This window comes from Pseudomonas sp. B21-032, assembly GCF_024748965.1.
Lineage (GTDB): Bacteria > Pseudomonadota > Gammaproteobacteria > Pseudomonadales > Pseudomonadaceae > Aquipseudomonas.
The window spans coordinates 632,720-690,390 of sequence record NZ_CP087180.1 but is presented as its reverse complement, the minus strand read 5'-3'; the positions used below and the strand labels follow the sequence as shown (position 1 = coordinate 690,390).

Genomic DNA, 57,671 nt, shown 5'->3' with positions numbered 1-57,671 from the left:
CGCCAACCTGCCGGAGATCGGCAAGCCTGCGCCTTACCTGAGCATGCAACCGATCAACGTGGTGCAAAGCCTGAGCACCACCATCGATACCCTTCCTTTGCAGGTCTACAAACCACAGAACGGTGATGTGCTGGGCGAGATCCTCAGTGTTGCCAGCAGCGTGCTGACCGGGGTGACGAATATCCTCAAACCGATGATCAAGAACCTGCTCAGCCCGCTGGTCGATCCCCTGCTCAACGCCTTGCTCAAGGTCCTCGGCATCGACCTGAACACGGTCGAGGTCAGTGCCAACCTGACCTGCTCCAGCTCCCGCGCTCAACTGGTGCTGTAGACCGGCAACTCGATACAGAACCGCGCCCCCAGCTCGGCGTTCTCGACACTCAGGCTGCCGCCCATGGTGTCGATGATGCCGTAGCTCACCGACAGCCCCAGGCCAGTGCCAACGCCCACCGGCTTGGTGGTGAAGAACGGCTCGAAGATGCGTTCGAGCAAACGCGGCTCGATGCCGCCGCCGTTGTCCTCGACCAGCAACCGCACCTGCCGGGCATCCTGCTCCAGCCTCACGGCAATCCACGGCTGCAGCTCGCGGTGCTGCTCGCGTCGGGCCAACAGGGCATCGCGGGCGTTGACCAGCAGGTTGATCAGCACCTGTTCCAGCTGATCCTGATGACCACTGACCTGCACCTGCTGCCCAGGTGCCTGCACATGCAATTCCACGCCCTTGCCGCGCAAGCCGTCGGCCAGCAACGACAGGGCGCCCTCCACCGCCTGCCAGGGCACGAACGGTTGCTGCTCAAGCTCCGAACGCCGACCGAACACGCGCATGTGGTCGACTACTTTGGAGGCGCGCAGCACCTGGGCATCGATACGTTTTAGTTTGTCTTGCAGGTAGTCGACCTCGGCGTTGCCGTTTTCCAGACGCTTGAGCGCATTGACCACGGCCATGCGCATGACGTTGAGCGGCTGGTTGATCTCATGGGCAAGGCCGGTGGCCATTTCGCCGAGGGTGGCCATTTTCGCGCTTTGCAGCAGTTGCTGCTGGGTGCGCCGCACTTGCGTGTTGTCGCGGCCCACCGCCTGGATTTCCTGCAACTGGCCGTGCTCGTCGAACAACCCGCGATCAGACCACAACCACCAGGCATGCTCGCGCCCTGGCAGTTGCAGGCAGATCTCGGCGCTGCTCACCGGCTGCTCCGGGGTCAAGCCCGCCAGGCGTTCGACAAAGGCCTGGCGCTGGGTCGCGGACAGCCACTGGCCGAGGTTCACGCCGGCCAGTTGCGCGGGCGGGCATTCCAGGTAATCAGCCAAAGGCTGATTGCCGAACACCAGGCTCAGGTCCGGCCGGTAGCGGCAGATCATCGCCGGTGAATCCTCGACCAACACCCGATAGCGCTCCTCGCTCTGGCGCATTTTTTCCGTAGCCTCGGTGGCCTCGCTGACGTCCAGCCAGATGCCCACCACCTCCACCGGCAAACCGAGGTCATCGCGCAGCAGGCGCGCTTCATCCAGTACCCAGTGATAACCGCCATGCTGATCACGCAGGCGATAGCGGCTGCGGCTCTGACCGTGCTGCAAGAGCATCCGCGTGCGCTCCAGCCACAGCAGCTGATCATCGGCGTGCAACCACTGCCCCGGTTGCAGGGGCTCGCCGGCCAGCGGCTGCCAGCCGAGCATCGGCGTCAGGCTGGCGCTGCAGAACTCGGTGAGCAAGGCGCCCTCGGCGTAGCGCTGGATGTAGATCACCGCTGGCGAGCTGGCGATCAGGTTTTCCAGGCGCGCCTGGGCAGCGCTGGCCTGCAGCTGTTGCGCCTTGATATCGCTGATGTCGAGCATAAAACCCTGCACCCGGCGATTGCCGCCGCTGCCGTGCACCTGGCCGCACAAGCGATACCAGCGCGGCTGCGCCTGGGTGCTGTGGTCGAGCAGGCGCAGGCTCAGTTGCAAGGCGCAGCCCTGGCGCTGCAGCTCGGCAAACGCCAGCTGGACCGCCTCGCGGTCTGCCGGGTGCACGCGGCTCAGCCATTGGTTCAGGGTAAGCGCCGCCGGAACGCCCAGGCTCTGGGCCAGTGCCGGGTCCAGATGCAACTGCGGCTCGTCCAGACGCCATTGCCACCAGCCGGCCCCCAACTGCAGCTGCAGGCTGTCCAGGCGCTCGCTCTGCTGGTGCAACTGGTGCGCAGCCAGGCGAGCGAGCAGTGGTTCGACAAAGGCGGCGGCGACCAGCAGGGCATCCTCGGCCTGCAGCACCTCTTGCGGCTCGATGCAGATCAGCCAGGCCTGGTTGACCTGGCCCTGGGCAAACGCCAACAGGTAAGTCGCCAGCCCTGGAAACAGGGCCTGTAGCGCGGGCTCACTGGCACTGCTGAGCATGCTCGCCGGCAACTGCCGATCGAGCAACGGCGCAAGCTGTTCGTCACGCAGCCAGTGCAGCGCATCGCCACTGCAGGCGTAGATCTGCCAGCCCTGCTCGGTTTGCACCAGCACTCCCGCGCCACGGGCCCGCCAGTGGCGTACCAGCCAGTTGAGCTGTTCTTCGGCCACCGCTTGCAGGCGTTCGATGCTGCAGGCGCGCAAGGCGCAGGCCAGGTGCGCAGTCAGGTGTTGCTGGCGCTCGGCAGCCAGGGCTTGCTGGCGGTGCAGCAACAGGTCGCCGATATCGAATAGTTGCAACAACCAGCCATCGCCCTGGGCTTGCAACCAGCCGCGGGTGTGCAAGGTGTGGCCACCGGCCGCCTTGAAGTCCAGTTCCAGAAGCTGCCCCTGCCAGTCTGCCGGCTCGCCTTCGAGCACCAGCAGGCTGTAGGGCTGCACGTAGTCGTGCAGACGTACCCCGGCCTGGGTCGGCAGCGCCAGCGCCGCGCGCAGCGGGCCGGCCTGGCGCAACACCCTGGCCGCGCCATCGAGCCACAGTTGCAGGCCCACCGCCGGCACCTCGGGGGCTTGCGCCACGGGTTCTTCGACCGGCGCCGCGCGCCCGCGCCAGCGCTCGAACAGGCTTTGCCCGCCACTCACAGCTGCAGGCTCGCTTCGGCCTTGAGGCTGTCGGGCAGGCGCGGCACCTCACCGATGCCCGGCAGTTTCAGTACCGGCAATACCGCGGTCAGTTTGCTCTTGGCGTAGTTGATCTTCACCGTCAGCAGCTTGCCCGGGGTAAGGACAACCGTGGCATCGCTGTTGACCTTGAAAGCCAACGGCGCTGGCATCCACGCCAGTTGCTCGCCGAGCACGCGCTTGGCCAGCGCCTCGACATCAGCGCCGTAAGTGGCGCTGGCAGGATCCAGCGCCACACAGCGGCGTACCGCTTCACTGCTGGCTTGGTTGAACGATTGCAGCATCAGCATCGGCAGACCGTAGCTGACCACCCCGTAGAAGACCGCGAAGAAGATCACGAATACCGCGACAAACTCGAGGGCTGCCGCGCCTTTTTGCCGCTTGCACAGGCTTGCTTGCATGATCGCGTCTACCCTGACAGTGACACCTGAAAGACAGCATAGAATCATTCACCACAAAGGGATGGCCTTTCGCCAATGCAAAGCATTGTTCTGCTGCTGTGGCTTGCCTTGTGCTCTGAACAAGATCTGCGCGAACGCCAGATCGCCAATACCCTGACCCTCGGCGCCGCCGCCTGCGCCCTGGGCTACCTGTTCGTTACCGGACACACCTGGATTGGCGCCGACGCCAGTGAAGGCGGCCTGGCGCTGGCCATCGTCATGCTGCTGACCCTGCCCGGCTACATGCTTGGCCGCCTCGGCGCCGGCGATGTGAAATTACTCGGTGCCCTGGCCCTGGCCACTGATCGCATGCACCTGTTGGGGACATTTATCGGTGCCGGGGTCGCAGTTGTCGCCTGGCTGCTCAGCCGCCGTTGGCTGTGGTCCCTTTTAAGTCAGAAGGTTAAGAACCGTCTGAAGCAATTGAGCGAAGAATCGTCAAAAAAACAGCCGTTCGCGCCATTCCTGCTAGTCGGTTTTCTACTGGCGGCGGTCTGGATCAATTAGCCGAATACCGCACGCAAAAGGATGTACAAACCTTGTACATAGTCAAAAAGTGCGACTACTTTCTAGTGTGTGCCAGGAATGGATCCAGGCTCGACCTGGCCGCGGGAACACCAAGGCGAATAGCGCAGGGAGTTGCATGTGAGCAAGCCAGTCAGTGAGTTGAAGGTGCTGGTCGTGGACGACCAGCCACTGATAGTCGAAGAGTTGTGCGAATTTCTCCAGGGCAGCGGCTACCGTTGCCTGCCCTGTCATTCCAGTACCCAGGCCATCGAGCAGTTCAGTGTCGATCAGGAGATTGCCCTGGTGGTGTGCGACCTGCACATGCCCGACTGCGATGGCCTCGAACTGATGCGCGCGCTCAAGGCCATTGCCGGGCCGCAGCGTCAGTTCGAAGCGATCATGCTCACCGGGCGCGCGGCCAAGCAGGACGTGATCAAGGCGCTGCGCGAAGGCTTTGCCGACTACTATCAAAAACCGGTCGACCTCAACGAGCTGCTTGAAGGGGTACAACGCCAGGAGGCCGCCGTGCTGGAGCGGCGCCGCAGCTACCAGCACCTGGGTGACCTGAACCAGAAACTGCAGTTTCTCGCCGAGTCGATCGACGATCTCTACCAGGACCTGGACAAGGCCCGCGGGCTCGGTGCGCACCGGCGCGCCAGCGATATCGAGCCGGAAGCTGAAAGCGACAACCTGCCAGCGCTGTTCGACAAGTTGTCACCGCGCCAGCTGGACGTGGCCAAACTGGTCAGCAAGGGCAAGACCAACTACCAGATCGCCTGCGAACTGGGCATCACCGAGAACACCGTGAAACTCTACGTGTCGCAGGTGCTGCGCCTGACCCACATGCACAACCGCACCCAGCTGGCGCTGGCGTTATCACCCGGCTCCTCGCCCCTGCATCAGCGAGTCACGGCGCACTGAGTGCGCTTTGGCGGCTGAGTCACTTGTCGGACGCACCGGTACTTTCCCAGCGGTAGAAGTCCGGGATCACATATTTGTAGCTGTCCAGCCAGCGCTGCATGCTCTGGTCGCGCTCCTTGGGCGTGGCCGTCTGCGGGATCTTCGAGGCTTCAAGGTTGCGTGCCTGTAGCTGCAGCCAGGCTTCGGTGGTTTGCTGGGCCTTGGACGAAGGCCCGCCCTCCAGCGCCAGGGCGGCCAGGGGTAGTGCGCTGAGGGCAAGCAGGAGCAATGACCTGTTCATCACGACCTCACTGTTGGGTGACGCTTGAGGCTTCTGGGGTAACCACCGCGACCTGGTCGGTCCGCGCCGCGGGTTTCTTCAGTTGCTCGGCGCGCGCCCGGGCTTCACTGAATTGCGCCGGCGTCAGGCGCAGGCGGCTGACCAGGTCGGCAGCCTGCTGGAATTTGTCCTGGTACAACAGCAGGCTCACCAGGTTGACCGCCGCCAGGGCGTTGTTGTCTTTGAGCTCGATGGCGGTAAGGAACTCGAAACGCGCTTGCTCGACATTGCCCTGGTTCAGGTAAACCACGCCGAGGTCGTTGCGCACCTTTTCGTCGGTCGGCGCCAGGCGCACCGCGCGCAGCAAATGGCGCTGGGCCTGGAGGTTGTCACCCCGGGCCGCTGCCAGTTGCCCCAGGCCATGCTCGCCTTCTGCCGCCAGGCAACCACCTAGCAGGCTGCGGTATAACGGTTCGGCTTCGCTGCGCCCGAGCAGGCGCGACACCCGGGCCTTGCGCAAGCGCACCTGGGCCATGTCCGCCGGCAACGCCTCAAGGTGCGCCAGGCTGGCATGCGGGCGGCCCTCGGCGAGCATCTCGTCGGCCATGCTCAAGGCCAGCTCCTGGGCCGAATCCGGCTTGCTGCAACTGACCGGCATACCCGGCAAGGCCAGCCACTGTGCGCCGTCCTGAGTGGTACAGCCAGCGAGCAGCGCCAGGCTCATGATCACCATGACTGCTTTCATGCACATCCCTCCGCTCATGAACCCAAGGCCTTGGCCAACGCTGTGAAACCGGGCCCTGCCAACACAATCAGCAAGGCCGGAAACAGGAACACCATCATCACTATCGACATCTTCCCGGACATCTTCGAAATTCGCTCCTGCATGCGCGTCAGGCGCCGGTCATCGAGCAGTTGCTTGAGTGCCAGCAACGACTTCATCGCCCCCCCGCCCTGGCTCAGCAGTTGCTGGAGGATCACGCAGCTGTCGCTGAACTCATCGACGCTGAGCAATTGCGCGGTTTTTTCCAGCTCCGGGGCCAGGGCCAGGCCGGAGTCGACCCGCAGCAGAATCACTCGCAGTTCCTCACTCAGCACCGGCAACAGTTGCCGTGATTCCTGGCTCAGCACGCGCAAGGCTTGCTCCACTGCCAGGCCCGATTCGAACAGGATTCGCAGCAGCGGAATAAAGGTCGACACCTCCCGGGCCACCTGCTGCTGACGGCGCGCCGCCGCCCAGGCCAGCAAGCGCTTGGGCAACAGGTAACCGGCGCCCATGGCGCACAGCGGCAGTACCAGCCACGGGGTCTGGCTGGTGTGGTACAGGGTTTCCTGCGCGATCACTCCCAGGCCCAGCGCCAGAAGCGGCGCCCCCACCTGGCAGGCAGCGAACAGCGCCCGTTGCCGGCTACGCCGCCAGCCGATGCGATCAAGCAGCAAACGTGTCTCGCCGTCCAGATTCAACGAACGCTGGCCCAGGCGGCTGGCGCCGAGCTGCTGCAGCCAGTTGCCCAAGCGGTTGTCCGCGCCCAGCTGGCCCTGCAAGCGCTGGGCGACCAGGCGCTGACGATGCCGCTGGCGCAGGAACTGAGCCAGCAGCAAGGCAAAGGCGGCAAACAGCATCAGGGCACTGAGCAACAGGGCCATTTCAGATACTCCGCAACATGCGCCACAGCGCCAGGCAGCCCAAGGCCTGCAGGAGGAAGGCCCCGAGCAGGAGGAACTGGCCGTTGCTGTCGCGCCACATGGTCAGCAGATAGTTGGGATTGCTGATCAGGAAGTAACCGGCCATGCCCACCGGCAACAGGCCCAGGACCATAGCCGTCATGCGCGTTTCGCCGGTCATGGCGCGCAACTGCCGCGCGCCCTGCTCGCGTTCGCGAATCAGTTTGATCAGGTTCTCCAGCAGCTCGCTGGCGTTGCCGCCATAGCGATGGTTGATACGCAGGCCCAGGGCAAACAGGCGCAGTTCGTCCTGGTCATACAACTCGGCCAGTTCAGCCATGGCATCGTCGAGGCTGACGCCCATCTGCACATTGCGCCGCACCCGTTGCAAGGCGCCGTGCAACGGCTCGCGGGAAGCATCGATGGCACCGAGCACGGCATCGCTGAGGGTGCGCCCGGCCTTGAGGCTGCGCACGCTGTGATCGAGCAGCACCGGCAGTTGCTCGATCATCCGTTGCAGCCGCTGCCGATAGCGCCAGCCCAGGTACAACCAGGCCAGCAGCGGGCCGATGAGCAACAGGCCGAGACCTGCCACCCAGCCCACGACCCGCCCGGTCAACAGCGCGGCCAGCAGCCAGAGGGCCAGCCAAAGCCACAACAGCTCGTTACGCCGCTCGATACCGGCACGCTGCAGCAGGCGGTCCAGCCAGTCGTGCCCGACCGGCGCCAGCGCAGCGGCTTGCTCGACCTGACCCAGACGCCGGAGGATGCGCTCCTGGGCAGACTTGCGCATGCCGCGGTAGAACAGGTGCACCGACAAGCCGAGCAAGGCCAGGCAAATCAGCCCGAGGAGCGCGGCGATCACGGCTGCGGCTCCGAGTAATCGCGGCGCAGCTTGTCGCCGGCCGGGTTCGGCGCTTCGCGCAAAAAGCCTTCGCCCGTGCGCCGATCGAGCCGGAACAGGGTATTGGTGACGTACACGTCATCACGCACCCCGACCACCTCCAGCACCTCGCTGACGCAGCGGCGGCCATCGGCCAGGCGGGTCAGCTGGATGACCACATCCAGCGCCGCGCAGATCATCTGCCGCAGGGTTTTCTCGGCCACCTGGCGACCGGTCAGGCCGACCAGGGTTTCCAGGCGCAGCAAGGCATCCTGGGCAGTGTTGGCATGCACGGTACTCATCGAACCATCGTGGCCGGTGTTCATCGCCGTCAGCACATCGAGCACTTCGACGCCGCGAATCTCGCCAAGCAGAATACGGTCGGGGCGCATCCGCAGGGCGTTGCGAATCAGCTCGCTGGCCTTGATCTCGCCATGCCCTTCGGCATTCGGCGGACGGGTTTCCAGGCGCACCACGTGCGGGTGATCGAGCTGCAGTTCGGCCACGTCCTCGATGGTCACCAGGCGTTCATGGGGGCTGATCAGCTGACTGAGGATATTGAGCAGGGTGGTCTTGCCGGTGCCGGTACCGCCGCTGACCAGGATGTTGCAGCGCCGCGCCACCGCCAGCTGGATGAAGTCGAGCATGCCCTGGTCGATGGTGCGGGTGGCCAGCAGGTCGGCGCTCTTGAGCATGTCCTTGCGAAACTTGCGGATCGACAGGCACGGGCCGTCGAGCGCCACCGGCGGGATGATGGCATTGACCCGGCTGCCATCGGGCATGCGCGCGTCGACCATCGGCGAGGACTCGTCCAGGCGCCGCCCCAGGGGCGCAAGAATCCGCTGCATGACCCGCTCGACATGATGGGCATCGATAAAACGCAGGTCGGTCTGTTGCAGCACCCCGGCCCGCTCGATGAACACCCGGTGCGGGCCGTTGACCAGGATCTCGGTGACGCTGGCATCGCGCAGCAGCACTTCCAGCGGGCCGAAACCGGTCAGCTCGTCGACGATTTCCTCGGCCAGGCGTTCCATCTCGTAGCGCGACAACGCCAGGTGCAGGCGGGCAATGTAATCGCCGACCTGCTCCACCACGAACTGCGCCAGGGCCGGGCGTGAACCTTCGAGCAGGTTGCGGCCGCTGTCCTCGATGGCGTCGATGATGTAACGGTGCAGGGCGCGTTTGAGCGCCTGTGGGTCGGCCCCCAGGTTATGCCGTGGGCCACCGAACAGCTCGTCGCCGCTCACTTGTGCCCCCACAGCCAATTGAGCCAGGTGGCGACAACCGGCGGGTTGTTTTCCGAGCGCCGCGCCAGGCGTTCACCGAGGCTTTTCAGCTGTTGCGTAAGCGGCTCGCGTGGCGCCAGCTCGAACAGGGTCAGGCCCTGGTTCTTGGCATTCAGGCGCACCTCCGGGCTATAGGGCAAGACCCGCAGAACCGGCAGGCCGTAGCGCTTGCCCAGGGCCTCGGAGTCCGGAGCGACGTTGCGCAGGTAACGGTCGACCAGCAGGCTTGCGTGTTCAAGCTTCATGCCCTTCTCGCGCCACTGGGTCAGCACTTCGAGGTTGCGCCGGCAATCGAGGACGTTCTGGTCGGTGTACCAGATCAGCTTGTCGCAGTGGCTGACGAAGGTGCGCAGGGCTTCGCTGTCAGCCTGGCCGGTGAGGTTCACGACGATGTGCTGAAAGTGCTGGCGCAAGGCGCTGAGCAGCATGTACAGCTCTGCCGCGCTGGTGCGCTCCAGCGGCTCGTCGGTCTCGGCATAAGCCAGCAGGCGCAGGCCTGAGCTTTCGCGGGTGAAGGCACTGTCGATCAGGGTGTTGTCGAGCCGGCGCAGGTGGCGCAGGGCATCGCCGAAATGAAACGAGGCTTCCAGGCCGAGCAGCGCCAGGCTGTCACCCCGCGGCAGGCCAAGGTCGAGCAGCAGGGTCTGCTGGCCGCTGGTCTGCACCACCCGCGCCATGTGCGTGGTCAGCAAGGCGCCGTCGGCGGCGCACTGGGCCCCATAGAGCACGGTCAGCCCGCCCAGGCTGGGGTTGCTGGTCACCGGCGGCAGGCGTTTGCTCAAGCGCCGCACCAAGCCTGCGACTTCGCTGGAACGCGAGCCGTAGGCGACAAAATCCCGCGCCCCGGCACGCATGGCGTTGAGCACCAGTTGATTGTCCATGCCATCGCCGAGGGCGACGATCGCCAGCATCGGCTTGGCTTCCAGTACACCCTCGATCAGCGCGCACTGGTTGACCACCTGCTCACGGTCAAGGCCGACGAACACCAGGCTGGCGAAGGTGACATCGACCAGCGCCAGCAACTCGTCAAGGCTGCCGCTGCCGGCACCGACTACCTGCCCCAGCGGCGCCAATGCGCCCTGCAACCACTGCAGGTCGCCATCGTTGCGGGTGATGGCAAGGAAGGTCTGGCTCAGGCTTTCACTCATTGGGATAACCCGCTGCGACGTTCAAAGTCGCCGTTTTCCAGAAAGAACAGCCGGCCCCAGCTCGGGTCGTAGTTACGCAGGCCCTCACCCGGCAGCGACGGTAACTGGGCATCGGCCGCCAGCGGCTGGACCAGGTGCGGGGTAACGATCATCAGCAGTTCGGTCTCGTCGCGCTGCACCGAGGACTGGCGAAACAGCGCGCCAATGATCGGCAGGTTGCCAAGGCCTGGAAACTTGTCGACGGTCGAGCGCGACTGGCTGCTGATCAAGCCACTGATGACGAAGCTCTCGCCATCGGCCAGGGAGATGCTGGTGTCGGTACGCCTGACGGTCAGGCCGGGCACCTGGGTACCGGCGATATTCACCGCCTTGTTGTAGTCCAGTTCACTGACTTCCGGCGCCACTTTCAGCAGGATGCGATTGCGGCTGACCACGGTGGGCGACAGGGTCAGGCGGATACCGAACTCCTTGTATTCGATCGAGACACTGTCGCTGCCGCTGCTGGGCACCGGGATGGGGATCTCGCCGCCGGCCAGGAAACTTGCGGTCAGGCCGCTGAGCACCACCAGGCTGGGGCGCGCCAGGGTGTAGGCGAAACCGCTGGTTTCCAGGGCATTGATCGCGGCCAGGAAGCGACTGCTGCCACCGCCCCAAATGATGTTGAACACGCCGTTGTCCAGGGGAATGTTCGGCGCTCCGGGCACGGTGGGCACCTGCCCCGGGCTTACGGTGGTGTTCGGCACGGTGCTCGGTGAGCCGATCAGGGTGTTGTTGGAGCCCTTGAAGAACAGCCGCGCGCCGGCCTCCTTGTACTTGGTGCGGTTGACTTCGACAAAGCGGATATCGGCCTGCACCTGGCTGGGCAGCAGCGGATCTTCGGACGGCGGCAGCGCACTGGCAGCCATCTCGCTGCTGGCAATGCCCTTGACGAACACCATGGCCTGGCGCGGTGTCTTGGCGCAGGCAGTCCACAGCATCAGGCTGGTGGCGCCGGGGCCGACCGCCGTCAGCAGCACCGCGTCAGTGCCACTGGCATGTACGTCGGCAATCTTCGGCTCGCCAATCGCCGCGCGGGTGATTGCCACCGGCAGGCGCAACTCCTGCTGCAGGCCCTGATCGATCTCGATGACGCCCGGCACCTGCTCCAGCGCCGCGCAGCCGGACGCCGCCATCGCCGTTGGGGCGAGCGGCACTGCGCACAACAGGGCGCAGAGCATCTGCTTGATTACCCGCTCGGAACGACTGCTCATTGAAGGGCATCCTTGCTTGGTCAGGGGGTTGGCGTGTTGGCTTGATTACCGCGGATGATTTCCATGCCGCGTGGCGGCGCTGCGCTGGCCACAGGTCGGGCGGCCGGTACCTGGGCGAGCTGGCTGAAGCGATAGAGTTCACGGTTGGCGTTGTCGACGGCCTTGGCGCTGGCATGCGGGTCAGTCCAGTACTGGGCCAGGCGCTTCTCCTCGGCGCTGCGTACCGCCAGGCGCAGACTGCCGGCCTGAGCGGCCAGCAGCAGGCGGCTGGCCAATGCCTCGGGGACCGCCAGCACCACAGTGCGCACCGGGTTGCGCTGTTGTTCCTGACGAGCCTTGTCATCCATGGGCGCCTCGGCAGGCTGGCCATCGTTGGCCAGGCCCATCTGCGCACCGACACTGAGCAGGCGCAAGGCCGGCAACACTACCTGGGCCGAGGCTTGCGGGTTGCTGTTGTCTTCACGCAGGAACACCAGCACATCGACATAGTCACCCGGGCGCAGTTGCCCGGCGGCGCCGACCACTTCGTCCACCGCCACCGCCAGCGCCCGCTCACTGGGGTGAATCATCCGTGCCAGCGGGCCACCGGCCTCGAAGCTGCCCTGCTCCAGCCAGGTGCCGGCGCTCAAGGCGCGCCAGCTGCTGCGCCCGAGCACTTGTTCAAGGGTCTGGAAACTGCCCGGCGGCGCCACCTGCAGGCGTTCGATCAGCAGGTCTTCGGCCACCAGCGGGGTATATGCACTGACATCGCGACGCAGGACGACAACCGGCTTGCGCAGTTCGTCTGTTGCTTCCGTGACCACCCGGGTCACCGGAGCCTGCGCGGGTTCGACGGCGGCTGCCGGCGCCGGCTCGCTTGGCGGCTGGCTGAGCATCAGCCCCCAGTAGCCGGCCAGCAGCGCACCGATCAAAAAGAGGCCTGCAAGGATGATGGTAATGCGACTGCTCATGCTGGCCCTCCTTCTCCCCAAGCTGTCCTTCAGGCTCACTTTTGTGAAATGGCCCACAGCACTGCAGTCGGAAACAACTATTTCGCTATTTGACGGTAGCGCAGCTAGGACAAAATGCCATTACCCGTCAGATTTTTTTCCGTCGCAAAGCCGACACCCCCATAAAACAACAGCTTATTGGCGTCGGTATTTGGCTATAACTTTAGTATTAATACCTTCTTACATTTGCCGAGATTTGGCCCGTTGACGATGCTGTAGTGGCAAAGGGGAATCACTGAATACCCCTGCCATCTGCGCCTCCGGCGCAAGGAGAAATGCCATGCGTCTTTCCCGAGTCCTCAAGAGCTGCAAAGAATTCTTCTACCGCAAGGATGGTGCCTCGGGCATCGAGTACGCGATTGTCGCGGCCATGGTTGCTGTAGCGCTGACAGCGTTCATTACGCCCATTTCTACCAATGTGTCTGGGGTCATGACCAAGATTGAAAACGCGCTAAAAGCGCCGCCTGCTTCGGGCGGTGGCAGTGGTGGTAGCTGACGAGTGGATTCATCGGTTCACGCCAATGCACTGATCAACTCCCCCATCACAGGACCGCCCCATGCCGACCTCTTCCCCCCGTCAACAGCTACTCCTGGTGGATGACGAAGAGGACGCCTTGCTGGAACTTGCCGAATTGCTGGAGGGCGAGGGTTTTTGCTGCTACACCGCTACCTCGGTGAAACTCGCCCTGCAACAACTCACCCGCCACCCGGACGTGGCCCTGGTCATCACCGACCTGCGCATGCCGGAGGAGAGCGGCATATCACTGATCAGGCGCCTGCGCGAGCACACCTCGCGCCAGCACTTGCCGGTGATCGTCACCTCCGGGCATGCCGACATGGACGACATCAGCGACCTGCTGCGCCTGCAGGTGCTGGACCTGTTCCGCAAGCCGATCTACCACAACCGCCTGCTGGAAACCCTCGACAACCTGTTCCCCAAACCGCGGATGCAACTGGTGCAATGAACCTGCAGGGGCTACGGCCCTTGTAGGAGCCGGTTCACAGCTGCACGCTGAAACTCACACTCAGCCGTGGCTCCCGGTCAAAGCTGTCGAGGGCAACATCCGACAGCGGCTTGGCCAGCTCCAGTGCCAGGTTGTAGAAACGCCCGTCACCGATGCGCAGCCCCAAAGCCACTGAACTCAAGTGTGCATCGCGCAGGTCCACCTCGTTGAACCAGGTGCGCGCGGTGTCCAGTACGGCATAAGGTTGCAGCAACTTTACCCAGCGGCCATCGCCGTTGAAACTGTAATTGAGCTCATAGGCCAGGCCCCAGCCCTTGTCGCCCAGGGCCTGGTCGGCGGGGTAACCGCGGGCAAAGCTCTGCCCGCCGAACACCACCCGCTCGCTGTCGGGCAGGCTGTCGCGGCTCCAGTACAAGGCCGCCGACGCCACCCCCTGCCAATTGCCAAACAGGCGGTCGCTCTGCAAACCGGACAGGCGCAGGCGGAGGAAATCCAGGTCGAAATCGCTGTTGCTTTTCGCCCCCAGGTAATCCAGGCCCTGATAGGCGCCGCCACTGACAATCCGCAGTTGGTCGGTATCGGCCTTGCGCCACTCGCCTTCAAAGCCCAGGGCACGCACATCGGTGCGATTGCTCAGCCGCAAGGGCGCGTCGACCGCGCGATACTCAACATCGTCATTGACCATGTAGAAACGCGCAGCAACGTTGAGCGACTCACCGGGCGCGGCCAGCAGCACCTGGCTGAGGCCCGCCGAAAAGCGGTCGTTCTCGCGATGGGCCTTGAGCTGGGTGCCATCGCCGAGCAGCACCTGGGCACTGGGGTCGCTGTCGTAACGCGAGGCCGACAGGTGCAGCTGGCTGCCCTGATCGTCCAGGTACTGGGAGTAGTCCAGGCGAAAATAGCTTTCGTGATCTTCCCCGCGCGGCGCCAGGGCGGTGACGCTGAACTGTTCGGCCAGCGCCGTCTGCGCGTTGCTGCTCACGCTGAGCAAGGCCTGGGGGTCATCGCGGGTGCCATCAGTGACGGTCAGGTTGCCGCTGAACGGCCGGCGCCTGGCCTCGACGATCAGCCGGCTGGTACCACTGACAGGGTTGGCAGGCGCAAGGCTTGCCTGCACGCTGAAGCCGGGCAGGCGGCTCATCAGCGCGACGTAGCGCTCGAAGGTGGCGCGGGTCAGCGGCCGTTCGGCCTTGAGCCGGCCCACCAGTTGCTCAACGTAGGCCGCCGCCGGGCCCACCTCGCCGTGCAGTTCGAGTTCATCGATGTAGCCTTCGACCAGTACCACCCGCACCCGGCCATCGGCGAAGTCTTGCTCGGGCAAGTAGGCATGTGACAACAGGTAGCCGTCCTGCTGGTAGCGCTGGGTCAGGCGCTGGGTGGCGTCGATCAGCTCGCCGAGGCTGACCTCGCGGCCGGCCAGGCTCTGGTAGTTGTCGCGCAGGTCACTCAAGGGGTAGATGCTGCCGCCTTCGAAGCGCACTTTGCGCAGGAAGATCCGCGTGTCGCGCAGCAACGGCCGGGCCTGGGTTACCGGCACCGGCACCAGCACTCCCGGGTTGCTTGGCCGGTAGGCATCGGCCGGCAGATTGGGGGCCGGCAGGTTGCGTTCGATTTCGTGGCTGTCGAGAAAACGCGGCAGGGGTTCGCTGCTGGCAACGCTCACCCAGGACAACCCCACTATCGCGACGGCCAACGCACGCATCGGACACTCCATGATCCCGAACAGTACAAGGCCGCCAGGGCGGCGGCCTCGTCAATCCAAGCGTAGGTGCTGGCCCTGTCATCGTCTAATAGAGAGCGTCAGTCATTGACCTGAAATTCGACCCGGGCGGTTTCGCCGCTTTCATCCAGGGCGCTCAGCTCGAAGCGCCCGGCCTGCTCAAAGCTTGCCGTGAGGTTCTCCTGACCGCTGGTTTCGCCCAGCGGCGCACCGTTGAGGAACCACCAGTGGCGTCCGTTACCGCCAAGGGCCGAGACCTTGAAACGCAACGGTTCGCTGCTGGTGGCCGGGCGGCGTAGCTGATCGCCCTGGCGCACACCGACAATCGACAGCGGCGGCGCACTGGCCGGCACCTGCGGCGGGCATTGCGGGTCGACCTTGGGCAAGCGCGCCTCGCGGCGTTCCACCCTTGGCAGCCACGGTTCAAGTGGCGACGGCCAGAGGGCGATTTCCCGGGCCTGGGCGCCGGCGCAGGTAGCGTCGACACGCGAGCCCTGATCGTTGACCCAGACCGTCTCGCGCAAGCCGACACTCAAGGGCTGGTCCTGGGCCAGCAGGGTTGGCGGCGTGGTACCGTCCAGGGTCCAGGCAAAACGCTGGCGCCGGCAATTGGGGTCCTGGCGGGCCATGGGTTGGCCGAGCGGCCAGCAGATCGCCGCAACCCCGACGTTGGCCGGCACCGCCGCCACGGGTGTGGCAATCCCGCGCTGGCTGTCGCGGTTGCTCAGCACATCATGCACCTGCAGCATCAACGGCGCCGCCGAGGCCAGGCCGAACTGGCCGGGCACCGGCGTGCCATCCGGGCGGCCGATCCAGATCCCGATCAGGTAACGCGGGCCGACGCCAATCGACCAGGCATCGCGAAAGCCATAGCTGGTGCCGGTCTTCCACGCCAGTTGCGGGCGCTGCACTAGCTCTGCGTGAGGGTCGCGGTCCGGGCGCGCCTGGCCGCTGAGAATCCGCCGGATAATCCAGGCACTGCCGGGCGACAGCAGGCGTCGCTCAAGCAGCGGGTCATTGGGTTGCAAGCGGATCGGCGCACTCAGGCCATCGCGGGCAAACGCGGCGTAGCCGCCCACCAGGTCTTCCAGGCGGCTACCGGCGCCGCCAAGAATCAGCGACAGGTTAGGCTCGGCCAGCGGCGGCAAGATCAACGGCACGCCGCCACTGCGCATCTGCGCGGCAAAGCGTTTCGGCCCGTAGGCTTCGAGCAGTTGCACCGCCGGCAGGTTCAACGACAGGGCCAGGGCGGAACTGGCGGCAACCGGCCCGCTGAAACCCATGGAGAAATTGCCCGGGCGATAGTCGCCGTAGCGGCGCGGCACGTCCTGCAGCAAGGACTCGGAATGGATCAGGCCATCGTCCATGGCCATGCCATAGAGGAACGGCTTGAGGGTCGAGCCGGGGGAACGCAGGGCGCTGATCATGTCGACGTGGCCAAAGCGGCGCTCGTCATTCAGGTCCACCGACCCCAGGTAGGCGCGCACTGCCATGTTCTGCGCCTCGACCACCAGAATCGCCGCCGAGGTCCGCTCGGGCAGGCGCGCCCGCCAGCCCAGCAACAGGTCTTCCAGGCGCCGTTGCAACGAGGCGTCGAGGGTGGTGCGAATCAACGGCGGGCTGTGCGGGCGGTTCAGCCGTCGCGCCAATAATGGCGCCAGCGCCGGCTCCTGACGTGGTGCCAGCAACAGCGGTTCCTCTTCTGCTTCGGCGACCCGTTGCTGCGGCCACACCTGGTACTCGGCCAGGCGCTGCAAGACCTTGTCCCGCGCCGCCTGGGCGCGCTCCGGGTGCCGATCCGGGCGCAGGCGGCTGGGCGCCTGGGGCAACACCGCGAGCAAGGCCGCCTCTGAAGGCGTCAGGTGCAGCGGCGACTTGCCAAGATAGGCCCAGCTGGCCGCGGCGACACCCTGCAAGGTGCCGCCGAAAGGCGCACGGTTGAGGTAGATTTCGAGGATCTGCGCCTTTGACAGATGCCATTCCAGTTGCGCGGTACGCCACAGCTGGCGCAGCTTGCCAGGCAGCGTGCGCGAGTGTGGGTCGAGCAGGCGCGCGACCTGCATCGACAGGGTACTGCCACCAGACAACACCCGGCCACCGCGCAGGTTCTGCCAGGCCGCGCGGCCCAGGGCCAGCGGGTTGACACCGGGGTGATGGTAGAACCAGCGGTCCTCGTAGGTCAGCAACGCCTCCAGGTAATAAGGCGAAACCTGCTCGGCAGTGATCGGGTAGCGCCACACCCCGTCGGCATCGGCAAAGCGCCACAGCGGCGTGCCGTCTTCGGCCAGGACTACCCGGGCGAGGTCATCGGCCGGCATCGGCAACGGCCAGATGCGGTCGGCAAGCCATAGCAAGGCAATCAACAGCAAGGGGATGGCGAGCAGCAAACCCAGGGGTTTGCCGATGGCGCCACGCAGGCGAGCTAAGATGTGCATCAGGCCCTCCTGGCGTAGCAGCTACGCAGGGAACCGACCCGGCCCTGGCATGGCCAAAGGCTTGGCAACGGCGCATTCGCCGAATTGATCATCAGGAAGCAACTATGCATGTAGAAGGTTTTTTCGAGTGGCTCGGCCAGGCGCTGGGGGCGGTGATCCGGTTTATCGTCGACGGCCTGAGCGGGTTGTTCAACCTGCTGGCCAACGCCGGTGGCAATTTCATCGAGGGCCTGTCACGCACCCTGGGCATGGACACTTCGCTGGTCAGCATCCTCGCCCTGATCATCGGCCTGATGTTGCTGTACTCGGCGATCCGCGCCTTCATGCGCGCCTCGATCATACTCGGCATCATCTGGCTGGTGCTGGGTTTGTGGGTGCTGAGCTGGATCATTCACTGACTAAATAGAAGGTGTGGGAGCGGATGAGCCCGCTCCCACAACGCCCTGTGTCAGCGGCCTTTAACCACCAACTCGGCAGGCGATTCGCCCACCGCGTTGTAGTTCGGCCGGTACATCGACTCGACCTGCGGCGGCGGTACCTTGTAGGTCCCCGGGGTTACCGCGCGGGCCAGGTACAGCAGGTGGGTGGTGGAGTACTGGTCGATACTCAGCGCCGCCACGTAGCGGTCATCACGAAACTCCTGATGCACGACCGCGGCGTTCTGCATCGACTCGCGCCATTGCTTCACTGCACTGCTGGCGTTCTCAAGGCTTGCCGCGCTTTGCGCCAGGTTCTGGTTTTCCAGCTCCAGGCCCGCCGGTAGCAGGTCGACCACCAGCGCGTCCGGCACCTGGGTATTGGCCGTCACCGCCAGGTGCACCAGCACCAGGTCACCGCTCTTGAGCGCCTTGATGTCCAGGGCCTGGCCATTCATGCCGAGGAACTCGCGGCGGATGGTCATGCCGCTGCCGCGGGCAACCGGGGCCTGGCGCGGATAACCGGACAGGGTCAGTTGCTGGAACAGCGTCTCGCTGCCTTCGTTCTGGATGGTCAGCGGCGAGGCCAGCAGCGGGCCTTCGAGTTTCATCCCCGATTGCTCGTTGTTGAATTCGCGCACTTCACCGGCGCTGTCCAGGCGTGCCGACCAGTTGCCTTCAGGCTTGCGCAGCAGACCACGACCGGCAAGGTACAGCGCGTTGCGCTCCTGGGTCGACAGCCAGCGGTTACCCGCCATCTGGTCGGAGAGCTCGAACAGCCGTGCATCGAGCTTGTCGCTGGCCAGGTTGTTCTCGGTCAGCAACGACAGGATCAGCGCCTGGTCACGCACCGGGCTGCCGTAGTCGGCCAGCCAGCTGTTCTCGCTACGGGTGACCGCCAGGCCAGCCTGCAGCGCCTGTTGCGCACGCGGCTTGTCGCCCATCTTGTCGAGGGCGATGGCCAGTTGCACCAGCGGCAAGCCGGAACGCGCATCGCTGCGCCGCTCGAACAGGCTGCGCAGGGCGCCCAGCGGCGCTTGCTGGGTACGCGCCAGCACCAGAGCAGCATACGACTGCACGGCAAAGCGGCTGTGCTCGGCGTTCTGGCTGTAGCTGATCTCGATCAGGTTGCGCTCCTGCAGGTAGCGCAGCAGGCGCTCGCTGGCTTTTTTCAGGGCCTCGGGCGGCACGGCATAACCTTGCTCGCGTGCACGCAGAAGGAAGTCGGTGACATAGGCGGTCAGCCAGTATTCTTCCTCGTCGTCAGCGCTCCACAGGCCAAAGCTGCCGTTGTAGCGCTGCATGCCCAGCAGGTGCTCGATGCCCATCTCGATCTTGCGCTTGCGCACGTCCGCCGGCTCACCCTTGATGCCCAGGCGCTTGAGCGTCGCGGCATCGGCGTACAGCGACGGGTACAGGCCACTGGTGGTCTGTTCCAGGCAGCCGTACGGGTAGGCTTCGAGGGCGCGGATCTGCTCTGCCAGGTTCAGCGGCGGGCGGCTCGACAGCGCCAGTGAGGCCTCGAGGCCCACCGGCTCGAACAGCGCCAGGTCAGCTTCCGGCAGGGTCCAGGGCTGGTCTTTGAGAGCGACGCGATAGTGCTGCAGCATTGCCGGGTAGGCCGGGCGAATGCCCAGGGTCCAGTCGCGGCTGAAGGCCGTGGCCGACTCGCCTGGCAGTTGCAGCCCTTGCACCTCGACCTTGACCTTGCCCTGGCCCAGGCCACCGCTGGCCTGCACCGGCACCAGCAGGGTGACGCGCTTGCCTTCGGTGAGGCTCAGGGTTTGTTCGGCGGCGCCGAGCAGATTCAGCTGGCCTTCGGTGCTCAGGCGCACGGTCAGGTTCTGTGCCTTGCCCGACAGGTTGGAGAGGTCCAGGGCCAGGGTCGTGCGGTCGCCGCCGGCGAGGAAGCGCGGCGCCGAAAGCTCGGCAATCAACGGCGCGGCGACCACGGTCTTGCCTTCGGCCATGCCGTAGCGCTCGTCGGTCCAGGCCTGGGCCATCAGCCGCAGCTCACCGTTGAAGTCAGGGATATCGACCGTCGCTTCACCTTCGCCCTTGTCATTGAGGGTTACCGGGGCGCTTTGCTTGGCAACGATGGTCACCGTGGTGTTCGGGCGCTTGCCGCCCTTGGCCATGGCCGCGTCACCACCGAAGGCCAGGCTGGCCAGACGGCCCTGCCCGGCTTCGATCAACTGGCCATAGATATCCAGTTGGTCAGCACCATAGGCCTTGCGACCAAACATGCCGGTAAACGGGTCGGGGGTTTCGAACTCGGTGATGTTGAGGATGCCCACGTCCACCGCTGCCAGCAGTACATGCACCTGTTTGGGCACGCTGCCGTCGGCGTTGCGCGCTTGCACCTTGACGGTCAGCGGCTGCTTGGGACGCATTTTTTCCGGGGCATTGAGGGTTACCGCCAGCTTGCGCTCGTGGCGATCCAGCGGCAGGTGCAGCACACCCACGGCACGTTTCGGCGTGGCATTGACCTTGCGCTCGCCCGGGCGAATCACCAGGGCGCTGACATACAGGTCATGGCGCGCCCACTTCGGATCGAGCTTGACGGCAAAGCTCTTGCCTTCGGCCGGTACATCGATTTCTTCCCACCACAGCGGGCCTTCGCTGGACTCGACCATCAAGTAGCCGGTGCCTGCGGCAGGCGGAGTGACGGTGATATTGGCGGTAGCGCCATCGGCATACGACGGTTTGTCCAGGGCCAGTTTGACCTGGTCCGGACGTACGGCGCCGCCGTCGGCGTTGTCCTGGGCACGGTAGCCGGCCCAGAAACGCCCGCTCGACACCAGGCCGGTCTGCGGGTCTTCGACTTCGACGCGGTACGGGCCCCAATCAACCAGGAAGTTGACCCGGGCGGTGGAGCCGGCCTTGACGTTGACCGTCTCTTCGCTCTGGATGAGGAATTTCTCGTTGTAGTTGTAGCTCCAGCCGTCGCTCTGCGAGTAGTTCCAGTAGTAGTCGCGACGCTCGCGGATCAGGCGCACCTTGAGGTTGTTGACCGCCAGCTTGTTGCCTTGCGGATCGGCCACCAGCACTTCGAATTCCACCGGGCCTTCGCCATCGGTTTCTTCACCCTCGAACAGACCGCGCAAGCCAGCCAGGCGCCCGGCCGGCCAGATCGGTTGCTCAAGGCGGCGGGTGATCGGCCGGCCACCGGACTCCTGCAGGCTGGCCTGCACGGTCAGTTGCAGCGGCGAACGGGCTTCGGACCATTTGCTTTCGATGTTCAGGGTGGTCTTGCCGTTGCTGTCCAGGGTGACTTCGTCCAGCTCCAGGTCCTGGCTCAGTTCCTCTTCGGTGATCGAACCGAACTGATAGCCCGGCAGTGCCGGCACCGCTTCACGCAGCGGGCGCACATAGGCCTGGCCGCTCAGGCGATTGCCCGAAGCCGGGGCGCCGTACAGGTAGCGACCGTTGACCTTGATCTGCGCAGTCTGGTCCGGGCTCAGCGGCTTGTCGCTGCCCTTGAGTTCCAGGGCCAGACGCTCGGGCAGGAAATCTTCGACAAGGAACTCGAACACCTGCTTCTTGCCGCCGCCGAGGTCGAACAGCAACTGCCAGCGCCCGGTCGGCGCTTCATCGGCCAGTTGCAGCTGATACTGATAGAAGCCATTGGCATCGGCTTCCCAGACGAACTTGCGGCTGATCTGCTCATCCGGACGGCGCACTTCCACGGTCACCGGTTGCGGCTTGAGCGGGCGGCCATCCTGGTCACGCAACAGGCCGTTGAGCAGCACGGTTTCACCCGGGCGATAAAGGTCGCGCGGGCCGAACACGAAGAACTGCAGCGGGTTGGCCTGGGGGCCGGTGATGTCGAATTCGGCCAGGTCCAGGGCAGCGCTATTGAGGCGCAGCATGGTGGTGTGCACGCCCTGATGGGCCAGCAGGGTTTCGGCTTTCGGTGGCGTCGGCAACTGGGCATGGCCGTCGCTGTCAGTCTTGGCCTGGGCCAGCACGCGGCCTTCGCCGTCGAGCAGTTCCAGCTCGACACCGCTCAGCGCCTTGCCACCTTCCAGGCCTTGGGTGAAGACATCCAGGCGGTTCTGGTAACGGTGCGCCGAGACGCCGATGTCACTGAGGGTGAACAGCGTCGCCGGTTGCGTGTAGTCGTAGGTTCCGGAGGCGCGCATTACCGCCAGGTACACGCCTGGCTCTTGCAGCGGCTTGATGCCGGCAATCGGCAGCAGCACGGTTTCGCGGGTGTTCTTCGCCGGGTTGAGGTCGAAGCGGCCGCTGTAAACCAGCTCGGTCATGTCCAGGATTTCTTTGGACGTGTAGTAGTACAGGCTGCTGTTGCGGCCCCAGGTGGCGAGGAACGGCGACAGTTTGTCCGACTTGATGCGGAAGAACTCGACATCGACCTTGTTGACGTTCAAGGCGATCACCGGCAGGCCTTCGGCCAGTCGCGTCGGCAGCAGCGAGCCACGGCTGGCGAAGCCGATGGTCGATTGCATGTCGCGGGTTTCCAGGCGGCTGATCGACTCGGCGGGCAGGCGCTTGCCATTGACCGCGAGCAGCCCGGCGTCGATGGTCAGCACCAGCTTGCGCTGGGGCTCCAGGTGGCGCAGGCGCAGCTCCATCTTGTTGGCAGAAAGCTCCCAGGCGCCGTCGACCTTGCCTTTGACGGTATCGACCAGGTGCACCTTGTCAGCGAAGTTCTGCTGGTCATCCAGCGGCACCGAGAAGGTCAGGGCCAGGGCGCTGGCGCCATCGACCTGCACTTCCGAGACATCCACCACGCTCAGCTCGCGACCGGCATAACGCTTGGCCAGGGTCGCGGCATCGTCCTTGGCCGCAGCGGGCTTGGTCGCGTCTGCGGGTGCAGCCGGAGCGGCCGGGGCCGGGGCTGCGGGTTGGTCCTGGGTCTGCGCGGGCGGGGCCGCGGGGGCCGGTTTGTCCGGGGCAGACGAATCGCAGGCACTGAGCAAGGCCAGCGCGCAGGCCAGCAACAATCCTTTGTTGAGCATGGGAGTAGTAACTCTCGGGCAGCGGAATCTTAGGGGTGCACTATATATCAACCGCGCCGCAACAGTGATGCGGCGAGCGGATGTGAGACCGCCTTCGCACGATTTGGTGCCCGCAGCGGCTACAATGCCGGCTTGCCAGGAGCTTTCATGTCCCGTTTGCTGACCGACTGGCGCGACCGCCCGACCCATATCAAGGTCTGGGCGCTGGCCGCGCCGATGATACTTTCGAACATTTCCGTACCGCTGGTGGCCCTGGTCGACAGCGCCGTGATTGGCCACCTGCCCCATGCTCATCAGCTCGGTGCGGTGGCGGTGGGCGCCAGCCTGTACACCTTCCTGGCCTGGGTGATGGGCTTTCTGCGCATGGGCTCGACCGGTTTCGCCGCCCAGGCGGCGGGCCGTGCCGACGGCGCAGCACTGCGCCAGGTGTTGCTCCAGGGCCTGTTGCTGGCGCTGTTTTTCGCCCTGCTGCTGGGTGTGCTGGCCCTGCCGTTCAGCCACCTGGCGCTGCAACTTATGCAGCCCTCGGCAGCGCTGGAGCAGTCGACCCACGACTTCTTCCAGACCCGCCTGCTTGGCCTGCCGGCGGCGCTGGCCAGCTTCGCCCTGGTCGGCTGGTTCCTCGGCACCCAGAACGCCAGGGCGCCGCTGGCGATCCTGCTGACCACCAACCTGCTCAACATCGCCCTCAACCTGTGGTTCGTGCTCGGCCTGGACTGGGGCGTGATCGGTTCGGCGCGGGCCTCGGTGATTGCCGAATGGAGCGCCGCCCTGCTCGGCCTGGCCCTGACCCGCCCGGCCCTGCGCGCTTACCCCGGGCAGATCGCCTGGGCACTGCTGGCACGCTGGCAGAGCTGGCGGCCGCTGCTGAGCGTCAACCGCGACATCTTCATCCGCAGCCTGGCGCTGCAAGCGGTGTTCTTCCTGATTACCGTGCAAGGCGCACGCCTGGGTGAAGCGACCGTGGCAGCCAATGCCTTGCTGCTCAATGGCCTGCTGCTCACCGCCTACGCCCTTGATGGCCTGGCCCATGCGGTCGAAGCGCTGTGCGGGCACGCCATCGGCGCTGGCGATCGCCAGGCGCTGCGCCGCTCACTGACCGTCGCCTGCGGCTGGTCGCTGCTTGCCAGCAGCGGCTTTGCCGTGTTGTTTTTGCTCGGTGGGCATCTGTTCATCAACATGCAGACCGACATCGCCAACGTGCGCGAAACCGCCTACCAGTACTTGCCGTACCTTGCCTTGCTGCCGTTGATCGCGGTGTGGAGCTATCTGCTCGATGGCTTGTTCATCGGCGCCACGCGGGCGCGGGAAATGCGCAACGGCATGCTGCTCAGTGTGCTCATCGCCCTGCCGGTTGCCTATCTGGCTCGCGATCTGGGCAACCACGGCCTGTGGCTGGGCTTTCTGCTGTTCATGGCCTTGCGCGGGGTAACGCTGGGGGTGATGGGCTGGCGGTTGCAGCGGCGGGATGGGTGGTTTGTGCGTCGGTAGTTGAAAGCATCGCGGGTCAAGTCGGGTCGCCGCACCGCCGCTCCCACAGGTTCAGCATCATGCCTCCCCTGTGGGAGCGGGCTTGGCCCGCACCACTGATCAGCTCGACAGGTACGACGAACGGGTCAGGCCCAGACGCAGGGCGTCGAGGAACTGGGTCTTCTCACGGGCGGTGATCTTGGCGCTGGCGCACTTGTCGCGGTAGTGAGTCATCAACTCCTCCGGCGACAGGTGCACGTAGCGCAGCATGTCTTCGATGGTGTCGTGGGTCTCGATACCGGCGTGGTACACGCTGCCGTTCGGGTTCTGGTAGATGTTCACCGAGTCGGTATCACCGAACAGGTTGTGCATGTCACCGAGGATTTCCTGATAGGCACCGACCAGGAAGATACCCAGCAGGTAGTCTTCACCTTCGTTGATCGCGTGCACCGGCAGGCTGGTCTCGATGCTCTGCTCGTCGACGTACTGGTTGATCTTGCCGTCCGAGTCGCAGGTCAGGTCTTGCAGCACGGCGCGGCGCAGCGGCTCTTCGTCGAGGCGATGCAGCGGCAGGATCGGCAGGACCTGGCCAATGGCCCAGGTGTCCGGCAGGCTCTGGAACACCGAGAAGTTGCAGATGTACTTGTCGGCCAGCTTGTCGTTGAGTTCGTCGAGCACCTGGCGGTGCGAGCGTTGGCGGGCCTTGAGCGAGTTGTGCAGGCGCCGGCAGACCGCAAAGTAGCACTGTTCGGCCAGGGCTTTCTCGGCCAGGGTGATCTTGCCGTCGGCATACTGGGCGGCCACATCGCTCATGTAGTGAGTGGCGCGCCAGTAGGTTTCGGTGACCATCTCGATATCGGTCGGGCCGAGCAGGTCGGCCAGCCACTGCACGGTCTCGGGCAGGCTTTCCTTGTTCTCGATCAGCGGCACTTCGTCGTTGTGCTTCTCGACGTCGGTCACCTGCACCACCAGCACGGCGTGGTGCGCGGTCAGCGAGCGGCCGCTCTCCGAGAAGATATGCGGATGCGGCAAGCCCTGGGCATCGCAGAACTCCTTGAGCATGCCGACCACGACACCGGCGTAGTCATCCATATCGTAGTTGATCGAACTGGCGTTGCGCGAGTGGGTGCCGTCGTAGTCCACACCCAGGCCGCCGCCGACGTCGATGTGATCGACCGGCAGGCCCAGCGCGCGCAGCTCGCCGTAGTAACGGATGGCTTCCTTGAAACCATGCTGGTAGTCGGCCAGGTTGGCGATCTGCGAGCCCATGTGAAAGTGCAGCAGGCGGATGCCCTGGTCCAGGCCGGCATCGCGAAAACGCTGCACCACCGAGATCAGTTGCGCCGCCGACAGGCCGAACTTGGACTTCTCGCCACCGGTATCGGCCCACTTGCTCGAGGCCAGCGACGACAGGCGAACGCGCAGGCCAACTTGCGGCTTGACCTTGAGCTCGGCGGCTTCTTCGATCACCAGGGCCACTTCCGACTCTTTCTCGATGACGATAAAGACGTTGTGGCCGAGTTTCTGGCCCATCAGTGCCAGGCGGATGAACTCGCGGTCCTTGTAACCGTTGCAGACGATGGTGCCGCCTTTCGGTGCCAGCGCCAGCACGGCCAGCAGCTCAGGCTTGGAGCCGGCTTCAAGGCCAATGGAAACGTTCTGGGTGGCGATGATGTTTTCCACCACCGCTTCTTGCTGGTTAACCTTGATCGGGTACAGCGCGGTGTACTGGCTCTGGTATTCCAGGCGCGCGATGTTGGCGTCAAAAGCGCCAGTCAGCTGGCGCACGCGGTCCTGGAGAATGTCCGGGAAACGTACCAGCAGCGGCAGCGACAGGCCGCTCTTGCGCAGTTCGTCGACCTGTTCGAACAGGTCGATCGGCGCGCTGCCAGGCCCGTTCGGGCGGACTTCGACGCGCCCGGCCTCGTTGATTGCGAAGTAGCCGGCCCCCCAATGGCGAATGCCGTAAACACTGCGGCTGTCCGCAACTGTCCATTGGCTGCCATCGTCTTTGCGTGTGCGTCGTACGGACATTGAAGTCCCCTATATAGAAAGTCGAAAAACACCGGCCTGCATGGGGCGGGCGCAGTGTAAAACCTGAAAGTGACGATTATCCGTGTTCAGGGATAGACCCTTCCTACGGGAACGAGTTTAGAAAGCGAATTGCAAAAAATCGCGATGCAGTCTTCAGCCGCCGGACTTTTTCGCTTTGAAGCCCTGTTTGATCAGTTCGGCCAGCAGCAGCTCGACATGATCGCCCTGGATTTCGATGACCCCGTCTTTCAACGCGCCGCCGGTTCCGCAGCGGCGCTTGAGCGTGCTGGCCAGATCCTTGAGCTGTTCCAGGGGCAGCGGCACGCCGCTGATGGTCGTCACCGTCTTGCCGCCACGGCCCTTGCTTTCGCGACGCACGCGAGCAATGCCATCGCCTTCGGGGATGAGCGTCTGTTTGCAGATGCAGGCATCTATGGGTTTGCTGCAGTCCGGGCAATGCCGGCCTGCATCAGTGGAGAACACCAGGCCACCGAGGGCGGCAAATGATGCGGCTTTCTTGGCCACTTTTGATCCTCTACGGTGAGGATAAAAACTGGTCGACGCCCCTGGCGGGGTACCGACCGCGAAGCCCCACTCTGGCAGGGGCAGCGCAACTGCCGCATGAAGCGTGCGGCAGCCTTTAAAGGCCGCGCAGTGTAACGATAAAAGTCGCGAATGCTAAGTACAAAACTGCGCCATTTTGCATGTGTTTAGCGACGTCAGGCTCGACGGTCGAGGTAGCGCCGCAACGCAGCCAGCGAATCGGGGCAATATGGCTGTTGCTGGCTGTCGGCCAGGGCCTGCTCGACGGCGATGAAGCGTGCCTCGCTGACCTCTTCGGGCTGCAGGCGCAAAGGCCCGTCCCAGACCGCCGAGAACACCGCGCACCAGAGCCGGTTGCCGGTCTGGTCGAAGAAAAAACATTCATGCGCGGTGAGTTCGACCCCACCGACCCCCAGCTCTTCTTCCAGTTCGCGGGCCGCCGATTCGGCATAGCTCTCATCGGCCTGGACCATGCCACCGGCGGCGACATCCCAGTACCCGGGATAAATCGCCTTGCTCTGGGTGCGCCGGTGCACGCACAGCTGGCCAGCGGAATTAAACAAGAGGATGTAGGTGCCGCGGCCAATCAGCCCGCGCTCGCGCAGCTCGGCGCGGGCCACGGCGCCGAGCAGGCGGTCGCTTTCGTCGACCCAGGCAATCAGTTCGCGGTCGGAGGCGGCGCGGTGCGCTGCCTCCTGCTCGGAGATCGACACCGATCAGCCCTGAGTCAGCAGTTGACGCAGGTCGATGACGGCAGCGTTGGCCCGCGAGATGTAGTTGGCCATGACCAGCGAGTGGTTGGCCCACATGCCAAAGCCGCTGCCATTGAGCACCATCGGGCTCCACAGCGGCTCCTGCGAGGCTTCCAGCTCACGGATGATCTGCCGTACGCTGACCGTGGCGTTCTTCTTCGCCAGCACATCGGCGAAGTCGACCTCAATGGCGCGCAGCAGATGCGACAGCGCCCAGGCCTGGCCGCGGGCTTCGTAGAACACGTTGTCGATCTGCAGCCACGGGGTTTCGACCACTTCTTCGTCAAGCTGCGGCACCTGGCCCGGCAGCACTGACTCGGTCTTCAGGGTGCTGTTGAGCTTGACCCGGCCGACACTTGCCGACAGGCGCTGGGACAGCGAACCCAGGCGGGTGGCGACGTCGCCCAGCCAGTTGTTGAGGTTGTCGGCGCGGGTGTAGAACAGCGCGCCCTGCTGATCCGGCGAGGCCAGGCGGTTCTGGTAACGGGTCAGCGAGTTGATGCCTTCCTGGAACTCCGATTCGCTCGACGGCAGGATCCAGCTCTTGTTGTCGAAGTTGAAGCGCGGCTCGGCCTTGGCCAGGTCAGCGTCTTCGGTGGACTGCGACTGCGAGCGGGCAAAGTCCTTGCGCAGGGCGCGGCTCAGGTCACGCACCTGGACCAGCACGCCGTACTCCCAGCTGGGCATGTTGTCCATCCACAGGCCAGGCGGGAAGCGGTCGTTGGAAATATAGCCGCCGGGCTTGTTGAGCAGGGTGCCGGCCACGGTCTTGAGGGTTTCGATGGTGGTGTAGCCGACGACCATCTGCTTGCCGGTTTTCTCGGCGGCCGCCTGGGCGTTCTGCTGCACCGGGAACAGGTCGGGCTCGGCGCTCCAGTACCAGCCCAGGCCCACGCACACCAGCAGGTACAGGCCGATCAGCGAGCCCAGGGCGCGGCTGAAGAACAACCCGCCAAAATAACTGCGGGTGGCAGCGGTGCGCGGTTCGACCCGCTCACGCGCCTCGGCTTTGCCTGTACGGTTTTTCCAGTCCAGCATGGCGTTGTCCTTTCAGTCACGTCGGTTCAAGGGGTTCGACCGCAACCCCCGGGCTTCGTGCCAGCGCGATGGGCTTTTAATGCCGCGCGCCACCTGCCGGGGTCGGCAAGTATCGCTGCACTATAAATCAAGCACGGCGCTTCGCATAAGCGACTATTGGGTCAGCAAATGAATAAACGGACTTGTACAGTTAATTGATACAAGGCACTCGATTGCCGGGAAAGTGGTGCTAGCATAGAGCCATCACTCGAACTCAGCCTCACCCCTTGTAAGTAGTCAGGACATGACCGAGCCAGAAGACCCCAATCGTGAGCGCCTCAAGCAACACTTTGCCCAGCGGGTCATTCATCAGGCCCGGCAAATCCTCGAGATCTGGCAGCGCCTGCAGCGCAGCGAGTGGTCGACTGGCGACCTGGGTGAGCTGTGCGAAGCCAACCTGCGCCTGCAACGCTATGCCGAGCGCTTCGAGCAGCCCGAGCACAGCCAGCTGGCCGAGGCCATCGGCCATGCCCTGGAGGCGGTCGAAGCCAACAGCGCGCGCCTGAGCAGCCAGCTGATCAGCGACCTCAACCGGCTGATGCAACGTTTGTCGCGCACCGGCCTGCGCCAGGGCGACCAACTTGAGCAAGTGCCGCTGCCGCCGCTGCGCAAGCCGGTGTACATCATGCTCCAGGACCACGACCGCGCCGAGCGTCTGGCCCAGCAACTGGAATTCTTCGGCCTCGGTGTACAGGCCTTGTACAGCGCCGCCGCGTTCCAGGCGACCATGAGCGAACGGCTGCCCTCGGCAATCGTCATGGACGTCGACTTCACCGGCCCCGGTGTCGGCCTGCAACTGGCCGCCCAGGCCCAGCAGGGCCTGGAGCAGCGGGTGCCGTTGCTGTTCTTCAGCCTGCACGAAACCGACACGCCGACGCGCCTGGCCGCCGTGCGCGCCGGTGGCCAGGAGTTCCTTACCGGCACCCTGGAAGCCTCGAGCCTGCTGGAAAAGGTCGAGCTGCTGACCAGCGTCACCCAGTACGAACCGTTCAAGGTGCTGATCATCGACGACTCGCGGGCCCAGGCCCTGCACACCGAGCGCCTGCTCAACAGCGCCGGGATCGTCACCCGCACCCTGATCGACCCGATCCAGACCATGGCCGAGCTTGCCGACTTCCAGCCCGACCTGATCATCCTCGACATGTACATGCCGGCCTGCACCGGCACCGAGCTTGCCAAGGTGATCCGCCACAACGACCGTTATGTCAGCGTGCCGATCATCTACCTGTCGGCCGAGGACGATCTGGACAAACAGCTCGACGCCATGAGCGAGGGCGGTGATGACTTTTTGACCAAGCCGATCCGCTCGCGGCACCTGATCACCACCGTGCGCAACCGCGCGGCCCGGGCGCGCAACCTCAAGGCGCGGATGGTGCGCGACAGCCTCACCGGGCTGTACAACCACACCCATATCCTGCAATTGCTCGAAGACTGCAGCTTCCGTGCGCGCCGCGAAGCGCAGCCACTGAGCTTCGCCATGCTCGACATCGACCACTTCAAGAAGGTCAACGACAGCCACGGCCACCCCATGGGCGACCGGGTGATCAAGAGCCTGGCGCTGTTCCTCAAGCAGCGCCTGCGCAAGACCGACTTCATTGGCCGCTACGGCGGTGAAGAATTTGCCATCGTCATGCCCAACACCGACCTGGGCTCGGCGCACAAGGTGCTCGACGAAATTCGCCGGCGCTTTGCCGAGATCCATTACCCGGCCCAGCCGCGCGACTTGTCCTGCACCTTCAGTGCCGGCGTGGTGCAACTGAGCGAAGGCCTGGACGCCCTGAGCATGGCCACCTCCGCCGACGAGGCGCTGTACCGCGCCAAGGGTGCCGGGCGCAACTGCGTGCAACGGGTCGAAGCATAAAGGCAAAGTGCCAGTTTTTTTTCACCGAACCGCCCGCTCCGTCATAACCCGGTCATAAAAACGCAATAACTTCAGGCGCTTACCATTCGGCCGTTGGTAGACACCGGACATGCGCCTGAAGCTGCTCACCAATTTCAATACCCTGTTGCTGGTTACCGTGTGCATCGCCCTGGGCGCGACCCTGTGGTGGTCGCAGCGCGCCCTGGAGCGCCCCTATTTATTAATGGAGCGCTATCTGTCGCTGTCGCAGCAATTCCAGAACCAGGCGGCGCGCAATATCCAGGACTACCTGAGCAGCGGCGACGCCCTGCGCCATGCCACGGCGCTGCAGACCACCGCCGCCCTGCAGGGTGAACTGGAGCAACTGCCGGCAGAGCTTGCCGAGCGCCTGCGCCCGAGCCTGGACAACCTGCAGCGCTTCACCGCCAACGAGTTGCTGGGCGCCGGCAAGCTGGCCGGCGACCCGCAGGCCCTGTTGCTGCAGGCCGAACGCGAACTGGGTGCGAGCCTCGAGCAACTGGCCAACTATGCGCAGAGCAGCACCAGCAGCGATGCCGGGCGCTATTCGCCGCTGCTGTTCAACGCCTCCCTGCACCTGTCGCGGCTATCCCTGGCGCGGGACAAAATGGTCAGCAGCGGCCGCAGTGAACTGGCCGATGAAGTCGAGCGCGAACTTGCGCAGATCGCCGCCCAGGCGCAGTTACTCGAACAATTGCCGCTGCTGGGGGTGACCGCCAGCAGCGCTTCGAGCGCCGACGATTTTGCCGCGCTGATGGGCCTTGAGACCCAGGCCAGCACAGCAACCGAAGACACCGGGATGGCGCTCAAGCGCGAACTCAACAGCCTGATCAAGCGCTACCCCGGCGAGCTGCAGCGCACCCGCGAGCAGATCCAGCAACGCAGCGCCCTGGCCAGCAGCACCTTCGAGCGCATCGGCGCCGTGCAGCAGGCCATCGCCGAGCTCGAACCCAGTGTGCGTAGCCAGCATGCCGCCATCCAGGGCGAAGTGCGGGTGATCCAGGGCCTGATGATCGGTTTGATCCTGCTGATCGCCCTGCTCATCGACACCCTGCAGCGGCGCCTGGCGCGGGTGCTGACCAACCTCGCGCCGGCACTCTCGCGCTGGGCCGAGGGCGACTTCAGCCAGGCCATTGCCCTGGGCCGCAGCAACCGTGAAATGCATGATATCCAGGACTCGCTCAACCGCCTGCGGGTCTACCTGGTCGAGCTGGTCGGCACGATCCGCCACAACGCCGAGCAGGTCGCTGGCAGCAGCCACGCCCTGGCCGGCATGAGCAGCGCCCTGCACGACGGCGCCGAACGCCAGGCCGGCGACACCGCGCAAATCCGTGATGCCCTGGGCGAGCTGGAGGCGACCATCCTCCAGGTCGCCGGCGACGCCAGCCAGGCGGCCGACGCCAGCCACGACGCCGGGCGTGCGGTCGAGCAAGGCCAGGCAGTGATCGGCCAGAGCCTGACCGGGCTGCGGGCGCTGGTCGACGAAGTACAGGGCAACGCGCAGATGATCGAACAACTGGCCGAGGAATCGGCGACCATCGGCGGCGTGCTGACGGTGATCCGCTCGATCGCCGAACAGACCAACCTGCTGGCCCTCAATGCCGCGATCGAAGCGGCGCGGGCCGGGGAAATGGGCCGTGGCTTTGCCGTGGTTGCCGAAGAAGTACGCTCCCTGGCCCTGCGCACTACCGGCGCTACCGGTGAGATCCAGACCTTGATCGGGCGCCTGCAGCAGGCGGCCCGCGAATCGGTTGAAGGCATGCGCGCGCAGCTCGAACATGCCGAGGCCACCGCTGACCAGGCCCAGGCGGCGGATGGCGCGCTCGATGAAATTGTCGCGGCAATCCAGACCATCTCGGCCACAGCGGTACGGATTGCCGATGTCACCGCCCAGCAGAGCGGCGCGGTGAGCGAGATTCGTGACCACAGCGAGCGGATTCATGGCTTGGGTGAAGACAACTTGCAACGTATTGGTGAAGGGCGTGAGCAGGGTGAGCAGCTGCTTCGCCTGGGTGGCGAGTTGAATACGGCGGTGCGGGCCTTTCGCCTGTGAGGATGTGTCGCGGCGATCCGACTTGACCCGCGATGAAGGCAACAGGGCTGCAAAGTCCGTTATCATGCAGGCACTTTTGTACTGCGAGACCGCCATGCGCCGCCTGCTTTGCCTCCTGTTTCTGCTCCTGGCCTTGCCCGCCGTCGGCGCCGGCCTGCTCGACAATCGCCCCAGCGCCACCCTGGGCGCCGCGTCGCTGAACAACAGCAGCGACTTTCTGCCAGTGCACGAAGCCTTCAAGCTGAGCCTGGTCGAGGATCAAGGGCAAAGCCTGAAACTGCGCTTCGTCGCCGCCGACGGTTACTACCTGTACCGCCACCGCTTCCAGTTTCGCAGCGAGCCTGCCGACATAGCCCTGGGCACGGCGCAGATCCCCCCGGGTGAAGCCAAGCACGATGAGTTCTTCGGCGACGTCGAGGTCTATCACGGCATCCTCGACATCGAAATCCCCCGCCCGGCCAACGAACAACGCCCCTTCACCTTGCTGGTGGGCTACCAGGGCTGCGCCGACAAGGGCCTGTGCTACCCGCCGGAAACCGCACGCCTGAGCATCGATGGCATCACCAGCAGTGCGCCGCCAGCTACCACCACGGTCGCCAAGGCCGGCTGGGACTGGCAAGGCCTGCTGCTGTTCTTCCTCGCCGGCGTCGGCCTGACCTTCACCCCGTGTGTGCTGCCGATGCTGCCGATCCTCTCTGGCGTGGTGTTGCGCGGCCAGGTCGGTGGCGTACGCGGTTTTGCCCTGTCGCTGGCCTATGTGCTGCCGATGGCTGCCTGCTTTGCCCTGCTCGGCGCGCTGATGGGCCTGTTCGGTGCCGGCCTCAACCTGCAGGCACGCTTGCAGTCGGCCTGGGTGCTGGTGCCGTTTGCGCTGTTCTTCGTGCTGTTTGCCCTGGCCATGTTCGGCCTGTTCGAGCTCAAATTGCCGCATGCCATCAGTAGTCGCCTGGAACGTCTGGTCGGCCAGACCAAGGGCGGATCGCTGATGGGTGCGGCGATCCTCGGGGTGTTCTCCAGCCTGCTGGTATCGCCGTGCGTGTCGGCGCCACTGGCCGGCGCCCTGCTGTATATCAGCGCCAGCGGCGATGCCCTGGGGGGTGCATTGAAGCTGTTCGCCCTGGGCCTGGGCATGGGCGCGCCACTGCTGCTGATCGCTACCGGCGGTGCGGCCTGGCTGCCGAAAAGCGGGCCATGGCTGGTAACGGTGAAAAACGCCATCGGCGTGCTGTTGCTGGGCCTGGCCATTGGCCTGCTCAGCCGCGTGCTGCCGGGGCAGGTCACGCTGCTGCTGGTCGGCCTGCTGGCCGCCGGTACCGCGGTGTTCCTTGGCGCCCTGGAGTTCACGGTGAAAACCACCCGGCAGCGCCTGGCGCAGCTGCTCGGCCTGGCCCTGCTGTTCTATGGGTTGGCCTGCTGGTACGGCGCCTTGAGCGGGCAGACCGACCCGCTGCGCCCGCTGCCTCAAGCCAGTAACGCCAGTACTGGTGCAAGCGCCCAGGCCAGCAGCGCCAGCGCCTGGCAGACCCTCACCACCCCGGCGGCGCTGGACAGCGCCCTGGCCGCCGCCAAGGCCGCCGGCCAACCGGTGCTGCTGGACTGGTACGCCGACTGGTGCATCAGCTGCAAAGTGATCGAGCACGAAGTACTCAATGCTCCGGCGGTGCAGCCGCAGCTCAAGGATTACAAGCTGTTGCGCTTCGATATTACCGAGAGCAACGCCGAACAGCGCGCCCTGCTCGACCGCTACCAGCTGTTCGGCCCGCCAGCGCTGTTGTTCTTTGCCGCGAACGGCAGCGAAATCACCGCCGATCGTGTGGTTGGCGAGATAAACGCCGGCGAATTTGCCGAGCATCTGACGCGCATTCGCGCCGATCTGGGTCTATAACTTCTTCGGGCCGCTAAAAAGCCGCTTTCGATGACCGAAATTAATAAATTAGTCACATATTTAGCGTGAATATCGGTCATCGTGCTGGCTATTGCGGGTAACTGGACAGTGCCCGCCGGTTTACGGCATAGTCGCCGCGCAAAGTTTCCTAACGATAAAAAGGAACCACAGATGGCAACGCTACTGGTGCTGCACGGCCCCAACCTGAACCTGCTCGGCACCCGCGAACCGGGCGTCTATGGCGCCGTGACCCTGGCCCAGATCAACCAGGACCTGGAGCAGCGCGCCCGCGCCGCCGGCCATCATCTGCAATACCTGCAAAGCAACGCCGAGTACGAATTGATCGACCGCATTCATGCCGCGCGCAGCGAAGGTGTGGACTTCATCCTGATCAATCCGGCGGCTTTCACACATACAAGTGTCGCATTACGTGACGCGTTGCTGGCGGTGAGCATCCCATTCATCGAAGTGCATCTGTCCAACGTGCACAAACGCGAACCTTTTCGCCATCACTCCTACTTCTCTGATGTCGCCGTAGGAGTGATTTGCGGCCTGGGTGCCAGCGGTTATCGCCTGGCCCTGGAGTCTGCCCTGGAACACCTGGCTGCTAACGCAAAGCCCTGATGACGAGAACCTGGCCTATGGGCCGGGGCTCACAAGAAACGTTTGCTAACACGTTTTTATATTTACGCCCCTGACCGAACCTTGGGAGTTGATGATTAATGGATATCCGTAAAGTCAAGAAACTGATCGAACTGCTGGAAGAATCTGGCATCGACGAGCTGGAGATCAAGGAAGGCGAGGAATCCGTACGGATCAGCCGCCACAGCAAGACTCCAGCCCAGCAGTACTACGCTCCGGCTCCAGTCGCCGCTCCTGTTGCCGCACCAGCCGCCGCCCCGGCCGCTGCCGCCGCTCCAGCCGAAGCTGGCGCACCAAAACTGAACGGCACCGTTGCCCGTTCGCCAATGGTCGGTACCTTCTACCGCAAAGCCTCGCCTGCCTCGCCAGCCTTCGTTGAAGTCGGCCAGACCGTGAAGAAAGGCGACACCCTGTGCATCGTCGAAGCCATGAAGATGATGAACCACATCGAAGCTGAAACCAGCGGTGTGATCGAATCCATCCTGGTAGAAGACGGTCAGCCGGTTGAGTTCGACCAGCCGCTGTTCACCATCGTTTGAACCGCGGAGAGCCAACGATGTCTGCGAAGCTGGAAAAAGTCCTGATTGCCAACCGCGGGGAAATTGCCCTGCGGATCCTGCGTGCCTGCAAAGAGCTGGGCATCAAGACCGTCGCCGTACACTCCACGGCTGACCGCGAACTGATGCACCTGGGCCTGGCAGACGAGTCGGTCTGCATCGGTCCTGCTTCGGCCAGCCAGTCCTACCTGCACATTCCGGCCATCATCGCCGCGGCTGAAGTGACCGGCGCTACCGCCATTCACCCAGGCTACGGTTTCCTCGCGGAAAACGCCGATTTCGCCGAGCAGGTCGAGAACTCCGGTTTTGCCTTCATTGGCCCCAAAGCCGACACCATTCGCCTGATGGGCGACAAGGTTTCGGCCAAGGACGCGATGATCAAGACTGGCGTTCCGACCGTGCCAGGTTCCGACGGCCCGCTGCCGGAAGACGAAGAAGAAGCCCTGCGCATCGGCCGTGAAGTCGGCTACCCGGTGATCATCAAGGCCGCCGGTGGCGGTGGTGGTCGCGGCATGCGCGTGGTGCACAAGGAAGAGGACCTGATCGCCTCGGCCAAACTGACCCGCACCGAAGCTGGCGCAGCCTTCGGCAACCCGATGGTCTACCTCGAGAAGTTCCTGACCAACCCACGTCACGTGGAAGTCCAGGTCCTTTCCGACGGCCAGGGTAACGCCGTGCACCTGGGTGACCGCGACTGCTCGCTGCAGCGCCGCCACCAGAAGGTACTGGAAGAAGCACCGGCACCGGGCATCGATGAAAAAGCCCGCCAGGAAGTCTACAAGCGCTGTGTCGATGCCTGCATCGAGATCGGCTACCGTGGCGCCGGCACCTTCGAGTTCCTCTACGAGAACGGTCGTTTCTACTTCATCGAAATGAACACCCGTGTTCAGGTGGAGCACCCGGTTTCGGAGATGGTCACCGGTATCGACATCGTCAAGGAGATGCTCAGCATCGCCGCTGGCAACAAGCTGTCGTTCACCCAGGATGACGTGGTGATTCGCGGTCACTCGCTGGAGTGCCGGATCAACGCCGAAGACCCGAAGAAGTTCATCCCGAGCCCAGGCACGGTCAAGCATTTCCACGCCCCGGGTGGCAACGGCGTTCGCGTCGATTCGCACCTGTACAGCGGTTACGCAGTTCCACCGAACTACGACTCGCTGATCGGCAAGCTGATCACCTACGGCAAGGACCGCGACGAAGCCATGGCACGCATGCGCAATGCCCTGGACGAGATCGTCGTCGACGGCATCAAGACCAACATCCCGCTGCACCGCGACCTGGTGCGTGATGAAGGTTTCTGCAAAGGCGGCGTCAACATTCACTACCTGGAACACAAACTGGCTAGCCAGGAGTGATTCGCCAGTGATGTAAAAAAGACCCCGGCCCACTACTGGACCGGGGTCTTTTTTTGTCTGTAACCATTGGTCAAAGACGCAGCGAACGCCGTTACTAAGTCAGCGCCACGATAGAGATGGCCTGCTGCTTAATCTCCTCTTGTGTCGCCTGCCGTCCCTGATGATTGCGAACCACGCTATTGGCGTTCTCCACCAGCGGGTCCCGCCTGAAACGCGCAATAAAATTTCGCGCCCTCATGGCGACTGAATCCTTGGCACCGCCTTTCGCCGTTCCCAGTACAGGACCGTAGAAACCTACGACCTGGTCCTGCGATGTCCTGAACACCGAGGTCGCGCCATTGCGCAGATCCAGCGCCACACCATAAGTATTGCCGAAGCAGGAGGAGTACGACCAGTAGTCCCAGCTCGGCTGCAGCCCATGGCGGCGCATCACCTCCCTGACGGGGCCGCCAATGTCGGCACCACCCGACAACCAATCACCCCCAACCAGGGTAGAGCGAATATTCTTCGCTGCAGCGGCTCCCCCTAGCGATTCCGTCACCTTCTTGACAGCATCTTCGATCAACGAACGGATGTTGTGGTCGAAATGAATGACTGCCCCTGCCTTGGTAAGCGGGTTGTACATGGATGCGATCACACAGGTCTGGGCATTGAGTGAATACAGGTAATTATCCGCTTCTGTACTGACAAACCGTGCCACTACCGCTTCACCCTGCATTGCCCCCCGCACCGGAGATGGCTGAACATGACCGGGAAAAGCCTCTCGCAGATCGCTGATACGTCCTAGGTTGGACACGTCTTCGTTGCCCCCTCTGATGCCCGGAGGGCTGTACTGCCACTCGCCATTCGCCCGCCTACGAATACCTAACTTGTAACTTGACCCTCTGTTACGAGGATTGACCACACTCAAACCGATGAAGGCCTGATCGTCGACTACCTCGAAGAATTTGTCTTTGCTCTTCACGTAGCGCTTCTGGCTGGCCGGGTCGCGGTATGTACCTTGCCAGATGCCCTCTTCGGTCACTTGCTCCAGCTTGTTAGGCTTTCTCGCCACTGCCCAGCTATCAAAACGCCAAAGCTGCATCTCTGATTGGGCCGCCTGTCGCCCGCCCATCGCCGTCCGGCCCCTGGAAAAAGCGTGAGACAGAGGCCTCACACTCTGCTTCAAGGTTACGGCCCCTCGCCAAAAAATCCTGGCAATCCCCCCAAACTCAGCGAACAGCACCCCCCAAGACGCCTCTAACCAGTGCACCAACGCGCCAGATGTGTCGCCCTTGCTATGAGACTCGACCGCCTGCTTGATGCTGAGGGTCAAAAACGCTATGTCCAGAATCAAAACAAATGGCGGACAAACCATGCATATCGGCGCAGAAGCGAAGAGCACGCCCTTTATGACTTGGCCCTTTATCACTTCGGCGCGACTGGTAGTGGTGTCTTCCACATCGGTAATTGCACGTTCAATATAGGCATCGAACTCGGCACCCACATCGGTTACACGATTGAATTCGCGCAAGGCATCAAGGTGCCCCGTACCGTCGGACAGATTTCTCAGCGAGCGCTTCACTGAAGTACGCGCAGTCAGTGCTACCCGCTCAACAACATAGTCACGCAACGTGCCTGACGCCTGCGCGGAGAAATCCTGGTATCGACGAAGCACCACACCATCCGGCGCATCAGGCATGTACAGCCAATCTTCTGCAGTGTCCTGATCGATCACGCGAAACACATAGGCGCCGACGACAACGTAACCGCTGACAGTAAACTTGAACACGCCGCTACGCTGCACAACTGTTCCAGGTGTAATGTCACTGTCGGCAGGCCTCATCACTCCCAGTAAGGAAACTAGCCGGGAGAGCTGAGCGTGTTCGTCAACGCTCAAACGCGACCTGACTAACGCAACCCGCAGATCGCGATCCATCCTGACCAGCAGCGTGTTACCGTAAATGCTGCGGCGCTTTGTATAGAGCGAGTCCTGGGAATCGAGAAACTGCGCACGGATCTTCTGCGCATACTTTCCCCCTAGATAGGCTCTTCGAACGTATTGTGCAAGATCAGCACTTCGAACCTGACTGAGGTCTTGCCCAACCGATGACCGCACGCCCCTGTTGGGGTTGTCGATACCCGAGTTATCGTCGTACCCGTAGATTGCCAGATCTACAAGGTTGGCAGTAAGCGACGCGCCATCCCCCAGCCCAGGCATATAGTCGATTTGAATCGTTTCGGGATCGACGGGTTCCAGCACCCCCTTTTCACGCAAATAAGGCGTGATTGCTTCCTTCACCGTTCGTTTTGCGAATACCGCGAACACTTCATAGCTTTTCATCTGCTCGGTGAACGTCTTCTCGAGCACCTGCAGTTCTTTGTTCAAGCTGCTGATGATCCGTCGCTCATCAGCAGCCGACTGCGTATACCAAGGGGGGGAGTCTTCCCGCTCAACCTGCTGCAGATGATTGACCTGCTCCATCGCGACCGCATCTTCAATGCATGCACGAAACCCTGTCACGGCCCCCCTGAGATCCTTGCCCTGTTCCCATAAAGTCGGCTTGTCCTGCACAGCGGCAAAATGTGCTTGCGCCGCCTCACGATGGGCTGGCGATAGCTGTTGCAACAGGTACTCACAACCCTCCGCGCTGGCGGTCCAATTGCCGACCTCCTCACTCACAGCAATAAGGGAGTGCAACGCTATCCACTCTTGACCATCAGGTTTCCCGGGGGCATACAATAATAAATCGCTAATTACACCCGCCCTGTCTTCACGATAAAACAGCAAAATATCGACGCATTTCATCGTAGCGAGAAGGGTTAAACCGCAAACCCGTAGAACACGATCGGATGCTTCCTCCGCCTCGTCCCCCCACACTTTTTCAAGATCGTCATAACTGGTAACTTTCATATGACCTGCGCAGCGCGCCATGAATGCACTTTGCTGCAAACGCGCCTTGCGCAAGTCGAACAGAGCCTCCTTGACATCGGATCGGTCATACTTCTGCTTAAGTGCCTGGAGGTAGCCGGCCGGGGCATCTATTTCTGCCATTAGCCCGGCAATGAAAGCGCTTGAAAGCGGCTGATTGCGCAACCTATCGCTGACGACAGCGATATTGGACACGGCGTCCTTACGTAGCGGGCCGGATGCCAGCAACTCACTCAAGCTGCCCTTCAGCACCTCTTTGCCACTGCGAATTTTCCAGTCCATTTGCACGTTAATGTCATCGGGTTCGACAACAACATCCAGTTCAAGACTGATGTACTCCTTGGCCAGTTGCCGAGCGTAGCCACGCAAGGAGCTCACCTCTCCAATCAATGGCTCCAACACTGCTTGCGCGTGGGCAGAACGCTCATGACACGCACGCAACATCGCCAGGTTGGTTTTATCAAGAACCCGCAACCACTCAGGCGTCTGCGACCGAGCTATTGCATCGAGCTCCGTGCACTCCTGCGGCGTTGCCAACACCCGCAACGAGACCGGTTGTCGCCAGGCATTCTGCAGTTCTACAATTTTTCCCCTTAGATCGCTGGCGCTCTGCCCGACCAGGTTGGCAGGCTCAAACAGCACGTCGATAGCGGCCTGGTGCTCCTCCAGCCTGCGTTTGACCAACCTCTCAAACGTCCCCTTCTCCACCGGGCTTGCCGTCGCAACGTTCCAGTGACGCGCAAGGTAATCCTTGTAGTTATCGATGAACGTAACCACCGCCCCCTCTATCGCTTGCGTCACAGCGTCCTGACGCCCGGCATCAATCCTCTGCGGCCACGCGCCCGGCCACTGATAGGGCATATCTTGCTCAGGGTCAGCAGTTGCCGAGTCCGGGTCGATGATCCGCTCCAGCACCTTACTGGTCAGCGCAGTAATAAAATGGGGGTCAATATTTCCCTCCTTGTAGATCGTCCGCAGCTCGACCAACAGAAGTTCTTCCAACACTCCCAAGAGCGTTGATTGCGAGAGCAATAGCGGGTCATAAGCCGCTTTCCACTCGACCAATCTTTCCAGAACATGGACAGTGGACACCGCAGGAGAAGGCGTAACGATTATGTCGCTCGTATCGTTGACGCTCCGACGGGGGTCAGTGTTGTGGTCCATTACATTGCTCCTCTTCAAAAGACCCATCATCCTGATCCGTCGCAGTGAGCCTTGTTGCTACATAGTTACTACCCCGCCAGGCGCTGCGGCGACTGCCGTGCTTATCCACTTTAACGACGACCTGGCGTACACTGCGCGCTTTCGCAGCCTCGGGCTGCCCCTGTAGATTTTTCCAAAGGTGCCCGCCATGCCTTGGCTGCAAGTACGTCTGGCCATCAGCCCGGAACAAGCCGAAACCTATGAAGATGCCCTGCTCGAAGTAGGCGCCGTTTCGGTCACCTTCATGGATGCCGAAGATCAGCCGATCTTCGAACCGGACCTCAACACCACCCCCCTGTGGTCGCATACCCACCTGCTGGCACTGTTCGAAGCCGATACCGACGCCAGCGCGGTGTTCGCCCACCTGCAGTTGCTGACCGGCGCCGAACTGCCGGAGCACCAGGCCGAAGTCATCGAAGACCAGGATTGGGAACGCAGCTGGATGGACAACTTCCAGCCGATGCGTTTCGGCCAGCGCCTCTGGATCGTGCCAAGCTGGCACGCGGCACCGGAGCCTGAGGCGGTCAACCTGCTGCTCGACCCGGGCCTGGCCTTCGGCACCGGCACCCACCCGACCACCGCACTGTGCCTGGAATGGCTCGACGGCCAGGACCTGAAAGACACCCAGCTGCTCGACTTCGGTTGCGGCTCGGGCATCCTCGCCATCGCCGCGCTGCTGCTCGGTGCCCGTGAAGCGGTCGGTACCGACATCGACGTGCAGGCCCTGGAAGCCTCGCGCGACAACGCCGGACGCAATGGCATCGCCGACGAGAAATTCGCCCTGTACCTGCCCGAGCACATGCCGGCCATGCAGGCCGACGTACTGGTCGCCAACATCCTCGCCGGCCCGCTGGTCTCGCTGGCCCCGCAACTGTCCGGGCTGGTACGTCCGGGTGGCCTGCTGGCGCTGTCGGGGATTCTCGCCGAGCAGGGTGATGAAGTTGCCGCGGCCTACGCCAAGGACTTCGACCTCGACCCGATCGCCGTACGCGATGGCTGGGTACGCATCAGTGGTCGCCGCCGCTAAGTGCGCCTAGAATAACCTTCTGCATAACCCGGACCGCCGCATGACCGACAGTTTCGTCACCCAGTGCCCGCATTGCCAGACCAGCTTTCGCGTCAGCCACAATCAGTTGAGCGTGGCCCGCGGCATGGTGCGTTGCGGCGCCTGCCTGCAAGTGTTCAACGCCGCCCGGCAACTGCTGGAGCAAAGCGCGGCGCAGAACCCGCCTGCAACGCCGGTGCCGGTCGAGCCAGTGGCGGAACCCACAAAAGCACCGAGCCCGCACGAGTGGAGCGCCGCCGAGCTGGACCTCGACCAGCTCGACCTCGATCAGGAGCTGGCGCGCCTGGAACAGCGCGAAATCCAGCCGACCACCGAGTTCAAGGCCGCCGCACCACGCGAAGAGAGCCTCAGCGCGCACCGCGACAGCCCCGAGCAAGACGACCAGCACTGGCCCGACAGCCTGTTCAGCAGCCCGGCCGCCGAGCGCGAGCAACTCAGTGCCGAGCTCGACGCGCCGCAACCGCCGCTGATCGAGCAGGAAGCCCTGGACCTCGCGCCGGCACCCGGCGAGCGTACCGAGCCATCGCTGTCGCTGGATGCCATCGATGACGACCTCGACGCCCCGCTGGCACCTGCCGCTGCGCTACGCGCCGATGATGACGAACTGGCCGGCGAGCGTCTGTCGGCGCGCGAGCCTGAGGACCCTCTGGACAGCCCCGAACCCGAGTTCGACGAGCGCCGCGAACCGGGCCTGGGCCCGGTCAGCAACCGCCCGGCGCGCAAGGAGCCGCTGCTCGACCTGGTCGACGATCCGATCCAGCTCGACTGGCAGAAGCCCAAGGTCAACTGGGCCCGGCGCCTGCTGTGGATCCTGTTGATTTTGCTGGCCGCTGCGGCCCTGGCCGGCCAATACATCTGGTACCAGTTCGACGAACTGGCCCGCCAGGACCGCTACCGCCCGTGGTTCCAGGCGGTCTGTCCGACCGTCGGTTGCCAGGTGCCGTCGCGGGTCGATATCGCCCGGATCAAGAGCAGTAACCTGGTGGTGCGCAGCCACCCGGACTTCAACGGTGCCTTGATCGTCGATGCGATCATCTACAACCGGGCGCCCTTCGCCCAGCCGTTCCCGCTGCTGGAGCTGCGCTTTGCCGACCTCAATGGCCAGTTGATCGCCAGCCGCCGCTTCAAGCCCACCGAGTACCTCAGCGGTGAACTGGCCGGCAAGGGCGAAATGCCCAGCCAGACGCCGATCCACATCGCCCTGGACATCCTCGATCCGGGCCCCAAGGCGGTCAACTACAGCCTGTCGTTTCGGTCGCCGGAATAGTCGGCGAGCGGCAAGCTGCAAGCGTCAAGCCACAAGGAAAAGCAGCCCCATGCGCTGATCCGTTTTTGCTTGCGGCTTGAAGCTTGCAGCTTGAAGCTCAAAGCCAACTGTTCAGATTTTATCCAAATCGATCTTTATCCGGTCACCGAGAGCGGGTATCATGCCAACCCTTTTTCGAACTCTAAGATCGGCCCCCACAACAGGGAACTCCTATGTCGGCGGTACGCATCGGCCCATACACACTGCAGAACGCCCTGATCCTCGCGCCCATGGCCGGGGTCACGGACCAGCCCTTTCGTCAGTTGTGCCGACGAATGGGTGCAGGCCTGGTGGTGTCGGAGATGGTCAGCAGCGACATGAGCCTGTGGAACAGCCGCAAGTCGCGCCTGCGCATGATTCACGAAGGTGATCCCGAGCCGCGCTCGGTACAGATCGCCGGCGGTGACGCGCAGATGCTCGCAGCGGCGGCCCGGGCCAACGTCGAGGCCGGCGCGCAGATTATCGACATCAACATGGGCTGCCCGGCAAAAAAAGTCTGCAACAAGGCCGCAGGCTCTGCTTTATTGAAAGATGAAGCCCTGGTCAGCGAAATCCTCCACGCGGTGGTTGCCGCCGTGGACGTGCCGGTCACGCTGAAGATCCGCACTGGCTGGGACAGGGCCAACAAGAACGGCCTGACTGTGGCGAGGATCGCCGAGCAGGCCGGGATCCAGGCACTGGCGGTACATGGACGCACACGCGCCGACCTCTACACCGGTGAAGCCGAATACGACACCATCGCGGCGATCAAGCAGGCGGTGTCGATCCCGGTTTTTGCCAATGGCGATATCACTTCGCCAGAAAAAGCCCGGGCGGTGCTGGATGCCACCGGTGCCGACGGTCTGCTGATTGGCCGGGCTGCCCAAGGGCGGCCATGGATCTTTCGCGAGATCGAGCATTACCTGCGTACCGGCGAAAAACTGCCGGCACCGCAGCTGGACGAAGTGGAACGAATTCTGCTGGAGCACCTGACCGCGTTGCACGCCTTCTATGGCGATGTGATGGGCGTACGTATCGCCCGCAAGCACGTTGGTTGGTACCTGGCAACGCTACCGGGCGCCAAGGAGTTTCGCGCCCAGTTCAACCGTTTGGAAGACACGCAAGCGCAGTGCGCCAACGTTCGCGGCTTCTTCAGCGAGCGTGAACAGAGCCTTGAGACAGAGGACGGACAAGGGGTGGCCGCATGACGATGATGACCGAGACTTTAGTGAGTGGAACAACGCCCGTGAGCGACAACGTCAACCTGAAACAGCACCTGAATACGCCGAGCGAAGAGGGTCAGACCCTTCGCGGCAGTGTGGAAAAGGCGCTGCACAACTATTTCGCCCATCTGGAGGGCGCGGCCGTCACGGACGTGTACAACCTGGTGCTCTCGGAAGTCGAAGCGCCGTTGCTCGAAAGCGTAATGAACTACGTCAAGGGCAACCAGACCAAGGCCAGCGAGCTGCTCGGGCTCAACCGCGGCACCTTGCGCAAGAAACTCAAGCAGTACGATTTGTTGTAAGCAAGCATCCAAACCAGAAAAGGCGGCTCCCATTCGATGAGGTCGCCTTTTTTGCTGACTCCACCGCGTTATGGAATCTGAAATGACCGACCAGACTACCCGCCTGCCGATCCGCCGCGCCTTGATCAGCGTCTCCGACAAGACCGGGATCCTTGAATTCGCCCGTGAGCTGCAACAGCTCGGCGTCGAGATCCTGTCCACCGGCGGCACCTTCAAGTTGCTCCAGGACAATGGCGTTGCCGCGGTGGAAGTTGCCGATTACACCGGCTTCGCCGAAATGATGGACGGCCGGGTCAAGACCCTGCACCCGAAAATCCACGGCGGCATCCTCGGCCGTCGCGGTACCGACGACGCCATCATGGCCGAGCACGGGATCAAGCCGATCGATCTGGTCGCGGTCAACCTCTACCCGTTCGAAGCCACTATCTCCAAGCCGGGCTGTGACCTGCCGACCGCCATCGAGAACATCGACATCGGCGGCCCGACCATGGTCCGCTCGGCGGCCAAGAACCACAAGGACGTCGCCATCGTGGTCAACGCCAGCGACTACGGCCAGGTCCTGGAAAGCCTCAAGGCCGGTGGCCTGACCTACGCCCAGCGCTTCGACCTGATGCTCAAGGCATTCGAGCACACTGCAGCCTACGACGGCATGATCGCCAACTACATGGGCACCGTGAACCAGGCCGCTGAAACCCTCAGCACCGAAGGTCGCAGCGAATTCCCGCGGACCTTCAACAGCCAGTTCACCAAGGCCCAGGAAATGCGCTACGGCGAGAACCCGCACCAGAGCGCGGCGTTCTATGTCGAGGCCAAGCCGGCCGAAGCCGGCATCGCCACCGCGGTGCAGTTGCAGGGCAAGGAGCTGTCGTACAACAACGTGGCCGATACCGACGCCGCGCTGGAATGCGTGAAGAGCTTCGTCAAGCCGGCCTGCGTCATCGTCAAGCACGCCAACCCGTGCGGCGTGGCGGTCAGCCCCGACGCTGAAGGCGGTATCCGCCAGGCTTACGAGCTGGCGTACGCCACCGATACCGAATCGGCGTTCGGCGGCATCATCGCCTTCAACCGCGAACTGGACGCCGAAACCGCCAAAGCCATCGTCGAGCGTCAGTTCGTCGAAGTGATTATCGCCCCGAGCGTCAGCGACGAAGCCCGCGCCGTGGTGGCGGCCAAGGCCAACGTGCGCCTGCTGGCCTGCGGCCAGTGGTCGGCAGAACGTGCCGCTGCCTGGGACTTCAAGCGCGTCACCGGCGGCCTGCTGGTACAAAGCCGCGACATCGGCATGATCACCGAGGGCGACCTGAAAGTGGTCACCAAGCGTGCGCCGAGCGAGCAAGAAATCCACGACCTGATCTTCGCCTGGAAAGTGGCCAAGTACGTCAAGTCCAACGCCATCGTCTACGCCAAGAACCGCCAGACCATTGGTGTCGGCGCCGGCCAGATGAGCCGCGTCAACTCCGCCCGTATCGCTGCGATCAAGGCCGAGCACGCCGGCCTGCAGGTGCAGGGCGCGGTCATGGCATCGGACGCGTTCTTCCCGTTCCGTGATGGCATCGACAACGCGGCCAAGGTCGGCATCACCGCGGTAATCCAGCCAGGTGGTTCGATGCGCGATGCCGAAGTCATCGCCGCCGCTGACGAAGCCGGCATTGCCATGGTCTTCACCGGCATGCGTCACTTCCGTCACTGATACCAGGACCTGGTGCCAGGCTCTGTGGGAGCGGGCTTGACCCGCGATTGCGATCTGTCAGTTACAGCGCATCGCGGGTCAAGCCCGCTCCCACAAGAGTCCCGCCAACCAGCATTATCCGAATTAGCTTCATAGAGGTTTTGACATGAACGTTTTGATTATCGGTAGCGGCGGTCGTGAACACGCCCTGGCCTGGAAAGTCGCTCAGGACCCACGGGTCGAAAAAGTCTTCGTTGCCCCGGGCAACGCTGGCACCGCCACTGAAGCCAAGTGCGAGAACGTCGACATCGACGTCAGCGCTTTGGAGCAACTGGCCGATTTCGCCGAAAAAAATGTCGCCCTGACCATCGTCGGCCCTGAGGGCCCGCTGGTTGCCGGTGTCGTCGACCTGTTCCGCAGCCGCGGCCTGGACTGCTTTGGTCCAACCAAGGGCGCGGCCCAGCTGGAAGGTTCCAAGGCCTTCACCAAGGACTTCCTGGCGCGCCACAAGATCCCGACTGCCGACTACCAGAACTTCACCGAGATCGAGCCGGCCCTGGCCTACCTGCGGGAAAAAGGCGCACCGATCGTGATCAAGGCCGACGGCCTGGCCGCCGGTAAAGGCGTGATCGTCGCCATGACCCTGGGCGAGGCCGAAGACGCCGTACGCGACATGCTCGCCGGCAACGCCTTTGGTGACGCAGGTTCGCGCGTGGTGATCGAAGAGTTCCTCGACGGCGAGGAAGCCAGCTTCATCGTCATGGTCGACGGCCACAACGTGCTGCCAATGGCTACCAGCCAGGACCACAAGCGCGTCGGCGACGGCGACAGCGGCCCCAACACCGGCGGCATGGGCGCCTACTCGCCAGCGCCAGTGGTCACCGCCGACGTGCACCAGCGCGTCATGGACCAGGTGATCTGGCCGACCGTGCGCGGCATGGCCGAGGAAGGCAACGTCTACACCGGCTTCCTCTATGCCGGCCTGATGATCGATAAAGCCGGTAACCCGAAAGTCATCGAGTTCAACTGCCGCTTCGGCGACCCGGAAACCCAGCCGGTCATGCTGCGCCTGGAGTCGAGCCTGGTGCTGCTGATCGAAGCCGCTTTCGCCAAGGCCCTGGACAAGGTCGAAGCGCAGTGGGATCCGCGTCCGAGCCTGGGCGTGGTGCTGGCGGCTGGCGGCTACCCTGGCGACTACAGCAAAGGCGCGGTCATCCACGGCCTGGATGCTGCAGCGCAGATTGAAGGCAAGGTGTTCCACGCCGGTACCGCGCTCAAGGACGGCCAGGTAGTTGCCACTGGCGGCCGCGTACTGTGCGCCACCGCCATGGGCAGCAGCGTCGAGTCGGCCCAGCAACAAGCCTACCGCCTGGCAGCCGAGATCAACTGGGATGGCAGCTTCTACCGCAAGGACATCGGCTACCGTGCCATTGCCCGCGAACGCGGTGAACACCAGGAGTAAACCGGTGCCTGGTGGCAGCGGCGCGACGAGCGCCCTGCCCCCGGCTCGTCGACAGGGCCCGCCATGGGCCTTGCCTTCGGCTTGGCGCGCCGCGCATAGTTACCATCCGGCATTTGGCTAAGAAAGGATTTCGTCTTGCGTTGGCTCAGGATTGCCATTGGTCTTACTGTCAGCTTGCTGACCCTGCTCTGCCTGTTCCCGGCCGTGGCCGAACAGGGCAGTGGTTGGGCGGTTTTGCTTGACGATCAGGCCAGCCTGCAATTGAGCGATGTACGTTCCGAACGCTACCGCAACCAGTTCAGCCCCCTCGAACTCAACGAACTCAACGCTGCCACGCCCGACCAGGCGTTGTGGCTGCACTATCGGCTGGAACCCGGACAGCAGGAAAAACTGCTGCGGGTGTTCGCCCCCGACCTGTCACGGCTGGACCTCTACGCCCTGCAAGGCGACCGGCTGATCAAGCAGATCCACAACGGTCGCCAGAGCGACAGCGGCGACCCTTACCTGCGCAGCAGCGACCATGTCCTGGCCCTGCCCAACAGCACGCAACCGCTGGATGTGTACCTGCGCCTGGTGTCGGAACACCAGCTGCGTCCGGCCATCAGCCTCGAGCCTGCCGCCCAGGCCGCCGCCGACCAGCGCCAGCCGCTGTTCTTCGGCCTGTTGTTCGGCTGCCTGCTGATGCTGATGCTGCACAACCTGATCCGCTTCGCTTACTCACGCTCCAGTACCAGCCTGGCCCTGGCGGTCTACCACGCGCTGATGCTGCTCAGCGCACTGATTCTGCTCAACCTCAGCGGCCCCTGGTGGAGCCTCTGGCATTCGGCACAAACACCGGCGGCCTACCTTACTGCCCTGCTGGCATCGCTGGCCGGCCTGACCTTTACCCTGCGCTTCTTCACGCCTTGCGAGCAACCGCGCCTGAGCCGCCTGCTGCAGGGCGAGATGCTGCTGATCGCGCTGTGCGGCCTGTTGCTGTTGTTCGTCGATACCTTGCCGCTGAACCTGATGACCTATGCGCTGATGGCCGTCGGTAGCCTGAGCATGCTGCTGGTGGCCAGCTACCACTGGTACAAGGGGTATGCCCCGGCGCGGCTGTTCGCCCTGGCCATGCTGGCGTTCAACATCGGTTGCCTGGTGGTGTTGCCGGCCCTGCTCGGCCTGACCCGCACGCCGACCCAATGGCTGCTGTTCATTCTCCTCGGGCTCACCAGTTTCAGCGGCCTGCTGCTCAACCTGGCCGTCAGCGAGCGCTTGCGGCGCATCAGCGAAGAGCGCTTCAGCGCCAGCCGCGAACTGGCCGCCAGCAACGCCGAGATCAACGCCAAGGCCGAGTTCCTGGCCAAGATCAGTCACGAGATCCGCACGCCCATGAACGGCGTGCTGGGCATGACCGAGCTGCTGCTCGGCACCCCGCTGTCGGTCAAGCAACGCGACTACGTGCAGACCATCCACAGCGCCGGCAACGAGCTGCTGACCCTGATCAACGAGATTCTCGACATCTCCAAGCTCGAATCCGGGCAGATCGAGCTGGATGACGTGCAGTTCGACCTCAATGCCCTGATCGAGGATTGCCTGAGTATCTTCCGGGCCAAGGCCGAGCAGCAAAACATCGAACTCATCAGCTTCACCCAGCCGCAGGTACCGCGGGTCATCAGTGGCGACCCGACGCGTCTGCGCCAGGCCTTGCTGAGCCTTTTGGAAAACGCCCTGAAGAAAACCGACCAGGGCGAGATCCTGCTGGTGGTCGCCCTCGACCAGCGCGGCGACAGCCCGCGCCTGCGCATTGCCGTGCAGGACAGCGGCGAACCGATCCCGCCGGGCGAGCGCGAAGCGCTGCTGCAGGCAGAGCTGCACAGCAAGCACTTCCTCTCCAGCAACAAGCTCGGCGGCCACCTGGGGCTGGTCATCGCCAAGCAACTGATCACCCTGATGCAGGGCGAGTTCGGCATCAAGACCAGCCACAACATGGGCAACACCCTGTGGATGACCCTGCCGCTCGACCCGCACCGCCTCGAACAGCCACCCACCGACCTCGACGGCCCGCTGCGCGGCGCCCGGGTGCTGGTGGTGGACGACAACGACACCTGCCGCAAGGTCCTGGTCCAGCAGTGCAGCGCCTGGGGCATGAACGTCAGCGCCGTGCCGTCGGGCAAGGAAGCCCTGGCCCTGTTGCGCACCAAGGCGCACCTGCGCGATTACTTCGATGCGGTGCTGCTCGATCAGAACATGCCGGGCATGACCGGCATGCAACTGGCGGCGAAGATCAAGGAAGACCCGAGCCTGAACCACGACATCCTGCTGGTGATGCTCACCGGTATCAGCAACGCGCCAAGCAAGGTCATCGCCCGCAATGCCGGGGTCAAGCGCATCCTTGCCAAGCCGGTGGCCGGCTACACCCTCAAGACCACCCTGGCCGAAGAGCTGTCCCAGCGCAGCAAGGGCCAGCCGAGTATCCCGGTGCAGACCGGGCTGTCGGCGCCACTGAACCTGCCCAGCGATTTCCGCATCCTGGTGGCCGAGGACAACAACATCTCGACCAAGGTGATCCGTGGCATGCTCGGCAAGCTGAGCCTGGAGCCGGACACCGCCAGCAATGGCGAGGAAGCCCTGCAGGCGATGAAGGCCAACCATTACGACCTGGTGTTGATGGACTGCGAAATGCCAGTGCTCGATGGCTTCTCGGCCACCCAGCAACTGCGCATCTGGGAAGTCAGCAACCAGCGCCGGCGCACACCGGTGGTGGCCCTGACCGCGCACATCCTCGCCGAGCACAAGGAACGCGCACGCCTGGCCGGCATGGACGGGCACATGTCCAAGCCGGTGGAACTGTCGCAGTTGCGCGAGCTGATCGAGCATTGGGTGGCGCATCGCGAAGCCGAATCAAGTCAGATTCCAACCCCGTAATTCGCATACACTTGCTCCCCATCACCCTTGCCGCGAGCCTCGACCATGCTCCATGAGTTGTTCAGCGTCTACCTGAAAATGCTCGTGCTCTACAGCCCGTTCTTCGTGCTCTCGTGCTTTATCAGCCTGACCCGCGGCTACTCCAGCAAGGAGCGCAAGCAACTGGCCTGGCGCGTGGCAATCGCCGTGTTGATCGCCAGCGTATTGCTATACCTGTTCGGCAGGGTGATCTTCGGCATATTCGGCATCACCGTGGATGCATTTCGCATCGGTGCCGGCAGCGTGCTGTTCATTTCCGCGCTGGGCATGGCCCAGGGCAAGTCGGCGGTGCAGACCGACAACGTGCAGCAGGATGTAACCATCGTGCCGCTGACCATCCCCCTGACCGTCGGCCCTGGCACCATCGGTGCACTGCTGGTAATGGGGATTGGCCAGCCGCACTGGGACGACAAGCTGCTGGCCATCGTCAGTATTGCCATGGCCAGCTTCACCGTCGGCCTGGTGTTGTACCTGTCGAACCGTATCGAGCGGATTCTCGGCGACCAGGGCCTGCAGATTGTCAGCCGTTTGATGGGGTTGTTTGTCTGCGCCCTGGCGGCGCAGATCATCTTTACCGGAATCAAGGGTTACCTGGTGCCCTAGACCAGAAATGTGCCCAGGTTGCGCATACGACCGGCCTGACGCATTTTTTCCACCTTGGCACGCAGCTTCTGATCGAACAGCGCGACGTTGAAGCGCACCAGCTCGGCCTTGACCTGCCGGGTCTGGCGCTCGCGGAACAGAAAGCCGGCACTCGTCTGCGTAAGCGCCATCGTTTCGTGATACACCACCATGTCTACCTGCCCGGCCTTGCCTGGAGCACAGGGTAGCAATTGAAAAACTCCCGTTTTTTGCACCCGCTGCTCAAAATGCACCAGCGCGTCGCGTGCGCCCCTGAGGGCCTCCAGGGTCCCCCCCATCGATAGTGCCAGTTCACTACCGCCGCTGGCCGCGGCAATGCTGCGCAGAGCCTTGTCGACGATGTTCGGTCGTTCGCCACCGGGCCAGTGCACCTCGCTTGCCTGAAGCGGGTCGTAACCGTAGAACATCAATTGCCGACGGTAATAGTTGAACCAATCGTCGATCAGTCCCTCCTCGTAGGCATCACGGGTAACCATCTCGGCTGCCGATATGGCCAGTAGCACAGAATCGCGCTGCGCAGCGCTAACCTCCGGATGAAACGACAGGATGCTCGAGTCGGCGACCACGCCCGTTAGCTTACTCATGATTATCACCTTCAGGTTGACTGTCGAGCGCCATTACATAGTTGTGCTCCTGCTGCTTGCGCGCCATCAAACTGCGCAGATCGGCGCGCGAAGCCTCGAATAGCTTGCCATCCAACACAGCCGCCCCGCCGTTAATCACAACCTCGTTGCATAACACTTCGCCGGCCAACGACTGCTTGATCCCGGCCACTTCAGGCGCCTGTGAGTGGGTAATGAAGATACTGCACAAGTCGATTACAGGACCGGGGTGTACCAGCCCGATCTCCATGATCAGAACTGCACCCGTATCGCGTGCCTCGAAAGTAAACCCACCAAAACACTCCAGGCCCTGTGCATCCCGAGTCAGCGCCGCAATCCCTTGATCGATGATTGCACTTGCGCCGGTATATCGGGTTTCCAGCCAGAGTTGCATCGGTTGGATCGCAGAGAGTAGCGAGCAATCCGATGCGGATTTGCTCTCATGATGGAACTTGGTGAAGATCCAGTCGCGTTCAGTCAGGGTGTTGCGATAGCGTTCGTACCACTTCTGGTAATTCGAAAAGCGCGAGCCGGCGAACTTGTTCGCCACCAGTTGCGCATACAACACAGAATCGAGTACTGCCTGGCGTTGATGCGGCAGTACGTCGGGGGCGATAAGCAACAACGAGCCACCATTCACCCATACACAATAGTCTTCCATGATCCCTCCTGGTCCAGTAGAAGCTTGAATGTCGGGATGGCTAAAGCCTCCAGCCATCCCGACCGCCCAATCAGATATCGTGGAGGAGGACACGGCTCTGCTTGTGTTGTTTCAGCTTGTCGATAATGGCATCGCGAATGCTGTGATAGAGCTTGCGGTTCAGCATCAACGCTGCCGCAGCCTCGTAGGTATCAGAAGAGCTGCCTGCCCATTCGAACAAGGCCCAGTCAGCGTCTTTACCCGACTTGCTCGTCTGCACAGCACTTGTCACCAGCACGACGTCGTCGCTTTCGGTCACCAGGCAAGCGGCGAGGCCTGCAGAGGCGGTTTTGCTATTGTCGGTCTTACGTTTGATTATTTGCTGAGCCTCTTCACTAAGGCCAAGCTTTTTCAGCGCCCCGTCAGCCAGCTTGCGCAAGGCCGTACCCGCCGGCCCGCCCAGAACAGCGCTGCCAATTCCGCTTACGGCTTTAGAGGCAATGGCGCCGATCTTGAGCGATTGGGATCCCGACTCAGTTTTTTGGTACTTCTGACGGACTACGACCCAGCCACAATCCTGCATGACGCTGAGAAACTTCTTGAACCACTCTTCACTCTGGGTATTAGGGTTGAAGAGTTTCCCGGCAACTTCGGAAGAAAACTGATAAGAGTCAATTACATCTTCACGGGTTGGATCTTTGATCTTGCCGGCAATGGCCAACAGCGCGCCTGGAATAGCGATAGCCAGATCTTTAGAGGGCTCTTCTTTTTTAGTGACGTCGTTCATCTCGAATAATCCTTTATATGAAGCCCCGCTCGACATCGGCGGGAACTTCACACTATTCGAGCCACGACCTTCGGTCAGGGCCGAAAGCCTTCCACGCCAGCATCAACCCTGCGTCGTATACCAGCGCGGGGTATAGACCCACTGCCCACCGTCAGCACGGGCAAACTCGCAGGTCGTCGAGGATCCGACCAGCACCATGGTGCGCATATCGACCATGTCCGGTTGCAGCTCACCGAGATTGACTACTTTCAGCGTCTGCCCCGGCCTACCGATGTCGCGGCCAAGGACTACAGGAGTCAGCTCGGCTCGATGCTGGCGGACAATTTCCAGGGCCCGCCCGAGCTGCCACGGCCGCGAGCGCGAGATCGGGTTGTAGAAGGCCAGCGCCAGGTCGGCCTGGCAGGCCAGGTCCAGGCGCTTCTCGATGATCGACCAGGGCTTGAGGTTGTCCGACAGCGACAGCACACAGAAGTCATGGCCCAAGGGAGCGCCGGCCTGCGCTGCAGTTGCCAGGGAAGCGGAAACGCCGGGCAGCATTTCCAGCTCCACTGCGTGCCAATCCGGATCGTTCGACTCGTGCAGCGCTTCGAGCACCGCCGCGGCCATGGCGAACACACCAGGGTCGCCCGAAGACACCACCACTACCGAACGCCCTTGCGCCGCCAGCTCGAAGGCATGCCGGGCACGCTGCATCTCTTCGCGGTTGTCGGTGCAATGCAGCACCTGATCGGCACGGAACGGCCCGGCCATGCGCACATAGGTTTCATAGCCGAGTACGTCGTTGGCCCGCGCCAGCTCCGCCTTGACCGCCGGCACCATCAGGTCGGCAGCGCCAGGACCGAGGCCGATCACCGCCAGGCGCCCGCGGGCGCGGCCGATCTGCTGCGGGTCGATCGGCTGGTTCGAGACCACGATGGCCAGGCCACCGCTCACCGACTGCGGTGGCAGCAATTGCGGCAGGGCCTGAGCGGCCAGGGCGCTGGCATCACCAGCGCCTGGGGCAAAGCGCAGGGCCACACCCAGCTCGGCAGCAGCCGCGTGCAGGGCCGGGTTGGCCATGTGCGGCTCTGCGGCCAGCAGGCAAGCCAGCGCCGGCTCGGCAATGCGCGCCGCCTGCAGGGCAGCGCGAATGGCCTGGGCCAGTTCCGGCAGCACTTCGCTGACCGCGACCATGACACAACGCGGGTAGATCACCAGCTCATTGGCCGAGGCTGCACGGGCATCACAACCAACATGAATCGCCAGGTGCGCCTGCTCGCTTTGCGGCAGCTGCGCCTGTTCAAGCCAGGGCGCAGCGCCGTCGATACGCACGCTTTCGCCGGCCAGCAGGTCGGAGACGAAACGCTTGCCCAGCTCAAGGTCGGCCAGGGCATAACCGCTGGGCGGGTTGAGCAGGCAGGTACCGAAACGCAGCTCGCCACTGGTGGTGATCGCCGCCGCCACGCCCAGGCCGGCGCCGATTTCCCGGGCCATGCGATTGACCCCGCCGAGCCCGCCGAGCAGCGGCACCACGGCACTGCCATCCTCGGCCACCGCCAGCACCGGCGGCTCGGCGCCCTTCTCCAGCAACAGGCCGGCCAGGGTGCGGATGACGATACCGGCAGCGCACAGGGCGATGATCGGTGTGTCGTGCTGATAGAGCTGGCGCACGGTGGCGCCGAATTCCTGGTAACTGCGGTCGGCGCCTTCGACCCGGCCCTCAAGGCCATGGATCAATGCGTCCGGGTACAGCTGCTGGATCTTGCGGGCAGTGGCCAGGCTGCCGTTGCCAAGGATGACAATGGCCGGGGCTTTACCGGTCATCAACCTTGCCACCTTTCACCGGGTACGATGATCAGCGAGAAGTACGGTGAGGACTGCGGGTCGACCTGGTCCAGGGCGACGATCTTCTGGTTGGCCATGGTTGCCCGCTCCACATACAGGGCACGCTCGGCCAGGCCGAGCTCGGCCAGCACATCGCGAACCTTGGGGAAGTTACGCCCAAGTTTCATGATCACCGCGGCATCGGCATCGGCCAGGCGGCGTTTGAGTTTATCATGGGGCAGCACGCCGGAGAGTACCGACAGGCTCTGGTTGCGATACACCAGCGGCGCACCGAGCACCGAGGCGCCGCCGAGCATCGAGCAGACGCCCGGGATCACCTGCGCATCGTAGCGCTCGGCGAGGCGGTCATGCAGGTACATGTAGGAGCCGTAGAAGAACGGATCGCCTTCGCAGATCACCGCCACATCGCGGCCGGCATCCAGGTGCGCGGCAACCTCGAGGCTGGCGGCATCGTAAAAATCGCTGATGACCTGTTCATAAGACAACGGCGCCGGCAGCACCTCGGTGGTCACCGGGTACACCAGCGGCAGCAAGGTCTGGGCTTCCTGCAGATGGCTTTCGATGATGCCGAAGGCGTTGCCGCGCTTGCCCTTGGCGACAAAGTAGGCCACCACCGGCGATTCGCGCAGCAAACGCAGCGCCTTGACGGTGATCAGTTCCGGATCACCAGGACCGACGCCCAGGCCCAGCAAACGTCCACGAGCCTGCATCATTCGACCTCCGTGGCCAGGGCATTGACCGCCGCGGCGGCCATGGCGCTGCCGCCCAGGCGCCCTTGCATGATCACGAACGGCACGCCGCGGCTGTCGGCAGCGAGCATCGCCTTGGACTCGGCGGCGCCAACAAAGCCCACCGGGAAGCCGAGAATCAACGCCGGTTTAGGCGCGCCAGCGTCGAGCATTTCCAGCAGGTAGAACAGCGCGGTCGGCGCGTTGCCGATAACTACCACACTGCCTTCCAGGTGCGGCCGCCACAGCTCCAGGGCCACCGCCGAGCGGGTGTTGCCCAACTCGCGGGCAAGTTCCGGCACCTGCTCGTCGCGCAGGGTGCAGATCACCGGGTTGTTGGCTGGCAGGCGTGCACGGGTAATACCCTCGGACACCATCCGCGCATCGCAGAGGATCGGCGCGCCGGCGGCCAGGGCATCACGCCCGGCCTTGCCGGCACCCGGGGAGAACTGCAGGCCATCGATTGCATCGACCATGCCGCAGGCGTGTATCACGCGGACCGCAAGCTTTTCCAGATCGGCCGGGATGCGATCGAGCCGGGCTTCCTCTCGAATGATCGCGAAGGAATTGCGATAGATCTCCTGACCATCGCGGATGTAATCAATCATCAAGGGTGCTCCGTGAGCAGGCGTCTAGCAGTGCGCCGGCTTCTTTTAGTGTGAGGTTGCGTGCGCGCAGGCGGCCGAAGCCAGGCTCGGTTGCGTCACGCAGGTACAAGTCGTAGTGGCCGGGGCTTTGCGCCAGCAAGGTGGCGGGCGCCACGTGGGCCATGGCGCACGAGCGCAGGCAGCCGCTCAAGTGCACGCTGGCCGGTGCTCCGGGCGCCAGCATGGTGGCCAGCAGGCGCGCATCGCCCTTGGTTTCGGCCTGGCCTTTGGCGCAGCCGGCGCAACCGGTGCAGGCGACCAGGCGCGCCAGTCGATCATGGGTCGAGACCAGCAGCCCCAATCGGGCCAGGCCGTCGACCACCTGCCCGGCATGATGGTGGCCAATGTTGGGCAGCAGCACGCCCTGCCAAGGGGTCATGCGCAAGGTGCCGTCGCCCTGCTCCCGTGCCAGCCGGGCCGCAGCGCGCAGCATCGAAGGGTTCAGACGCCCCAGGGGCGCTGCCGAACCGACGGCGCTCAGGCCGTGTTGCAGCTGTGGATAAATCCCCAGATAGCCCGCCGTTACCGGCGAGCGACGCCACTGGCAAACCGCCGCATCCGCCCGCACCG

At 63.6% G+C, this 57,671-nt stretch carries 46 protein-coding genes (2 of these 46 running past the window's edge); 21 read left to right on the top strand and 25 right to left on the bottom strand.

What is annotated here, in order from left to right; translation table 11 throughout:
- Positions 1-331 carry the 3' end of a pilus assembly protein TadG-related protein gene (locus tag LOY54_RS03030; protein ID WP_249744380.1) on the top strand. It extends 1,607 nt beyond the left edge of the window, so only the last 331 of its 1,938 coding nucleotides appear in the window; its start codon lies off the left edge, out of view; it ends in the stop codon at positions 329-331.
- On the opposite strand, the gene LOY54_RS03025 is transcribed toward LOY54_RS03030, so the two are convergent.
- Positions 316-3,012, bottom strand: a complete 2,697-nt coding sequence (locus LOY54_RS03025) for an ATP-binding protein (protein ID WP_213602549.1) — start codon at positions 3,010-3,012, stop codon at positions 316-318. The two genes, LOY54_RS03030 and LOY54_RS03025, sit on opposite strands and share 16 nt — an antisense overlap.
- Entirely contained in the window at positions 3,009-3,452 is a 444-nt protein-coding gene (locus tag LOY54_RS03020; protein ID WP_213602551.1) for a TadE/TadG family type IV pilus assembly protein, read from the bottom strand. Before LOY54_RS03020 ends, LOY54_RS03025 begins: the two co-directional genes overlap by 4 nt.
- 75 nt (positions 3,453-3,527) lie before the next feature.
- Between LOY54_RS03020 and LOY54_RS03015 the strand changes: the two genes are divergently transcribed.
- Both LOY54_RS03015 and LOY54_RS03010 read left to right on the top strand, forming a co-directional pair.
- Complete coding sequence (locus LOY54_RS03015; RefSeq protein WP_045197051.1) at positions 3,528-3,998, top strand: prepilin peptidase; 471 nt, start codon at positions 3,528-3,530, stop codon at positions 3,996-3,998.
- Positions 3,999-4,136: 138 nt separating this feature from the next.
- Positions 4,137-4,919, top strand: coding sequence for a response regulator transcription factor (locus tag LOY54_RS03010; protein WP_045197049.1), 783 nt, complete (start codon positions 4,137-4,139; stop codon positions 4,917-4,919).
- 19 nt (positions 4,920-4,938) lie between these two features.
- On the opposite strand, the gene LOY54_RS03005 is transcribed toward LOY54_RS03010, so the two are convergent.
- From LOY54_RS03005 to cpaB, 8 genes are read right to left on the bottom strand one after another with little or no spacing between them, the layout of a single operon-like run.
- A complete protein-coding gene (locus LOY54_RS03005) occupies positions 4,939-5,199 on the bottom strand; it encodes a DUF3613 domain-containing protein (protein WP_045197046.1) in 261 nt (86 codons plus the stop codon).
- A gap of 7 nt (positions 5,200-5,206) precedes the next feature.
- Positions 5,207-5,923: a tetratricopeptide repeat protein gene (locus tag LOY54_RS03000; protein ID WP_258609203.1), complete on the bottom strand. Its 717-nt coding sequence runs from the start codon at positions 5,921-5,923 to the stop codon at positions 5,207-5,209.
- A gap of 14 nt (positions 5,924-5,937) precedes the next feature.
- Complete coding sequence (locus LOY54_RS02995; protein ID WP_258609202.1) at positions 5,938-6,825, bottom strand: type II secretion system F family protein; 888 nt, start codon at positions 6,823-6,825, stop codon at positions 5,938-5,940.
- A 1-nt stretch (position 6,826) separates the two neighbouring features.
- Positions 6,827-7,708, bottom strand: coding sequence for a type II secretion system F family protein (locus tag LOY54_RS02990; protein WP_195885601.1), 882 nt, complete (start codon positions 7,706-7,708; stop codon positions 6,827-6,829).
- Positions 7,705-8,973 carry a CpaF family protein gene (locus LOY54_RS02985; RefSeq protein WP_093376477.1) on the bottom strand — a complete coding sequence of 423 codons (1,269 nt, stop codon included), beginning with the start codon at positions 8,971-8,973 and terminating at the stop codon, positions 7,705-7,707. The genes LOY54_RS02990 and LOY54_RS02985 overlap by 4 nt, the downstream gene beginning before the upstream one ends.
- Entirely contained in the window at positions 8,970-10,160 is a 1,191-nt protein-coding gene (locus tag LOY54_RS02980; RefSeq protein ID WP_258609199.1) for a pilus assembly protein, read from the bottom strand. Before LOY54_RS02980 ends, LOY54_RS02985 begins: the two co-directional genes overlap by 4 nt.
- Positions 10,157-11,410 (bottom strand): type II and III secretion system protein family protein, encoded by a 1,254-nt coding sequence (locus LOY54_RS02975; protein WP_258609197.1) that lies wholly within the window; start codon positions 11,408-11,410, stop codon positions 10,157-10,159. The genes LOY54_RS02980 and LOY54_RS02975 overlap by 4 nt, the downstream gene beginning before the upstream one ends.
- A 20-nt stretch (positions 11,411-11,430) precedes the next feature.
- Entirely contained in the window at positions 11,431-12,360 is a 930-nt protein-coding gene (cpaB, locus tag LOY54_RS02970; RefSeq protein ID WP_258609195.1) for a Flp pilus assembly protein CpaB, read from the bottom strand.
- A gap of 319 nt (positions 12,361-12,679) precedes the next feature.
- On the opposite strand from cpaB, the gene LOY54_RS02965 reads away from it, so the two are divergent.
- Positions 12,680-12,895 carry a Flp family type IVb pilin gene (locus LOY54_RS02965; RefSeq protein ID WP_045197032.1) on the top strand — a complete coding sequence of 72 codons (216 nt, stop codon included), beginning with the start codon at positions 12,680-12,682 and terminating at the stop codon, positions 12,893-12,895.
- A gap of 61 nt (positions 12,896-12,956) precedes the next feature.
- Positions 12,957-13,364, top strand: coding sequence for a response regulator (locus LOY54_RS02960; RefSeq protein ID WP_045197030.1), 408 nt, complete (start codon positions 12,957-12,959; stop codon positions 13,362-13,364).
- A gap of 34 nt (positions 13,365-13,398) precedes the next feature.
- On the opposite strand, the gene LOY54_RS02955 is transcribed toward LOY54_RS02960, so the two are convergent.
- Both LOY54_RS02955 and pbpC read right to left on the bottom strand, forming a co-directional pair.
- Positions 13,399-15,066, bottom strand: a complete 1,668-nt coding sequence (locus LOY54_RS02955; RefSeq protein WP_258609193.1) for a ShlB/FhaC/HecB family hemolysin secretion/activation protein — start codon at positions 15,064-15,066, stop codon at positions 13,399-13,401.
- Positions 15,067-15,164: 98 nt separating this feature from the next.
- Complete coding sequence (gene pbpC, locus LOY54_RS02950; RefSeq protein WP_258609191.1) at positions 15,165-17,519, bottom strand: peptidoglycan glycosyltransferase PbpC; 2,355 nt, start codon at positions 17,517-17,519, stop codon at positions 15,165-15,167.
- Between the two features lie 104 nt (positions 17,520-17,623).
- Between pbpC and LOY54_RS02945 the strand changes: the two genes are divergently transcribed.
- On the top strand, positions 17,624-17,917 hold the full coding sequence (locus tag LOY54_RS02945) for a hypothetical protein (RefSeq protein ID WP_038997361.1): 294 nt from the start codon (positions 17,624-17,626) through the stop codon (positions 17,915-17,917).
- 50 nt (positions 17,918-17,967) lie between these two features.
- Here the strand turns inward: LOY54_RS02945 and LOY54_RS02940 are convergent, their stop codons facing one another.
- Positions 17,968-22,917, bottom strand: a complete 4,950-nt coding sequence (locus tag LOY54_RS02940) for an alpha-2-macroglobulin (protein ID WP_258609189.1) — start codon at positions 22,915-22,917, stop codon at positions 17,968-17,970.
- A 147-nt stretch (positions 22,918-23,064) separates the two neighbouring features.
- Here LOY54_RS02940 and LOY54_RS02935 point away from each other — a divergent pair, with 147 nt between their 5' ends.
- The gene (locus LOY54_RS02935; RefSeq protein WP_093376511.1) at positions 23,065-24,408 is read left to right on the top strand and encodes an MATE family efflux transporter; all 1,344 of its coding nucleotides are present in this window, start codon (positions 23,065-23,067) and stop codon (positions 24,406-24,408) included.
- A gap of 99 nt (positions 24,409-24,507) precedes the next feature.
- Here the strand turns inward: LOY54_RS02935 and speA are convergent, their stop codons facing one another.
- The 4 genes from speA to LOY54_RS02915 form a co-directional block, all read right to left on the bottom strand.
- Positions 24,508-26,421 carry an arginine decarboxylase gene (gene speA, locus LOY54_RS02930; RefSeq protein ID WP_045197019.1) on the bottom strand — a complete coding sequence of 638 codons (1,914 nt, stop codon included), beginning with the start codon at positions 26,419-26,421 and terminating at the stop codon, positions 24,508-24,510.
- A gap of 153 nt (positions 26,422-26,574) precedes the next feature.
- The gene (locus tag LOY54_RS02925; RefSeq protein ID WP_010221702.1) at positions 26,575-26,946 is read right to left on the bottom strand and encodes a translation initiation factor Sui1; all 372 of its coding nucleotides are present in this window, start codon (positions 26,944-26,946) and stop codon (positions 26,575-26,577) included.
- 194 nt (positions 26,947-27,140) lie between these two features.
- On the bottom strand, positions 27,141-27,677 hold the full coding sequence (locus LOY54_RS02920; RefSeq protein WP_045197017.1) for an NUDIX hydrolase: 537 nt from the start codon (positions 27,675-27,677) through the stop codon (positions 27,141-27,143).
- A 3-nt stretch (positions 27,678-27,680) separates the two neighbouring features.
- Positions 27,681-28,754: a DUF2333 family protein gene (locus LOY54_RS02915; RefSeq protein WP_045197016.1), complete on the bottom strand. Its 1,074-nt coding sequence runs from the start codon at positions 28,752-28,754 to the stop codon at positions 27,681-27,683.
- Positions 28,755-29,037: 283 nt separating this feature from the next.
- Here LOY54_RS02915 and LOY54_RS02910 point away from each other — a divergent pair, with 283 nt between their 5' ends.
- The 6 genes from LOY54_RS02910 to accC all read left to right on the top strand — a co-directional run bounded on the left by LOY54_RS02910 (position 29,038) and on the right by accC (position 37,164).
- Positions 29,038-30,654: a diguanylate cyclase gene (locus LOY54_RS02910; RefSeq protein ID WP_093376519.1), complete on the top strand. Its 1,617-nt coding sequence runs from the start codon at positions 29,038-29,040 to the stop codon at positions 30,652-30,654.
- A gap of 109 nt (positions 30,655-30,763) precedes the next feature.
- The gene (locus LOY54_RS02905) at positions 30,764-32,725 is read left to right on the top strand and encodes a methyl-accepting chemotaxis protein (protein ID WP_258609186.1); all 1,962 of its coding nucleotides are present in this window, start codon (positions 30,764-30,766) and stop codon (positions 32,723-32,725) included.
- A gap of 94 nt (positions 32,726-32,819) precedes the next feature.
- Complete coding sequence (locus LOY54_RS02900) at positions 32,820-34,610, top strand: protein-disulfide reductase DsbD (protein ID WP_258610683.1); 1,791 nt, start codon at positions 32,820-32,822, stop codon at positions 34,608-34,610.
- Between the two features lie 171 nt (positions 34,611-34,781).
- Complete coding sequence (gene aroQ / locus LOY54_RS02895; protein WP_028945755.1) at positions 34,782-35,234, top strand: type II 3-dehydroquinate dehydratase; 453 nt, start codon at positions 34,782-34,784, stop codon at positions 35,232-35,234.
- Positions 35,235-35,332: 98 nt separating this feature from the next.
- Positions 35,333-35,791 (top strand): acetyl-CoA carboxylase biotin carboxyl carrier protein, encoded by a 459-nt coding sequence (accB, locus tag LOY54_RS02890; protein WP_045197010.1) that lies wholly within the window; start codon positions 35,333-35,335, stop codon positions 35,789-35,791.
- A gap of 17 nt (positions 35,792-35,808) precedes the next feature.
- The gene (gene accC, locus LOY54_RS02885) at positions 35,809-37,164 is read left to right on the top strand and encodes an acetyl-CoA carboxylase biotin carboxylase subunit (protein ID WP_045197008.1); all 1,356 of its coding nucleotides are present in this window, start codon (positions 35,809-35,811) and stop codon (positions 37,162-37,164) included.
- 94 nt (positions 37,165-37,258) lie between these two features.
- Here accC and LOY54_RS02880 read toward each other — a convergent pair whose 3' ends face one another.
- Positions 37,259-41,239, bottom strand: a complete 3,981-nt coding sequence (locus tag LOY54_RS02880) for a dermonecrotic toxin domain-containing protein (RefSeq protein WP_258609184.1) — start codon at positions 41,237-41,239, stop codon at positions 37,259-37,261.
- A gap of 187 nt (positions 41,240-41,426) precedes the next feature.
- Between LOY54_RS02880 and prmA the strand changes: the two genes are divergently transcribed.
- The 8 genes from prmA to LOY54_RS02840 all read left to right on the top strand — a co-directional run bounded on the left by prmA (position 41,427) and on the right by LOY54_RS02840 (position 51,834).
- Complete coding sequence (prmA, locus tag LOY54_RS02875; protein WP_258609182.1) at positions 41,427-42,305, top strand: 50S ribosomal protein L11 methyltransferase; 879 nt, start codon at positions 41,427-41,429, stop codon at positions 42,303-42,305.
- 40 nt (positions 42,306-42,345) lie between these two features.
- Entirely contained in the window at positions 42,346-43,611 is a 1,266-nt protein-coding gene (locus tag LOY54_RS02870) for a DUF3426 domain-containing protein (RefSeq protein ID WP_258609180.1), read from the top strand.
- Between the two features lie 212 nt (positions 43,612-43,823).
- Positions 43,824-44,837 (top strand): tRNA dihydrouridine synthase DusB, encoded by a 1,014-nt coding sequence (gene dusB / locus LOY54_RS02865; RefSeq protein WP_045197001.1) that lies wholly within the window; start codon positions 43,824-43,826, stop codon positions 44,835-44,837.
- Entirely contained in the window at positions 44,834-45,154 is a 321-nt protein-coding gene (fis, locus tag LOY54_RS02860; protein WP_003186237.1) for a DNA-binding transcriptional regulator Fis, read from the top strand. The genes dusB and fis overlap by 4 nt, the downstream gene beginning before the upstream one ends.
- Before the next feature lie 82 nt (positions 45,155-45,236).
- Positions 45,237-46,844 carry a bifunctional phosphoribosylaminoimidazolecarboxamide formyltransferase/IMP cyclohydrolase gene (gene purH, locus LOY54_RS02855; protein ID WP_258609179.1) on the top strand — a complete coding sequence of 536 codons (1,608 nt, stop codon included), beginning with the start codon at positions 45,237-45,239 and terminating at the stop codon, positions 46,842-46,844.
- Positions 46,845-46,989: 145 nt separating this feature from the next.
- Positions 46,990-48,285 (top strand): phosphoribosylamine--glycine ligase, encoded by a 1,296-nt coding sequence (purD, locus tag LOY54_RS02850; RefSeq protein WP_258609177.1) that lies wholly within the window; start codon positions 46,990-46,992, stop codon positions 48,283-48,285.
- Positions 48,286-48,420: 135 nt separating this feature from the next.
- On the top strand, positions 48,421-51,192 hold the full coding sequence (locus LOY54_RS02845; protein WP_045196995.1) for a hybrid sensor histidine kinase/response regulator: 2,772 nt from the start codon (positions 48,421-48,423) through the stop codon (positions 51,190-51,192).
- A 45-nt stretch (positions 51,193-51,237) separates the two neighbouring features.
- Positions 51,238-51,834, top strand: coding sequence for a MarC family protein (locus LOY54_RS02840; RefSeq protein ID WP_093376541.1), 597 nt, complete (start codon positions 51,238-51,240; stop codon positions 51,832-51,834).
- Here LOY54_RS02840 and LOY54_RS02835 read toward each other — a convergent pair.
- The 7 genes from LOY54_RS02835 to cobG all read right to left on the bottom strand — a co-directional run.
- The gene (locus LOY54_RS02835; RefSeq protein ID WP_258609175.1) at positions 51,831-52,457 is read right to left on the bottom strand and encodes a hypothetical protein; all 627 of its coding nucleotides are present in this window, start codon (positions 52,455-52,457) and stop codon (positions 51,831-51,833) included. The genes LOY54_RS02840 and LOY54_RS02835 overlap by 4 nt on opposite strands.
- Positions 52,450-53,136 (bottom strand): hypothetical protein, encoded by a 687-nt coding sequence (locus LOY54_RS02830; protein WP_258609173.1) that lies wholly within the window; start codon positions 53,134-53,136, stop codon positions 52,450-52,452. The genes LOY54_RS02835 and LOY54_RS02830 overlap by 8 nt, the downstream gene beginning before the upstream one ends.
- A 70-nt stretch (positions 53,137-53,206) precedes the next feature.
- Entirely contained in the window at positions 53,207-53,902 is a 696-nt protein-coding gene (locus LOY54_RS02825) for a hypothetical protein (RefSeq protein ID WP_258609171.1), read from the bottom strand.
- Between the two features lie 102 nt (positions 53,903-54,004).
- Positions 54,005-55,705 carry a precorrin-3B C(17)-methyltransferase gene (gene cobJ, locus LOY54_RS02820; RefSeq protein ID WP_258609169.1) on the bottom strand — a complete coding sequence of 567 codons (1,701 nt, stop codon included), beginning with the start codon at positions 55,703-55,705 and terminating at the stop codon, positions 54,005-54,007.
- Positions 55,705-56,439, bottom strand: a complete 735-nt coding sequence (locus tag LOY54_RS02815; protein ID WP_408980550.1) for a precorrin-2 C(20)-methyltransferase — start codon at positions 56,437-56,439, stop codon at positions 55,705-55,707. The genes cobJ and LOY54_RS02815 overlap by 1 nt, the downstream gene beginning before the upstream one ends.
- Entirely contained in the window at positions 56,436-57,062 is a 627-nt protein-coding gene (locus tag LOY54_RS02810; protein WP_123565000.1) for a precorrin-8X methylmutase, read from the bottom strand. The genes LOY54_RS02815 and LOY54_RS02810 overlap by 4 nt, the downstream gene beginning before the upstream one ends.
- A protein-coding gene (gene cobG / locus LOY54_RS02805; protein ID WP_309475657.1) for a precorrin-3B synthase crosses the window boundary here: on the bottom strand, positions 57,055-57,671 show its end. Its footprint extends 718 nt past the window's final position; the window shows 617 of its 1,335 coding nt (coding positions 719-1,335); the start codon falls outside the window, past its right edge — the gene reads right to left on this strand; its stop codon occupies positions 57,055-57,057. The genes LOY54_RS02810 and cobG overlap by 8 nt, the downstream gene beginning before the upstream one ends.

What these genes read in the sequence shown, in the direction of transcription:
- LOY54_RS03020 (WP_213602551.1), bottom strand. Translation starts at nt 3,452, where the DNA reads ATGCAAGCAAGCCTGTGCAAGCGGCAAAAAGGCGCGGCAGCCCTCGAG.
- LOY54_RS03015 (WP_045197051.1), top strand. Translation starts at nt 3,528, where the DNA reads ATGCAAAGCATTGTTCTGCTGCTGTGGCTTGCCTTGTGCTCTGAACAA.
- LOY54_RS03005 (WP_045197046.1), bottom strand. Translation starts at nt 5,199, where the DNA reads ATGAACAGGTCATTGCTCCTGCTTGCCCTCAGCGCACTACCCCTGGCC.
- LOY54_RS03000 (WP_258609203.1), bottom strand. Translation starts at nt 5,923, where the DNA reads ATGAAAGCAGTCATGGTGATCATGAGCCTGGCGCTGCTCGCTGGCTGT.
- LOY54_RS02995 (WP_258609202.1), bottom strand. Translation starts at nt 6,825, where the DNA reads ATGGCCCTGTTGCTCAGTGCCCTGATGCTGTTTGCCGCCTTTGCCTTG.
- LOY54_RS02980 (WP_258609199.1), bottom strand. Translation starts at nt 10,160, where the DNA reads ATGAGTGAAAGCCTGAGCCAGACCTTCCTTGCCATCACCCGCAACGAT.
- LOY54_RS02975 (WP_258609197.1), bottom strand. Translation starts at nt 11,410, where the DNA reads ATGAGCAGTCGTTCCGAGCGGGTAATCAAGCAGATGCTCTGCGCCCTG.
- cpaB (WP_258609195.1), bottom strand. Translation starts at nt 12,360, where the DNA reads ATGAGCAGTCGCATTACCATCATCCTTGCAGGCCTCTTTTTGATCGGT.
- LOY54_RS02965 (WP_045197032.1), top strand. Translation starts at nt 12,680, where the DNA reads ATGCGTCTTTCCCGAGTCCTCAAGAGCTGCAAAGAATTCTTCTACCGC.
- LOY54_RS02960 (WP_045197030.1), top strand. Translation starts at nt 12,957, where the DNA reads ATGCCGACCTCTTCCCCCCGTCAACAGCTACTCCTGGTGGATGACGAA.
- LOY54_RS02955 (WP_258609193.1), bottom strand. Translation starts at nt 15,066, where the DNA reads ATGCGTGCGTTGGCCGTCGCGATAGTGGGGTTGTCCTGGGTGAGCGTT.
- pbpC (WP_258609191.1), bottom strand. Translation starts at nt 17,519, where the DNA reads ATGCACATCTTAGCTCGCCTGCGTGGCGCCATCGGCAAACCCCTGGGT.
- LOY54_RS02945 (WP_038997361.1), top strand. Translation starts at nt 17,624, where the DNA reads ATGCATGTAGAAGGTTTTTTCGAGTGGCTCGGCCAGGCGCTGGGGGCG.
- LOY54_RS02940 (WP_258609189.1), bottom strand. Translation starts at nt 22,917, where the DNA reads ATGCTCAACAAAGGATTGTTGCTGGCCTGCGCGCTGGCCTTGCTCAGT.
- LOY54_RS02935 (WP_093376511.1), top strand. Translation starts at nt 23,065, where the DNA reads ATGTCCCGTTTGCTGACCGACTGGCGCGACCGCCCGACCCATATCAAG.
- speA (WP_045197019.1), bottom strand. Translation starts at nt 26,421, where the DNA reads ATGTCCGTACGACGCACACGCAAAGACGATGGCAGCCAATGGACAGTT.
- LOY54_RS02915 (WP_045197016.1), bottom strand. Translation starts at nt 28,754, where the DNA reads ATGCTGGACTGGAAAAACCGTACAGGCAAAGCCGAGGCGCGTGAGCGG.
- LOY54_RS02910 (WP_093376519.1), top strand. Translation starts at nt 29,038, where the DNA reads ATGACCGAGCCAGAAGACCCCAATCGTGAGCGCCTCAAGCAACACTTT.
- LOY54_RS02905 (WP_258609186.1), top strand. Translation starts at nt 30,764, where the DNA reads ATGCGCCTGAAGCTGCTCACCAATTTCAATACCCTGTTGCTGGTTACC.
- LOY54_RS02900 (WP_258610683.1), top strand. Translation starts at nt 32,820, where the DNA reads ATGCGCCGCCTGCTTTGCCTCCTGTTTCTGCTCCTGGCCTTGCCCGCC.
- aroQ (WP_028945755.1), top strand. Translation starts at nt 34,782, where the DNA reads ATGGCAACGCTACTGGTGCTGCACGGCCCCAACCTGAACCTGCTCGGC.
- accB (WP_045197010.1), top strand. Translation starts at nt 35,333, where the DNA reads ATGGATATCCGTAAAGTCAAGAAACTGATCGAACTGCTGGAAGAATCT.
- accC (WP_045197008.1), top strand. Translation starts at nt 35,809, where the DNA reads ATGTCTGCGAAGCTGGAAAAAGTCCTGATTGCCAACCGCGGGGAAATT.
- LOY54_RS02880 (WP_258609184.1), bottom strand. Translation starts at nt 41,239, where the DNA reads ATGGACCACAACACTGACCCCCGTCGGAGCGTCAACGATACGAGCGAC.
- prmA (WP_258609182.1), top strand. Translation starts at nt 41,427, where the DNA reads ATGCCTTGGCTGCAAGTACGTCTGGCCATCAGCCCGGAACAAGCCGAA.
- LOY54_RS02870 (WP_258609180.1), top strand. Translation starts at nt 42,346, where the DNA reads ATGACCGACAGTTTCGTCACCCAGTGCCCGCATTGCCAGACCAGCTTT.
- dusB (WP_045197001.1), top strand. Translation starts at nt 43,824, where the DNA reads ATGTCGGCGGTACGCATCGGCCCATACACACTGCAGAACGCCCTGATC.
- fis (WP_003186237.1), top strand. Translation starts at nt 44,834, where the DNA reads ATGACGATGATGACCGAGACTTTAGTGAGTGGAACAACGCCCGTGAGC.
- purH (WP_258609179.1), top strand. Translation starts at nt 45,237, where the DNA reads ATGACCGACCAGACTACCCGCCTGCCGATCCGCCGCGCCTTGATCAGC.
- purD (WP_258609177.1), top strand. Translation starts at nt 46,990, where the DNA reads ATGAACGTTTTGATTATCGGTAGCGGCGGTCGTGAACACGCCCTGGCC.
- LOY54_RS02840 (WP_093376541.1), top strand. Translation starts at nt 51,238, where the DNA reads ATGCTCCATGAGTTGTTCAGCGTCTACCTGAAAATGCTCGTGCTCTAC.
- LOY54_RS02835 (WP_258609175.1), bottom strand. Translation starts at nt 52,457, where the DNA reads ATGAGTAAGCTAACGGGCGTGGTCGCCGACTCGAGCATCCTGTCGTTT.
- LOY54_RS02830 (WP_258609173.1), bottom strand. Translation starts at nt 53,136, where the DNA reads ATGGAAGACTATTGTGTATGGGTGAATGGTGGCTCGTTGTTGCTTATC.
- LOY54_RS02825 (WP_258609171.1), bottom strand. Translation starts at nt 53,902, where the DNA reads ATGAACGACGTCACTAAAAAAGAAGAGCCCTCTAAAGATCTGGCTATC.
- cobJ (WP_258609169.1), bottom strand. Translation starts at nt 55,705, where the DNA reads ATGACCGGTAAAGCCCCGGCCATTGTCATCCTTGGCAACGGCAGCCTG.
- LOY54_RS02815 (WP_408980550.1), bottom strand. Translation starts at nt 56,439, where the DNA reads ATGATGCAGGCTCGTGGACGTTTGCTGGGCCTGGGCGTCGGTCCTGGT.
- LOY54_RS02810 (WP_123565000.1), bottom strand. Translation starts at nt 57,062, where the DNA reads ATGATTGATTACATCCGCGATGGTCAGGAGATCTATCGCAATTCCTTC.